A 55,142-nucleotide genomic window follows, 5' to 3' on the forward strand; every position below is an offset into this window, starting at 1 on the left:
GTGTCAGTGGAACTTTGGCAGCAGTGCGTGGAGCTTCTGCGCGATGAACTGCCTGCCCAGCAATTCAACACCTGGATCCGTCCGCTACAGGTCGAAGCCGAAGGCGACGAGTTGCGCGTCTATGCGCCTAACCGTTTCGTTCTCGATTGGGTCAATGAAAAGTACCTGGGCCGCTTGCTCGAGCTGTTGGGTGAAAACGGCAGCGGAATTGCGCCTGCCCTTTCCTTATTAATAGGCAGCCGTCGCAGCTCGGCTCCGCGGGCTGCGCCCAACGCGCCAGTCAGCGCTGCCGTGGCCGCTTCGCTGGCGCAGACCCGGGCGCAGACCCAACCTCAGAGGCCTTTGCCGGTAGCGGCCGCAGTCGAGCCTGCGGCTGTAACAGCGGCAGAGCCTGTGCTGGTCAATGAAATGGCCGAGCCGTCGTCGCGTGACAGCTTCGATGCCATGGCCGAGCCCGTCTCGCCGCCAGCCAGCAATACCCGGACCGAACAGCGCACTGTGCAGGTGGAAGGTGCGCTCAAGCACACCAGCTACCTGAACCGCACCTTCACTTTCGACACCTTTGTTGAAGGTAAGTCGAACCAGTTGGCGCGCGCGGCTGCCTGGCAGGTGGCCGATAACCCCAAGCATGGCTACAACCCGCTGTTCCTGTATGGCGGCGTGGGCCTGGGTAAAACCCACCTTATGCATGCTGTGGGTAACCACCTGCTGAAGAAGAACCCGAACGCCAAGGTCGTGTACCTGCACTCGGAGCGCTTCGTCGCAGACATGGTCAAGGCGCTGCAGCTCAACGCCATCAACGAATTCAAGCGCTTCTACCGTTCAGTGGATGCGTTGCTGATCGACGATATCCAGTTCTTTGCTCGCAAAGAGCGCTCGCAGGAAGAGTTTTTCCACACCTTCAACGCCCTGCTTGAGGGCGGCCAGCAGGTAATTCTTACCTCTGACCGTTACCCCAAGGAGATCGAAGGCCTGGAAGAGCGCCTGAAGTCGCGCTTTGGTTGGGGGCTGACGGTGGCTGTAGAGCCACCAGAGCTGGAAACCCGCGTAGCGATCCTGATGAAGAAGGCCGATCAGGCCAAGGTCGAGCTGCCACATGATGCGGCCTTCTTCATTGCCCAGCGCATTCGCTCCAACGTACGTGAGCTAGAAGGTGCACTGAAGCGGGTGATTGCCCACTCGCACTTCATGGGCCGCGACATCACCATCGAGCTGATCCGTGAGTCGCTGAAAGACTTGCTGGCGCTGCAAGATAAACTGGTGAGTGTGGATAACATTCAGCGAACCGTCGCCGAGTACTACAAGATCAAGATCTCTGATCTGTTGTCCAAGCGTCGTTCGCGTTCTGTCGCGCGTCCACGTCAGGTGGCCATGGCCCTGTCCAAGGAGCTGACCAACCACAGTCTGCCGGAAATCGGCGACATGTTCGGTGGTCGCGACCACACGACCGTGCTGCACGCCTGCCGCAAGATCAACGAATTGAAGGAATCCGACGCGGACATCCGCGAGGACTACAAGAACCTGCTGCGGACGCTGACGACCTGATGGCCGTCTGCGCAGCTAATTGAAGGCAAGGGACTAGACCATGCATTTCACCATTCAACGCGAAGCCCTGTTGAAACCCCTGCAACTGGTCGCCGGTGTCGTAGAGCGCCGTCAGACCTTGCCGGTCCTGTCCAACGTATTGCTGGTCGTACAAGGCCAGCAACTGTCGTTGACCGGTACCGACCTGGAAGTCGAACTGGTAGGCCGCGTACAACTGGAAGAGCCGGCCGAGCCTGGCGAAATCACTGTGCCGGCGCGCAAGCTGATGGACATTTGTAAAAGCCTGCCGAACGACGCCCTGATCGATATCAAGGTCGACGAGCAGAAACTGTTGGTGAAGGCCGGCCGCAGCCGCTTCACCCTGTCTACCCTGCCAGCCAATGACTTCCCGACTGTGGAAGAAGGCCCGGGTTCGCTGACCTGCAACCTGGAACAGAGCAAGCTGCGCCGTCTGATCGAGCGCACCAGCTTCGCCATGGCCCAGCAGGATGTGCGCTATTACCTCAACGGCATGCTGCTGGAGGTTTCCCGTAACACTCTGCGCGCAGTTTCCACTGACGGCCACCGCCTGGCGCTGTGCTCCATGACCGCGCCGATCGAGCAGGAAGATCGCCACCAGGTCATCGTGCCACGCAAAGGTATCCTGGAACTGGCCCGCCTGCTGACCGACCCGGAAGGCATGGTCAGCATCGTCCTGGGCCAGCACCACATTCGCGCCACAACCGGTGAATTCACCTTCACTTCCAAACTGGTGGATGGCAAGTTCCCGGACTACGAGCGTGTACTGCCCAAGGGCGGCGACAAGCTGGTGGTTGGTGACCGCCAGGCGCTGCGTGAAGCCTTCAGCCGAACTGCGATTCTTTCCAACGAAAAGTACCGCGGTATTCGCTTGCAACTGGCTGCTGGCCAACTGAAGATCCAGGCCAACAACCCTGAGCAGGAAGAAGCTGAAGAAGAGATCAGCGTGGACTACGAAGGTAGCTCGCTGGAAATCGGCTTTAACGTCAGCTACCTGCTGGACGTGCTGGGCGTGATGACTACCGAGCAAGTTCGTCTGATCCTGTCCGACTCCAACAGCAGTGCGCTGCTGCAGGAAGCTGGCAATGACGATTCTTCCTACGTTGTCATGCCGATGCGCCTGTAACCTGTAGCAGGCGCAATGTCCCTTCGACGGATCATGGTCACCGCGGTGCGCAACTTGCACCCGGTGACCCTCTCGCCCTCCCCCCGCATCAATATCCTTTTCGGCGCCAATGGCAGTGGCAAGACCAGTGTGCTTGAAGCTGTGCACTTGCTCGGGCTTGCGCGGTCATTTCGCAGCACCCGCCTGAACCCGGTCATCCAGTATGAGCAGTCTGCCTGTACCGTATTTGGTGAAGTGCAGTTGGCTGAAGGTGGCACCAGTAACCTGGGTGTCTCTCGAGAGCGGCAGGGAGAATTCACCATACGCATCGATGGGCAGAATGCACGTAGCGCCGCCCAGCTGGCGGAACTGTTACCGCTGCAGCTCATCAACCCAGACAGTTTCCGGCTGTTGGAAGGTGCCCCGAAAATACGCCGCCAGTTCCTGGATTGGGGTGTGTTCCACGTGGAACCTCGTTTTTTGCCAGCCTGGCAACGGCTGCAGAAGGCGCTGCGGCAGCGGAACTCATGGTTGCGTCATGGTACACTTGACGCAGCTTCGCAAGCCGCCTGGGACCGGGAATTGTGCCTGGCCAGCGCGGAAATAGATGAATACCGTCGCAACTACATCAAGGCCTTGAAGCCTGTCTTCGAGCGAACCCTGAGCGAACTGGTCGAGCTGGACGGGTTGACCCTGAGCTACTACCGAGGCTGGGACAAGGACCGGGAACTGCAAGAAGTACTCGCATCCTCTCTCCTTCGCGATCAGCAGATGGGCCATACCCAGGCCGGTCCGCAGCGTGCTGATCTGCGTCTTCGTCTGGCTGCCAACAACGCGGCCGACATCCTGTCGCGGGGTCAGCAAAAGCTGGTGGTGTGCGCATTGCGCATTGCCCAAGGCCACCTCGTCAGCCAGGCTCGTCGCGGTAACTGTATTTATCTCGTGGATGACTTGCCGTCCGAACTGGACGACAAGCATCGCCGCGCGCTGTGCCGCTTGCTTGAAGAATTACGCTGCCAGGTTTTCATCACCTGTGTAGATCACGAATTACTGAGGGAAGGCTGGCAGACGGAAACGCCAGTTGCTTTGTTCCACGTGGAACAAGGCCGTATCACCCAGACCCACGACCATCGGGAGTGAAGGCATGAGCGAAAATCAAACGTACGACTCCTCTAGCATCAAGGTGCTGAAAGGTTTGGATGCCGTACGCAAGCGTCCCGGCATGTACATTGGCGACACCGATGATGGTAGCGGCCTGCACCACATGGTCTTCGAGGTGGTCGACAACTCGATCGACGAAGCCCTCGCCGGTCACTGCGATGACATCACCGTCATCATCCACACGGACGAATCCATCAGTGTGCGCGACAACGGTCGCGGCATTCCGGTCGACGTGCATAAAGAAGAAGGCGTTTCCGCAGCCGAGGTCATCATGACCGTACTGCACGCCGGCGGTAAGTTCGATGATAACTCCTACAAAGTATCTGGCGGCTTGCACGGTGTAGGTGTTTCTGTTGTGAACGCCCTGTCCGAGAAGCTCGTGCTGACCGTTCGCCGTAGCGGCAAGATCTGGGAGCAGACCTACGTTCACGGCGTACCACAAGCGCCGATGGCTGTTGTCGGTGAAAGCGAAACCACCGGTACGCACATCCACTTCAAGCCGTCGGCTGAGACCTTCAAGAATATTCACTTCAGCTGGGACATCCTGGCCAAGCGTATTCGCGAGTTGTCGTTCCTCAACTCGGGCGTTGGCATTCTGCTGAAGGACGAGCGCAGCGGTAAGGAAGAGTTCTTCAAGTACGAAGGCGGCCTGCGTGCGTTCGTCGAGTACCTGAACACCAACAAGACGCCAGTCAACTCCCAGGTGTTCCACTTCAGCGTTCAGCGTGAAGACGGCGTGGGCGTGGAAGTTGCTCTGCAGTGGAACGACAGCTTCAACGAAAACCTGCTGTGCTTCACCAACAACATTCCACAGCGCGACGGTGGCACCCACTTGGTGGGCTTCCGTTCTTCGCTGACCCGTAGCCTGAACAGCTACATCGAACAGGAAGGCCTGGCCAAGAAGAACAAGGTGGCGACCACGGGTGACGACGCCCGTGAAGGCCTGACCGCGATCATCTCGGTGAAGGTACCGGACCCCAAGTTCAGCTCGCAGACCAAAGACAAGCTGGTTTCCTCGGAGGTGAAAACCGCCGTGGAACAGGAGATGAACAAGTACTTCTCTGACTTCCTGCTGGAAAACCCGAACGAGGCCAAGGCCGTCGTTGGCAAGATGATCGACGCTGCTCGTGCGCGTGAAGCGGCACGTAAAGCCCGCGAGATGACTCGCCGCAAAGGTGCGCTGGATATCGCCGGCCTGCCAGGCAAGTTGGCGGACTGCCAGGAGAAGGACCCTGCCCTTTCCGAACTGTACCTGGTGGAGGGTGACTCCGCAGGTGGCTCGGCCAAGCAAGGTCGTAACCGTCGTACCCAGGCGATCTTGCCGCTGAAGGGTAAGATCCTCAACGTCGAGAAAGCACGCTTCGACAAGATGATCTCGTCCCAGGAAGTGGGCACGCTGATCACTGCGCTTGGCTGTGGTATCGGCCGCGAAGAGTACAACATCGACAAGTTGCGTTATCACAACATCATCATCATGACCGATGCTGACGTTGACGGTTCGCACATCCGTACCCTGCTGCTGACCTTCTTCTTCCGTCAGTTGCCGGAACTGGTCGAGCGTGGCTACATCTACATTGCCCAGCCGCCACTGTACAAGGTGAAAAAAGGTAAGCAGGAGCAGTACATCAAGGACGACGAGGCCATGGAGGAATACATGACCCAGTCGGCCCTGGAAGACGCTAGCCTGCACCTGGACGAGTCGGCCCCAGCGGTTTCTGGCGTGCAGCTGGAAAGCCTGGTGAACGAATTCCGTAGTGTCATGAAGACCCTCAAGCGCCTGTCGCGTTTGTACCCGGAAGAGCTGACCGAGCACTTCGTCTACCTGCCTGAGGTGACCCTGGAGCAGTTGGGTGACCACGCGGTGATGCAAGCCTGGCTGGCCAAGCTGCAGGAGCGTCTGAACTCCAGCCAGAAGTCTGGCCTGGCTTACAACGCCAGCCTGCGTGAAGACAAAGAACGCAACGTATGGCTGCCGGAAGTGGAAATCACCTCCCACGGCCTGGCCAGCTACATCACGTTCAACCGTGACTTCTTTGGCAGCAATGACTACCGGACCGTCGTCAACATCGGTGCCAAGCTTTCCAGCCTGTTGGGTGAAGGTGCTTACGTACAACGTGGTGAACGCCGTAAGGCTATTGTCGAGTTCAAGGAAGGCCTGGACTGGCTGATGAACGAGACCACCAAGCGCCACACCATTCAGCGATACAAAGGGCTGGGTGAGATGAACCCGGACCAGCTGTGGGAAACCACCATGGACCCGACCGTTCGCCGTATGCTCAAGGTCACCATCGAGGATGCGATCGCTGCTGACCAGATCTTCAACACCCTGATGGGTGATGCAGTCGAGCCGCGTCGTGAGTTCATCGAAAGCAACGCCTTGTCGGTGTCGAACCTGGACTTCTGATCAGGTGTAAAACGACAGACACTAAAAAGCCCGCTGATGCGGGCTTTTTAGTGTCTGCAAAAATCAGTAGCCGGTAAGAATGTTCACGATCCTGCCACTGGCGATCGACATCAATACATAGTCGCCGTTCACATACAACCAACGGTGATCGCGTGGTGGTGCATACAGGTGGCGCGCTTTCCAGTCGGTTACCCAGTAACGGTCACCACGGTAATGCGGGTCAACGGCATGACCACGCTGCCATTGCTGATGAGGTACCGGCATGCCTTGTTGTGGACGGAAGTTCGGATCACGGTAAGCAGGACCGCGGCCATTGTCATGTCGACCCTGTTGCTGGGGCTGACCATGAGGCGAGTTGCCTTGGTGCGATGGGCCGCCATCATGTCGGTCTGGTGGGCCCGGCTGCGCGAAGCTGGCCAACGGTGCGCTGAACATGAGCGCGGCGCAGATCACGGTTAGGGTTTTCTTCATTTGTTGCGGTCCTCTGCCTGTTAACGCCCGGTTGTCACTGTCTGGGTACCGGGTGTGGTTCACCAATCAGACCACGGTTCTAGCCGTTTAATGTAAGGGCAGAGGTAAAGGTCGGGTAAAGGTGCAGGTGGGGCGATCACCGTGGGAGCGTTTGCCGATACTCGTTAATTCAGCCCCAGGGCCTTCAAGCGGCGATAGAGCGTGCGTTCACTCATGCCAAGATGGCTGGCAAGTTCGCTGCGCGAGCCCTTGAACTGTTCCAGCGCCTGCGCCAGCTCACCCAAGTCATTACGACGGCCGCTTCCTTTCAGCGCCCCCACCGGCCGGATATCTTCCGGTAAGTGCTCGGGTCGAATCAGCCCGTCATCGGCAAACAGACGCGCCCTTTCCAGGATGTTGCGCAGCTCGCGGATATTGCCCGGAAACGCATGCAACCCAAGTTGCTGCAAGGCATCGTCACTCAGCCTGGGCGTCGGCTTGCCAGACATGCGCTGGAGCAGGCTCTGCGCAAGCAGCGGCAGATCTTCCACCCGCTCTCGCAATGCAGGCAAGCGGATCGGGAAACCGCTGATACGGTAATACAGGTCTTCACGGAAGGTGCCATCCGCAACCATCTGTTTGAGCGGCTTGTGGGTGGCCGATACCAGGCGAAAATCCGAATGCACCGTGCGCAGGCTGCCCACCGGGCGGAAGCTGCCAGACTCGATCAGACGCAGCAGCTTCACCTGCATCGCCAGCGGTACTTCGCCAATTTCGTCGAGGAACAGGGTGCCGCCATGGGCCGCCTCAGCCAAGCCGATCTTGCGTTGGTTGGCACCGGTGAACGCGCCTTTCTCATAGCCGAACAACTCGCTTTCGAACAACGACTCCGTCAGGCCAGTGCAGTCGACCACCACCAGCGGGCCGTTTGCTCTGGGGCTGCCCATGTGCACCGCACGGGCGAACAGTTCTTTACCACTACCCGACTCGCCTTGCAGCAGCACCGGGATCTGCGCTGGCGCCGCACGTTGCAGGCTGGCCAAGGCAGCCTTGAAAGCTGGGGCCCGGCCGACCAGGCCTTGCTCCTGAGGTTGCGCTGACGCGAGGGTGATGGTGGTCAGGCGTTCGACAAAGGCCACCACCCTGCCCTGTTCATCCAGAATCGGGCGCAGCTCGACATCGACATGCTCGGGGCCGCGTGGTGTGTGATGAACATGCAGCACTCGCTCGGGCACCTTGCTGTCCCAGGCCTTGCGCATGGGGCAATGCTCGCCGGCCTGGTCGCACGGTACGGCGTAATGGTGCGACACCTTGTGGCACTTCTCCCCCAGCGGGGCTTGGTCATGGTGGCCGAACTGGCGGCGATAGGCGGCGTTGGCGGCCAGGATGTTGTAGTCGGTGTCCAGCACGATGGCCGGCAGGGCATCGTGCTCAAGGTAGGAAACCAGAGCTAGGATGAGGGGATGGGCTTCAGGCATGACGGCACCGTTTGGATGACTGAGCAGCGTAACAAGGACTGCCAAACACTGCCATTGGCTGACAGTCGACTGCCACCTGCTCTGCCACTGCTGCTGCCAGTTGTCTGCAACGGGCCGGTTTCCTTGGCCCAAGCGCGCTGAAAAGGCTGGCATGCATCTTGATAAACCTCCTGTCACTGCCTACGCCTTGCAAGGCGGGGCGGATAAATTGGAGAACGTGATGATCATCGGCAACAACCTGCACGTGGACGCCTTTTACGATGAGGCGACCTCGACCATCAGCTACCTGGTCATGGACCGTGAAACCCGGCAATGCGCGTTGATCGACAGCGTGCTGGATTACGACCCCAAGTCCGGGCGCACCTGCAGCGCTTCGGCCGACCGCCTGATCGAACGCGTGACCGAACTGAATGCCAGCGTGCGGTGGGTACTGGAAACCCATGTACACGCCGACCATCTTTCAGCAGCCGCCTACCTGAAGGAAAAGCTGGGCGGCCATACCGCTATCGGCGCGCACATCACCCAGGTGCAGAAAGTATTCGGGGCCTTGTTCAATGCAGAACCTGGCTTCGCCCGTGATGGCAGCCAGTTCGATGTGCTGCTCGAAGACGAGGAAGGGTTCCGTATCGGCAACCTGCACGCCCGGGCACTGCACACGCCCGGGCATACGCCCGCATGCATGAGCTTCATGATCGAAGACGCCGGCGAGATCGCGGGGTTTGTGGGTGACACCCTGTTCATGCCCGACTATGGCACTGCCCGGTGCGACTTCCCCGGGGCCGATGCCCGTACCCTGTATCGCTCTATCCGTCGTCTGCTGGCTTTCCCCGACCAGACCCGGCTGTTCATGTGCCACGACTACCTGCCAGGTGGCCGCGACATGCAGTACGTCACCACCGTGGCCGAGCAGCGCGCCAGCAACATTCATATTCACCAGGGCATCGATGAGGACAGTTTCGTCGCCATGCGCGAAGCCCGTGACAAGACCCTCGACATGCCGGTGCTGATCCTGCCTTCGGTGCAGGTGAACATGCGCAGCGGCCAGCTCCCCGCGCCGGAAGAGAACGGCGTGAGCTATCTGAAAATCCCGCTGAACAAGCTGTAACCGCCCTGCCCCATAATCAGATTTCCAGGATTTACCGCCATGCCTGCCTTGTTGTCCCCTGCCAATACCGACCACCACAAAGTCGTCATCGTCGGTGCCGGTGCCTCGGGTATCGCCACCGCTTCCAGCCTGGTCAGCCGTGACCCGTCGCTGGACGTTGCCTTGATCGACCCTGCCGACGTGCATTACTACCAACCCGGCTGGACCATGGTCGGTGCCGGTGTGTTCACGGCACCGAGTACCGCCCGCACCATGGCTTCGACCATCCCGCGCGGTGTGCGCTGGGTCAAGGCGCGGGTGCAGGGTTTCGACCCTCTGGGCCAGCTGGTCATCCTTGAGGACGGCCGCGCCATCAGCTATGAACAGCTGGTGGTCTGCCCCGGGCTCACGCTGGACTGGGCGGGCATCGATGGGCTCAGCGAAACCCTGGGCCGCAACGGTGTCACCTCCAACTACCGCTATGACCTCGCGCCCTACACCTGGGAGCTGGTACAGAAACTCAAGCAAGGCCGCGCGGTGTTCAGCCAGCCGCCCATGCCGATCAAATGTGCGGGCGCGCCGCAAAAGGCGCTGTACCTGTCTTGCGACCACTGGTTGCGCAACGGCCATCTTGGTGCGGTGAAAGCCAGCTTCTTCAATGCCGGTGCAGTCTTGTTCGGTGTGGCGGACTATGTGCCCGCGCTGATGAAGTACATCGAAAAATACGCGGTAGACCTCAATTTCTCCCACCGACTGGTCGCCGTGGATGGCCCGAACAAGCGCGCCACCTTCGTGCGCACCCTGCCCGATGGCAGCAGCGAAACGCGCATCGAGGCTTTTGACATGCTCCACGTGGTACCGCCACAAGTGGCGCCGGCGTTTATTCGCGAAAGCCCGTTGGCCGATAATGGCGGCTGGGTCGATGTCGACCCGCATACCCTGCGCCATCGCAAGTACACCAACATCCATGCCCTGGGTGACGTGGCCAATACCAGCAATGCCAAGACCGCCGCAGCGGCCCGCAAGCAGGCGCCGGTAGTGGCCAACAATGTGCTGGTGGCACTGGGCCGGCTGCCCACCCTCGCCCAGTACGATGGCTATGGTTCGTGCCCGCTGACGGTAGAGCGCGGCAAGATCGTCCTGGCCGAGTTCACCTATGGCGGCAAACTGGCACCGAGCTTTCCCAGTTGGTTGCTGGATGGCCGCAAGCCGACGCGCCTGGCCTGGTTGCTCAAGGCGCAGGCGCTGCCGCCGCTGTACTGGCAAGGCATGCTCAAGGGCCGCGAGTGGCTGGCGCGCCCGCAGCTGGTAGCCGAGGGTGGGCAGTGATCGAACATCAATTGTTGGGGGCGGGCCTGGGCGCGATCATCGGTGCGGTGCTGGCGTTGACCGGCGCCGGCGGTGGCATTCTTGCTGTGCCCTTGCTGGTGTTCGGCCTGGGGCTGTCGATGGTCGAGGCTGCACCGGTCGGACTGTTGGCCGTAGGCATGGCGGCGGCGGTTGGCGCAGTGCTGGGGCTGCGTCAGGGGTTGGTGCGTTATCGGGCGGCGCTTTTTATCGCGCTGATCGGCGTAGCAGCGGCGCCGTTCGGGCTGATGCTGGCGCACCGCTTGCCGAATACACCTTTACAGTTGGTGTTTGCCGGAGTGCTGGTGTACGCCTGCCTGCGTATCTGGCGTAAGGCGGCCAGGGAACTGCGCGGTGAGGCCAATGACGCCCATCGCTATATCGAACCCTGTGTGCTGAACCCGTTGCAAGGCCGCTTGCGCTGGACCCTGCCCTGCGCACGCGCCTTGGCATTCACCGGTGCCTTGTCCGGGCTGCTGTCGGGTTTGCTCGGGGTTGGCGGTGGTTTTGTCATCATCCCGGCCCTGAACCGCTATACCAACCTGCGCATGGCCAGCATCGTGTCCACCTCGCTGGCGGTGATCGCACTGGTGTCCACCGGCAGTGTGGTCAGCGCCAGCTTGGCGGGTGTCATGCATTGGCAGGTCGGAGCCCCGTTCGCATCAGGCGCGGTGCTCGGCCTGCTGCTGGCGCGGCCATTGGCGGCCAGGCTGGCCGGGCCGCGTTTGCAGCAGATGTTTGCGGTGGCCGGTTGGACCGCGGCATTGCTGCTGGCTGGCAAGGCGCTATTGGGCTAGCAGCGCGTCCTGTTCTGCCGCGCACAGCGCCAGCAGGTAGTCCCACACCACCCGCAGGCGCACTGACTTGTGCAGCTCGCGGCGGGTGCAGATCCAGTAGCTGCGCTGGATGGTCTCGCCAGGCAGTACGCGCACCAGCGTCGGGTCGTCGTGAGCCATGTAGTTGGGCAGTACGGCGATGCCCAGCCCCGCGCGGGCAGCAGCCTGTTGGGCAATGACGCTGGTGCTGCGAAACACCACGGTCGGTGCCCGGCAGAAACTGTTGAGAAACAGCAGCTCCTGGCTGAACAGCAGGTCGTCGACGTAGCCGATCCAGTTGTGCCGGGCCAGGTCTTCGCGGTTGCGCAACGGCGGTGCTTGGTCCAGGTAGCCCTGGCTGGCGTAGAGCGCCAGGCGGTAGTCGGTGAGCTTGCGGGTTATCAACAGGTCGGCGTTGGGGCGTTCCAGGTGAATGCTGATCTCCGCTTCGCGGTTGAGGATGCTGACAAAGCGCGGCACCGCCACCAGTTCCACCTCCAGGCCCGGGTAGCGCTCGAACAACGCGTTCATGCGTGGGGTGAAGAACATGATGCCGATGCCTTCGGTCACCCCCAGGCGAATTTTGCCCAACGGGGTGATGGCCTGGGTGATTTCTTCCTGCGCCAACAGCGCGACGTTTTCCATGGCTTCTGCATGCTTGAGCAGGGCTTGGCCGGAGGGGGTCAGCTCGTAGCCCTGGGCATGCTGCACAAACAGTGCTGTGCCCAGGCTTTGCTCGATGCTCTCGATGTGCCGGGCCACGGTGCTGTGGGTAGTGTTGAGGCGCTTGGCGGCGGTAAGCAGGCGGCCGCTGCGCTGCAACTCGAGGAAAAACCGCAGATCGTTCCAGTCGAACATGCTGATCCTTTTTGGCAGTTCGTTCCGGCCTCTTCGCGGGCATGCCCGCTCCCACAGGTACAGAGAACATCCTGAAGGTAACGAGATCCCTGTGGGAGCGGGCGAGCCCGCGAAGAGGTCGGTCCAGGCTTACCCCTGTGCTAAAACGCACAACGGCTGCGCGAAATCTCGTGTTTCACCCACGAAATTACGCACTAAGATGGATCGGGACAAGAATAAAAAACGGGCGCGAGGTTGCACATGCCATCAGCCGATTCTGTCTTCGACTACGTGGTCGTAGGGGCCGGTCCCGCCGGTTGCCTGCTGGCCAACCGTTTGTCCGCCGACCCATCCTGCCGCGTTTTGCTGCTGGAAGCAGGTGGCCGCGACAACTATCCCTGGATTCACATCCCCGTCGGCTATCTCTATTGCATCGGCAACCCGCGCACTGACTGGTGCTTCAAGACCGAGGCGCAGCCAGGCCTGGGGGGGCGCGCACTGGGCTACCCACGCGGCAAGGTGCTCGGTGGCTGTTCTTCAATCAACGGCATGATCTACATGCGTGGCCAGGCGGCGGACTATGACCGCTGGGCCGAGCAAGGCAATGACGGCTGGGCCTGGAAGGACGTGCTGCCGCTGTTCAAGGCCAGCGAAAACCACTTCGCCGGCGCCAGTGAGCACCACGGCGGTGACGGCGAATGGCGGGTCGAGCGCCAGCGCTACAGCTGGCCGATCCTTGATGCTTTCCGCGACGCCGCCGAGCAAAGCGGTATCGGCAAGGTCGACGACTTCAACACAGGCGACAACCAGGGCTGTGGATACTTTCAGGTCAACCAGCGTAGCGGTGTGCGCTGGAATGCCTCCAAAGCTTTCCTGCGGCCGATCAAGGACCGCACCAACCTCACCGTGCTGACCGGTGTGCAGGTTGACCAGATACTGCTCAACAACACCCGGGCGCGGGCGGTGAAGGCGTTTTGGCAAGGTGCCTGGCATGAGTTTGCGGCGCGCCGTGAGATCATTCTTTGTGCCGGCGCTGTCGGTTCACCCGGCATCCTGCAGCGCTCCGGTATCGGCCCGCGGCACCTGCTGGAAGGTTTGGGCATTGGCGTTCGTCACGATATGCCCGGCGTCGGTGGCAACTTGCAGGACCACCTGCAACTGCGCCTGATCTATCAGATCCGCAACACCCGCACCCTGAACCAGATGGCCAATAGCCTCTGGGGCAAGATGGGCATGGGCCTGCGCTACCTCTATGACCGCAGCGGCCCGCTGGCGATGGCGCCAAGCCAGCTGGGCGCGTTCGTGCGCTCGGGCCCGGAACAGGCCACAGCCAACCTGCAGTATCACGTACAGCCGCTGTCACTGGAGCGTTTCGGTGAGCCGCTGCACCCGTTCCCGGCCTTTACCGCATCGGTGTGCAACCTGCGCCCGGTAAGCCGCGGGCGTATCGATATCAGCAGCACCGACATGAACAGCACGCCGCTGATCGACCCCAACTACCTCAGCGACCCACAGGACCTGCGCGTGGCCGCCGATGCCATCCGCCTCACCCGGCGCATCGTGCAGGCCCCTGCCCTTGCAGCGTTCGACCCCAAGGAATACCTGCCAGGCCCAGCCTTGCAAACCGAGCAAGAGCTGTTCGAGGCAGCCGGCAAGATTGGCACCACCATCTTCCACCCGGTGGGTACCTGCCGCATGGGCAGTGGTGCCCTGGACGTTGTGGATAACCAGCTGCGGGTACACGGCATCCCCGGTTTGCGCGTGGCCGATGCCTCGATCATGCCGCAGATCACCTCCGGTAATACCTGTTCACCGACCCTGATGATCGCCGAGAAGGCGGCGCAATTGATCCTCAAAGGAGCTGCTACCCAGACCTACTTGAACGAAGACGCAATACCGACCCCCTGACCCGGGTGCGTGCAACACCGGCGGCTCGCGGTCAGAAGCCGCCGACAGTGGAACAAAAAGAATAATCACTGTGGCCTGCGGGCCGAGGACAGCAACGATGTCGGATTACATCCAGGAACAGGATGCGGTGGCCAGCAGCCCCAGCCGCCGTGAAGAACGCAAGATCATTTTCGCGTCATCCCTCGGGACGGTTTTCGAGTGGTATGACTTTTTTCTCTATGGAGCGCTGGCAGCGGTCATCAGCAAGCAGTTCTTTGCTGGCGTGAACGACACCACCGCCTTCATCTTCGCCCTCATGGCCTTTGCCGCCGGCTTCCTGGTGCGGCCGTTCGGTGCATTGGTGTTCGGCCGCCTGGGCGACATGATCGGGCGCAAGTACACCTTCCTGGTCACCATCGTGCTGATGGGCCTGTCCACATTCGCCGTGGGGCTGTTGCCCACCTATGCCAGCATCGGCATTGCCGCACCGATCATCCTGGTGATCCTGCGCATGCTGCAGGGGCTGGCGCTGGGCGGTGAGTACGGCGGTGCTGCCACCTATGTCGCCGAGCATGCCCCCCAGGGCAAGCGGGGCTTCTACACCGGTTTCATCCAGTCCACCGCCACCCTTGGCCTGTTGCTGTCGCTGCTGGTGGTGCTGGGCAGCCGCTACATCAGTGGCGACCAGTTCGAAACCTGGGGCTGGCGCTTGCCGTTCCTGCTGTCGATCGTGCTGCTGGCCATCTCCACCTGGATCCGCATGAGCATGCACGAGTCGCCGGCCTTCGTGAAAATGAAGGCCCAGGGAAAGGTCAGCAAGTCGCCGATCCGTGAGTCGTTCACCTCCTGGCCGAACCTGAAAGTAGTGCTGACCGCGCTGTTCAGCATCAACGCCGGGCAAGCCGTAACCTTCTACACAGCGCAGTTCTACGTGTTGTTCTTCATGACCCAGATGCTGAAGATGGACCCGGCCCAGGCCAACACCCTGCTGATTATCAGTGTGGTGATTGGTGCGCCGTTCTTCGTGTTCTTCGGCTGGTTGTCGGACCGCATTGGCCGCAAGCCGATCCTGATGCTCGGCCTGCTGCTGGCCACGGTGCTGTACTTCCCGCTATTCAAGGCGCTGAGCCACTACGCAAACCCTCAGATCGACGCCGCCAGCCGGCAGGCGCCGATCGTGGTCACCGCCGACCCGCAAAGCTGTACCTTCCAGTTCGACCCGGTGGGCAAAGCGCGTTTCGACAGCCCGTGCGACAAGGTCAAGACGTTCCTGGTCAAGCAGGGCCTGCCGTACAGCTCGGTAAGCGTGGCCGGCAGCGATGTGGTGGTCAATATTGGTGAAAAGACCATCAATGGCTACGACGAAGCGGCCATGCGCAGCGCAGTGGAGCAGGCTGGCTACCCGGCCAAGGCCGACCCAGGGCAGGTCAACCAGGTCATGGTGGTGGTGCTGATCGTGGCGATGATCCTGATCGCTACCATGACCTATGGCCCGCTGGCAGCCGTGATGGTCGAACTGTTCCCGACCCGCATCCGCTACACCTCGATGTCCCTGCCCTACCATATTGGCAATGGCTGGTTTGGCGGCTTCCTGCCAACCGTGTCGTTCGCGCTGGTGGTGTATACCGGGGATATCTTCTACGGGCTGTGGTACCCGGTGCTGGTGACCGGGATCAGTTTGGTCGTGGGGATTTTCTGCCTTAAAGAGACCAAAGACGTGGATCTCGACAAGGTCTGAGGCTGTTCACAGGGCACAAAAAAACCGGCTGTAAAAGCCGGTTTTTTTATGCCCCAAAAAAACTTATGCACGATTTTAAGAAAAATGTCACACGTAGAAATAAACAGCTAATTCAACGACTTATCGTTCACTTCAAGCATTTGATCGAAAAACTGCTCACAAGTTATCCACAGATCATCAAGCGGTCTGCTGTTGGGTTTTTTCATCGGCTGGCGGCAGCGAACCCAAGGCCCGTTGGGTAGCTTCGTTCCACGCCGCTGCGCGGTCGTTGAGCTCGGCGATGGCACGTGGCCCGGTGCCATTGGCGTACATCGGCTCGCCAATCACCACCTCGATGGTACCGGCACGCTTGCCCCAACCGGTCTTCGGCCAGAACTTGCCGGCATTGTGGGCAATCGGCAGCACCGGCAGCCCGGCATTCACGGCCAGCGCAGTACCGCCGCGGGAGAACTTGCCCACGGTGCCGTACGGCACGCGGGTGCCTTCCGGAAAGATCAGCACCCACGTCTTCTGCTTGAGCAGCTCGTCGCCTTTGCTTGCCACCTGGCGCAACGCTTCCTTTGGGTTGTCGCGGTTGATCGCGATCGGCCGCAGCATGGCCATGGCCCAACCGAAGAACGGCACGTACAGCAGTTCACGCTTGAGCACCTGGCTCAGCGGCGAAAAGTACTGGGAAAGGAAGAACGTTTCCCAGGTGCTCTGGTGGTTGGACAGGATCACGCAGGGCTCATTCGGCACGTTCTCGGCGCCGGTGACCTTGTAGTCGATGCCGAGAATGGTGCGCACCAGGAACAGCGCGCAGCGACACCAGTACACGTTGATGAACCTGTAGCGCTTGGGGAACGACAGGAACGGCGCGATGAAGAAGCTCAGCGAGCACCACAGCAGCGAACTGGTGCCCAGCAGCAGGTAAAAAAGAAAGATTCTGATCGCCTGCAGGATCGACATAGTGGCTTGTACCGTTGCGGGGCATGCCCGCCTGAGAAAAATGCGCCCGAAGGCGCACCGTTTAAATTAGTTCTCTGGCGATAGCTGCCAGATCGTCGAAAATCAGTGTAGTTTCAGGGACACCTTTTTCCAGGGTCCGCTCGCCCTTGCCGGTTTTCACCAACACGGGTTGTGCACCGACGGCCAGGGCGGCCTCCAGGTCACCTTTGCTGTCGCCGACGAACCAGACGCCTTGCAGGGCGACGTGGTAATGCTCGGCAATCGCCACCAGCATGCCAGGCTTTGGCTTGCGGCAATCGCAGCCTGCGTCCGGCCCGTGCGGGCAATACACGATATGGCCCACCTCGCCCCCCTGCTCCGCCACCAGCTCGCGCAGGCGTGCGTGCATGGCTTCCAGGGTTGCCAGTGTGTAATAGCCACGGGCAATGCCGGACTGGTTGGTGGCCACGGCCACCGTCCAGCCCGCTTTGCTCAACTGCGCGATGGCCTCGACCGAGCCAGGGATCGGCACCCATTCTTCCAGCGTCTTGATGTAGGCGTCGGAGTCATGGTTGATGACCCCGTCACGGTCGAGAATCAGCAGTTTCAAGGCTTACCCCAGCAGCGAAATGTCGGCCACGCCCAGGAACAGGCCGCGCAGGCGGCTGAGCAGGGCATAACGGTTGGCGCGTACCTTGGCGTCTTCAGCGTTGACCATCACCGCCTCGAAGAAGGCGTCGACCGGGTCACGCAGGGCCGCCAGGCGGGCCAGCGATTCACTGTACTGGCGTGCAGCAGCCATCGGTTGCACGGCCTGGTCGGCCTGCTGGATGGCCGAGTACAGCGAGAACTCGTTGGCGTTGTCGAAGTACTTTGGCTCGACCTGTTCGGCGATGGCGCCTTCGGCCTTGCTCAGCAGGTTCGATACACGCTTGTTCACCGCGGCCAAAGCTTCGGCTTCTGGCAGCTTGCGGAAAGCCTGCACGGCCTGTACGCGCTGGTCGAAGTCAAGAGCGGAGCCTGGCTGCAGGGCACGCACCGACAGGTAGGTGGCCACGTCGATGCCTTCGTCTTCGTAACGCGCACGCAGGCGGTCGAAGATGAATTCCAGTACCTGATCGGCCAGGCCAGCGGCCTTGACCTTGGCGCCGAACTGCTTGACTGCGAACTCGACCGCACCGGTCAGGTTCAGGTCCAGCTGCTTCTCGATCAGGATGCGCAGCACGCCCAGGGCGGCACGGCGCAGGGCGTACGGGTCCTTGCTACCGGTGGGCAGCATGCCGATGCCGAAGATGCCAACCAGGGTGTCGAGTTTGTCGGCGATGGCCACAGCAGCACCGGTGAGGGTCTGCGGCAGCTCGGCGCCAGCACCGCGCGGCATGTACTGCTCGTTCAGGGCCAGGGCGACGTCCTGCGGCTCACCGTCGTTGAGCGCGTAGTAGTAACCGGCAACACCCTGCATTTCAGGGAACTCGCCGACCATCTCGGTGGCCAGGTCGCACTTGGACAGCAGGCCGGCACGGCCGGCGCGCTGTGCGTCGCCGCCGATCAGCGGGGCAATGAACGCAGCCAGTCTGGAAACACGCTCGGCCTTGTCGTACACAGTGCCCAGCTGAGCCTGGAACACCACGTTTTTCAGGCGCTCGTTGAAGGTTTCCAGCGGCTGCTTCTTGTCCTGCTTGAAGAAGAACTCGGCGTCGGTCAGGCGCGGGCGCACGACCTTCTCGTTGCCTTGCACGATCTGCTTCGGGTCGCGGCTCTCGACGTTGGCCACGGTGATGAAGCGCGGCAGCAGCTTGCCTTCGCTGTCCAGCAGGCAGAAGTACTTCTGGTTGTCCTGCATGGTGGTGATCAGGGCTTCCTGTGGCACTTCAAGGAAACGCTCCTCGAACGAGCACACCAGCGGCACTGGCCACTCGACCAGGGCAGTCACTTCGTCCAGCAGCGCAGGCGGCACGATGGCGGTGCCTTCCTGCTGCATGGCCAGCTCGGCAGTACGCTTGCTGATCAGCTCGCGGCGCTCGGCGAAGTCGGCGAGCACGTAGGCTTTGCGCAGGTCTTCGACGTAGTTGGCCGGGGTGGTGATGACGACGTTTTCCGGGTGGTGGAAGCGGTGGCCACGGGATTCACGGCCGGCTTTCTGCGACAGGATGGTGCAGTCGACCACCTGGTCGCCCAGCAGCATCACCAGCCATTGCGTCGGGCGCACGAACTCTTCACGGCTGGCCGCCCAGCGCATGCGCTTGGGAATCGGCAGGTCGTTGAGCGAATCTTCGACGATGGTTGGCAGCAGGCCGACGGTGGACTTGCCCGGGATATGCTGGGAGAAGCGCAGCTTGGCGCCGCTCTGGTCGATTTCCGACAGATCTACACCGCATTTCTTGGCAAAGCCAAGAGCAGCCTGGGTCGGCTCGCCGTCTTTGAAAGCAGCCTGCAGGGGCGGGCCGTCGATGTTGATACTGCGGTCAGGCTGTTGCACGTCCAACTGGCGGATCAGCACGGCCAGGCGGCGCGGCGCGGCGTACACCTGTTTGCCGGTGTAGTTCAGGCCAGCGGCCTGCAGGCCTTTCTCGATGCCGGCCAGGAAGGCGTCGCCGAGGGTGGCCAGGGCTTTGGGTGGCAGCTCTTCGGTGCCCAGTTCTACCAGGAAATCTTGAGCACTCATTGTGCAGCCTCCAGCTTAGCCAACACTTCGTCACGGAGTTCAGGGGTGGCCATCGGGAAGCCCATGCGTGCGCGGGCTTGCAGATAGCTTTGCGCCACGTCCCGGGCCAGGGTACGTACACGCAGGATGTAACGCTGGCGCTCGGTTACCGAGATGGCGCGGCGCGCGTCCAGCAGGTTGAAGGTGTGCGAGGCCTTCAGGACCATTTCGTAGGTCGGCAACGGCAGATCGAGCTTGATCAGGCGGTTGGCTTCGCTTTCGTAGAAGTCGAACAGTTCGAACAGCTTGTCGACGTTGGCGTGTTCGAAGTTGTAGGTCGACTGTTCCACTTCGTTCTGGTGGAACACGTCGCCGTAGGTGACCTTGCCGAACGGGCCGTCGGCCCACACCAGGTCGTACACCGAATCGACGCCCTGGATGTACATGGCCAAGCGCTCCAGGCCGTAGGTGATTTCACCGGTGACCGGGTAGCACTCGATACCGCCTACCTGCTGGAAGTAGGTGAACTGGGTGACTTCCATGCCGTTCAGCCAGATTTCCCAGCCCAGGCCCCAGGCGCCGAGGGTCGGCGATTCCCAGTTGTCTTCGACGAAGCGGATGTCGTGCACCAGCGGGTCCAGGCCGATGGCTTTCAGCGAGCCGAGGTACAGCTCCTGGAAGTTGGCCGGGTTGGGCTTGAGCACTACCTGGAACTGGTAGTAGTGCTGCAGGCGGTTTGGGTTTTCGCCATACCGCCCGTCGGCAGGGCGACGGCTAGGCTGCACGTAGGCGGCGTTCCAGGTTTCTGGGCCGACGGCGCGCAGGAACGTGGCGGTATGGAAAGTGCCGGCGCCTACTTCCATATCGTAGGGCTGAAGCACCACACAACCTTGAGCTGCCCAGTAGTTCTGCAGGGCGAGGATCAGGTCTTGGAAGGTACGCACGGCTGGCGTAGGCTGGCTCACGAAATTCACCTGTATCTGGGGATGCGGATGTAAAGAGCGGGAGTATAACCTGATTCGCCTCGCCCTCTACTCATTGGAGCCTTATGCCACGCTGCTTTTGGTGTACCGACGATCCGTTGTACCAGGCCTACCACGACCAGGAATGGGGAACGCCACAGCGTGACCCGGCGTTGCTCTTCGAGATGCTTTTGCTCGAAGGGTTCCAGGCCGGGCTGTCGTGGATAACCGTTTTGCGCAAACGCGAGCGTTATCGCCAGGTGATGTTCGGCTTCGACCCGGTGAAACTGGCGGCCATGAGCGACGAACGCATCGAAGAACTGATGCAGGATGCCGGCATCATCCGCAACCGCCTCAAGCTCAAGGCTGCCCGGCGCAATGCCCAGGCGTGGCTGGCTGTGGATAACCCGGCCGAATGGTTGTGGTCGTTCGTCGGCGGTGCGCCGAAGGTCAACCATTTCACAGGCCGCAGCGATGTGCCGGCGGTTACGGATGAAGCCAAGGCCATGAGCAAGGCCCTGCAGAAAGCCGGGTTCACCTTTGTCGGCCCGACCATCTGCTACGCCTTCATGCAGGCCACCGGCATGGTCATGGACCACACCACCGATTGCGATCGCTACGCCGCCTTGTTGCGCTGAGGGGTTACAATGCGCGCCTTGCTGAAATAAGGAATTCGCCTGTGGAAAAGTTCAAGGGCGCCCTGATGGTCGGGGTGCTGCGCCTGTTTGCCAAGCTGCCCTGGGGCGCTGTGCAGCGCGTCGGCGCGGGTATTGGCTGGCTGATGTGGAAGGTCCCCAACGGTTCGCGCAATGTGGTGCGAATCAACCTGGCCAAGTGTTTCCCGGAGATGGACCCGGCTGCCCGTGAGCAGCTGGTTGGCCAGGCGCTGCGGGATATCGGCAAATCCTTTGTCGAAAGTGCCTGTGCCTGGATCTGGCCGCCCCAGCGTTCGCTGGAGCTGGTCAAGGAAGTGCACGGCCTGGAAGTGCTGGAGCAGGCCCTGGCCTCGGGCAAGGGCGTGGTGGGTATCACCAGCCACCTGGGTAACTGGGAAGTGCTGAACCACTTCTATTGCAACCAGTGCAAACCGATCATCTTCTACCGCCCGCCTAAGCTCAAAGCGGTGGATGACCTGTTGCGCGAGCAGCGCGTGCAGATGGGCAACCGCGTGGCGCCTTCGACCAAGGAAGGCATTCTCAGCGTGATCAAGGAAGTGCGTCGCGGTGGCCAGGTGGGTATTCCTGCCGACCCGGAGCCGGCCGAATCGGCAGGGGTGTTTGTGCCGTTCCTGGGCACCCAGGCGCTGACCAGCAAGTTCGTGCCGAACATGTTGGCGGGTGGCAAGGCGGTGGGGGTATTCCTGCATGCGCTGCGGCTGCCGGATGGTTCGGGCTTCCGGGTGATTCTGGAAGCAGCGCCCGAAGCGATGTACAGCACCGATGTGACCGAGTCGGCGGCGGCGATGAGCAAGGTGGTCGAGCGCTATGTGCGCGAGTACCCGAGCCAGTACATGTGGAGCATGAAACGCTTCAAGAAGCGCCCGGCTGGCGAGCCGCGCTGGTACTGAGTTATCGACTGCGCTTACAGCAGGCTGAATGCAATCCTGCCTGCTGTAGCAGTGACCCTGTGGGAGCGGGTTTACCCGCGAATGCAATGTTGGCTTCACCGACGCATTCGCGGTGAACCCGCTCCCACAGGGACCGCGTCAACCTGCTGTTTTATTGAGTTTCTTCAGGAACACAGTCATCTCTTTCTCGGCCTGCTTGTCCCCATGGGCCTGTGCCGCCACGATCCCGTCTTCCCAGGCCTTGCGCGCCGCTGCCAGGTCACCCTGCAATTGATGCGCCTTGCCCAGCAGCTTCCACGCCGCGGAATACTTGGGATCCTGCTCCACACACCGTGCCAGGTGCACCGCCGCTTCAGCGCCGTTGCCTTCATCCAGCCAGGCCTTGCCCAAGCCAAACCTCAGCAGCGGGTTATCCACACCCTTGGCCAGCATCTTCTCCAGCGATTCGCGCATGCCTTCTTCTCCTAGAAGAAACTCAAGCCGACGTGGAACAGCTTCTCCACATCCCGGATTTGTTTTTTATCCACAACGAACAGGATCACATGGTCCCCCGATTCGATCACGGTGGCGTCGTGGGCGATCATCACTTCTTCGTCGCGGATGATGGCGCCGATGGTGGTACCCGGTGGCAGGGCGATGTCTTCGATGGCCTTGCCCACAACCTTGCTCGACTTCGAATCCCCGTGCGCCACCGCCTCGATGGCCTCGGCCGCACCACGGCGCAGTGAGTGCACGCTGACAATGTCGCCCCGGCGCACGTGCGCAAGCAGGGTGCCGATGGTGGCCAGCTGCGGGCTGATGGCGATGTCGATATCACCGCCCTGCACCAGGTCGACATAGGCCGGGTTGTTGATGATGGTCATTACCTTGCCCGCTCCCAGGCGCTTGGCCAGCAACGACGACATGATGTTTGCTTCGTCATCGTTGGTCAGGGCCAGGAAAATGTCGGCGTCGGCGATGTTCTCTTCGAGCATCAGGTCCTTGTCCGAGGCGCTGCCCTGCAGCACCACAGTGCTTTCAAGGGTATCGGAGAGGTGCCGGCAGCGGGCCGGGTTCATCTCGATGATCTTCACCTGGTAGCGGCTCTCGATGGCTTCGGCCAGGCGCTCGCCGATCTGCCCACCGCCGGCGATGACGATGCGCTTGTTGGTCTCGTCGATGCGGCGCAGCTCGCCCATCACGGCGCGGATGTCCTTCTTGGCAGCGATGAAGAACACTTCGTCGTCAGCCTCGATCACGGTGTCGCCACGCGGGGTGATCGGCCGGTCGCGGCGGAAGATGGCCGCCACGCGGGTGTCGACGTTGGGCATGTGCGCGCGGATCTGGCGCAGTTGCTGGCCGACCAGCGGGCCGCCGTAGTAGGCCTTCACCGCTACCAGCTGGGCCTTGCCTTCGGCGAAGTCGATCACCTGCAGCGAGCCTGGGTGCTCGATCAGGCGCTTGATGTAATTGGTCACCACCTGCTCTGGGCTGATCAGCACATCCACCGGGATATGGTCGTTGTGAAACAGCTCTTCCCGGGTGAGGTAAGCCGACTCGCGCACCCGGGCGATCTTGGTCGGGGTGTGGAACAGCGAATAGGCCACCTGGCAGGCGACCATGTTGGTTTCGTCGCTGTTGGTCACTGCCACCAGCATGTCGGCGTCATCGGCACCGGCCTGACGCAGCACCGTCGGCAGCGAGCCACGGCCCTGCACGGTGCGGATGTCCAGGCGGTCACCGAGGTCGCGCAGGCGCTCGCCATCGGTGTCGACCACGGTGATGTCGTTCGCTTCGCTGGCCAAATGCTCTGCCAGCGTACCGCCTACCTGCCCTGCGCCGAGGATGATGATCTTCATCCGCTACTCCCTACCGTTTGTACTTATCCGCGAGAGGCGGCGATCTTGATCAGCTTGGCATAGTAGAAGCCGTCGTGGCCGCCTTCCTGGGCCAGCAACTGGCGGCCGTGGGGCTGGCGCAGGCCGGCCTCGGTGGCCAGGTCCAGCTCACGGGCGCCCGGGGTGCGGGCAAGGAAGGCGTCTACCACTTCGGTGTTCTCGGTCGGCAGGCTGGAGCAGGTGGCGTACAGCAGCATGCCGCCTACTTCCAGGGTCGGCCACAGTGCGTCAAGCAGCTCGCCTTGCAGCGCTGCCAGTGCCGGGATGTCGTCGGCCTGGCGGGTCAGCTTGATGTCCGGGTGGCGGCGGATCACGCCGGTGGCCGAACACGGCGCGTCGAGCAGGATTCGCTGGAACGGCTTGCCGTCCCACCAGCTGGCGGTGTCGCGGGCATCGCAGGCGATCAGCTCGGCGTCCAGTTGCAGGCGGTCGAGGTTCTCGCGCACGCGGGTCAGGCGCTTGGCTTCGAGGTCGATGGCCACCATCTGCGCCAGGCCGGCTTCGGCCTCCAGCAGGTGGCAGGTTTTGCCACCCGGGGCGCAACAGGCGTCCAGCACGCGCTGGCCAGGGGCCAGTTCGAGCAGGTAGGCGGACAGCTGCGCGGCTTCGTCCTGCACGCTCACCCAGCCCTCGGCGAAGCCTGGCAGGCCGCGCACGTCGCAGGCCTCGGCCAGCACGATGCCGTCGCGGCTGTACTGGCAGGCGCTGGCGCCAATGCCCGCTTCGGCCAGCAGTGCCAGGTAGGCATCGCGGCTGTGGTGACGGCGGTTGACCCGCAGAATCATCGGCGGGTGGGCGTTGTTGGCGGCGCAAATGGCTTCCCACTGCTCCGGCCAGAAGGCTTTCAGCGCCTTCTGCAGCCAGCGCGGGTGGGCGGTGCGTACCACTGGGTCGCGCTCCATGCCGGCGAGCAGTTCTTCGCCTTCGCGCTGGGCGCGGCGCAGCACGGCATTGAGCAGGCCCTTGGCCCACGGCTTTTTCAGCTTGTCGGCACAGCCCACGGTTTCGCCGATGGCGGCGTGGGCCGGAATGCGGGTGTAGAACAACTGGTACAGGCCGACCAGCAGCAGCGCCTGCACATCGGCGTCGGCGGCCTTGAAAGGCTTTTGCAGCAGTTGCGCGGCCAGCAGGTCGAGGCGCGGCTGCCAGCGTGCGGTGCCGAAAGCCAGGTCCTGGGTCAGGCCACGGTCGCGTTCATCAACCTTGTCCAGTTGTGCCGGCAGAGAGCTGTTCAGCGAGGCCTTGCCACTGAGCACAGCGGCAAGGGCACGGGCGGCGGCGAGACGTGGGTTCATTGGCCCAGCACCTTGCCGACGGCGAACTTCTCGCGGCGGCTGTTGAACAGGTCGCTGAAGTTAAGCGCCTTGCCGCCGGGCAATTGCAGGCGGGTCAGGCTCAGCGCCTGGTCACCGCAGGCAACGACCAGGCCGTCCTTGCTGGCGGACAGGATTTCGCCCGGGGCGCCCTTGCCTGTGGACAAGTTGGCGCCCAGCACCTTTACGCTTTCGCCATCGAGGGTGCTGTGGCACACCGGCCACGGGTTGAAGGCGCGGATCAGGCGCTCTAGCTCAACGGCCGGGCGGCTCCAGTCGATGCGCGCCTCGTCCTTGTTCAGCTTGTGTGCGTAGGTGGCCAGGGCATCGTCCTGCACTTCACCGTGCAGCGACCCGTCGGCCAGGCCGGCGATGGCCTGTACCACGGCGGGCGGGCCCATTTCGGCCAGGCGGTCGTGCAAGGTGCCGCCGGTGTCATCGGCGCTGATCGGGGTGACCACCTTTAGCAGCATTGGGCCGGTGTCCAGGCCAGCTTCCATGCGCATCACGGTTACGCCGCTCTCGGCGTCGCCGGCTTCCACGGCGCGCTGGATCGGCGCCGCACCGCGCCAGCGTGGCAGCAGGGAGGCGTGGCTGTTGATGCAGCCCAGGCGCGGGATATCCAGCACTGCCTGCGGCAGGATCAGGCCGTAAGCGACCACCACCATCAGGTCCGGCTTCAGCGCGGCCAGTTCGGCCTGTGCATCGGCGTTGCGCAGAGTCTGCGGCTGGAACACCGGGATGTCATGGGCGACGGCCAGTGCCTTGACCGCACTTGGCATCAGCTTCTGGCCACGGCCGGCCGGGCGGTCGGGCTGGGTGTAGACGGCCACGATCTCGTAAGGGCTGTCGAGCAGGGCCTTGAGGTGTTCGGCGGCAAACTCTGGAGTGCCTGCAAAGACGATGCGCATGGAGTTCTCGCTTCAAAATAGAAAAAGGCTTGCCGGAGCAAGCCTTCAGGAAGGTGGGGATCAGGCTTGCTGGCGGTGCTGCTTTTCCAGCTTCTTCTTGATCCGGTCGCGCTTGAGCTGCGACAGGTAGTCAACGAACAGCTTGCCGTTGAGGTGATCGAATTCGTGCTGCACGCACACCGCCAGCAGGCCTTCGCATTCCAGCTCGTAAGGCTTGCCGTCGCGGTCCTGGGCTTTGACCCGTACACGCAGCGGGCGGTCGACGTTCTCGTAGAAGCCGGGCACCGACAGGCAGCCTTCCTGGTACTGGCCCATGTCGTGGGTCAGTTCTTCGACCGTAGGGTTGATGAAGACGCGCGGCTCGCTGCGGTCTTCGCTGAGGTCCATGACCACGACCTGCAGGTGCACGTTGACCTGGGTGGCGGCCAAGCCGATACCAGGGGCTTCGTACATGGTTTCAAACATGTCGTCGATCAGCTGACGCAGGGCGTCGTCGAACTCCGTCACCGGTTTGGCGATAGTGCGCAGGCGCGGGTCCGGGAATTCGAGAATGTTCAAGATGGCCATAAGGTCAGGCAGTCACTGTGCGTTCGGTTGAAAACTGAGCACACATAATAAAGGGAAACGGGGATTTCGGCACCTGGCAAGCTCGTCTAGGGTGTCTATGGGCTTTATAGCCCCCAGCCAATGGACAGGTTTTCAAAGTGTTACTCACAGAGTTATCCACAGGTTGTGCCACGTAGATGGCCCTGTTTCGATCAAGGACGATCCCCATGCCCAGTTACCATTCGTCGCTCTGCCCGCCTGCCGAACTGGAGGCTCGATTACGCCTGCATCGCTTGCCCGAGACAGGATTGCGACGTTTTCGCACCTTGCTGGATGCGTTCGGCAGCGCCTCTAGTGCGCTTAGCGCTCCCGGTTCGGCTTGGCGAGCGTTGGGCATCCCCCAAGCCACCATCGATGCCCGGCGCAGTGCCGAGGTACGCGAGGGCGCGCTCGCCGCAATGGCCTGGTTAGAGCGCCCCGGCCAGCATTTGCTGATGTGGGACGGCCCTGGCTACCCTGCCTTGCTGGCAGAAATCGACGATGCCCCGCCGCTGCTTTTCGTTGCCGGCGACCGGGCCTTGCTCGACCGCCCTCAGCTGGCGATTGTGGGCAGCAGACGTGCCACACCCCCGGCGCTCGACACCGCCCGGGCATTTTCCCGCTACCTTGCGCAGGCTGGTTTCACCATTACCAGCGGGCTTGCGGTGGGTGTCGACGGTGCCGCTCATCGGGCCGCGTTGCAGGCCGGTGGGTGCACGATTGCCGTGCTCGGTACGGGGCTGCAAAAACTTTATCCACAGCGCCATCAAGAGCTTGCGCAGGCGATGATCGACAACGGCAGTGCGCTGGTTTCCGAGTATCCGCTGGACGCCGGGCCACTGCCCGGCAACTTCCCACGGCGCAACCGCATCATCAGCGGCTTGTCGCTGGGCGTGCTGGTGGTCGAGGCCAGCTTGGCCAGTGGCTCGCTCATCACTGCGCGCCTGGCGGCCGAGCAAGGCCGCGAGGTGTATGCCATTCCGGGTTCCATTCACCACCCGGGGGCCAAGGGCTGCCACCAGCTGATCCGTGATGGGGCGCTGCTGGTGGAAAGTGTGGAGCAGATCCTGGAAAGCCTGAAGGGTTGGCAGAACCTGCCGCCTGCAGTTGTGGACAGGTTCGACCATCCCCTGCTTGCCCTGCTGCATGCAGCGCCTCAAACCAGCGAAAGCCTCGCACACTGCAGCGAGCTGCCGCTGGCCGAAGTGTTGGCGCAGCTGACCGAGCTGGAGCTGGAAGGCCGGGTCAGCAATGAAGCCGGGCGTTGGTTTGCCCGCGCGGGCTAAGTACACTGCGCACAAGCAAGGTATTCAGGCGGAGTAACAGCAATGGTGAGCAGTTTTCGTGTGCAACAAGCCGCACGTGAGATCCGGGCGGGCGCAGTAATCGCCTACCCGACGGAAGCGGTCTGGGGCCTGGGCTGCGACCCATGGAACGAGGACGCGGTGTATCGCCTGCTGGCGCTGAAGTCGCGGCCTGTGGATAAAGGGCTGATTCTGATCGCTGACAACATCCGCCAGTTCGACTTTCTGTTCGAGGACTTCCCCGAAGACTGGATCGACCGCATGGGCAGCACGTGGCCGGGGCCGAATACCTGGCTGGTGCCGCACCAGGACCTGCTGCCCGAGTGGGTGACGGGGCAGCATGACACTGTGGCGCTGCGCGTCAGTGACCACCCGGTGGTGCGTGAACTGTGCGCGCTGGTGGGGCCGCTGATTTCCACCTCGTGCAACCCCGGCGGGCGCCCGGCGGCGAAGACCCGGTTGCGGGTGGAGCAGTACTTCCACGGCCAGCTGGACCTGGTGCTTGGCGGCGCGCTGGGGGGGCGGAAGAACCCGAGTGTGATTCGCAACCTGGCAACCGGCGAGGTTGTGCGCCCGGGCTGATACCGCTGGCGAGGGCTTCGCCCTCGATCGCAGGCAAGCCAGCTCCCACAAGTACTGGACATGGCTTGCCGGCGATTGGGCCGCCAACCCCTGCAGATTTTTCTGATTTTGTCTCGAATGGTTGTCCGGTTTGAGGATTGGGAAATATCCTACGACCCGCGTCCCCTGCCATCACCTGTTCAGTAGGAACCAGTGTCTTTAGGCTCTATCCGTCGCCGAATAACTTGGCGATCGGGTGTGGTAGCCCGGATGCATTTTTTCCATGACAGTCTATGGCGGCTGTGCGTGGGAGGCTTTCGAGCCTGCCTGGATTGGAAAATGCCCGGGTCTACCACCTCGCGTACAGTCGCCACCCATTCACGTGGTAGTGAGGGTTGGCGGCCTTGAGGAGCATTTTCCAATGATGAAGAAAATAGTCCCCGATCCACCCCTCCCATGCACCTCCACCCGCCCCTTCGGCCGCTGCGATGCCGGCCACGATCCACTCTTCACCGTCAACCCAAACATTTCTGCCGAGGATGCTCTGGTCCACGTAGCCCTGTACCTGCGCAGCGCCTACGAAACCGGCTACAAAGCCCTGGACTACATGCGCGAAGAGGGCCGTGGCATGTTCTGGTCGAACCTGCATGCGATTGAAATGGCGGAGGGTGTGATTGAGGCGATACTCGATGGCATCGAGTCGACACCGCAGCCGCAGAAGAAGGTGTGAGAGCTGACAGGTGCCTGCCTTGAGGGTTTCAGCGCCTGTGAAATCGAGCGCCGCCCGCGCGGCGCTTCGCAGCACAAGGCTGCTCCTACATCTGTTTCGGGCCAATTATTCCTGAGGCAAGGCGCGCGGCCCCTGGTGTTCACATCGATATCATGTCGGACAAACAAGGCGGTCGCGCGCATAGGCACAGGCGTTACTGGACCGAAACAAATGTAGGAGCAGCCTTGTGCTGCGAAGCGCCGCGCGGGCGGCGCTCGATCTGCGCAACACCACAAAAACCAAGGCAAGCACCTGTCCGCCCTAACGCGGTCTCCTACCAATCAAGGCAACAAAACAGTCGACCCCACAGTCCGCCGCGCCGACAGCTCCGCCTGTGCCTTGGCCGCCTCGCTCAATGGATACCGCTGCTGGATATCCACAACCAGCTTGCCACTCGCAATCATCGCAAACAGGTCATCGGCCATGGCCTGGGTGTTCTCGGCATTATTGGCATAGGTCGCCAACGTCGGCCGGGTGACGTACAACGAGCCCTTCTGCGCCAGGATCCCCAGGTTCACCCCGCTCACCGCGCCCGAGGCATTGCCAAAGCTCACCATCAACCCGCGTGGCTGCAGGCAGTCCAGCGAGGTGAGCCAGGTATCGGCGCCTACGCCGTCATACACCACCGGGCATTTCTTGCCGTCGGTCAGTTCCAGTACACGTTTGGCCACATCTTCGTGGCTGTAGTCGATGGTTTCCCATGCCCCCAGCGCCTTGGCCCGCTCGGCCTTCTCGGCAGAACTCACGGTACCGATCAGTTTGGCGCCCAGGGCCTTGGCCCACTGGCAGGCCAGCGAACCGACGCCACCCGCTGCCGCGTGGAACAGGATCACATCGCCCGCCTTCACTTCATAGGTCTGCTTCAACAGGTACTGAACGGTCAAACCCTTGAGCATCACCGCTGCGGCCTGCTCGAAGCTGATGTTGTCGGGCAGCTTGACCAGGTTGGCCTCCGGCAGCGTATGCACCTCGCTGTACGCACCCAGCGGGCCACCGGCATGGGCCACGCGGTCACCCACCTTCAGGCGGGTCACTCCCTCGCCCACGGCCTCGACCACCCCGGCCGCCTCGGTACCCAGGCCAGAAGGCAGGGACGGCGGGGCATACAGCCCGCTGCGAAAGTACGTGTCGATGAAGTTCAGGCCGATGGCGTGGTTACGCACGCGCACCTGCTGCGGCCCGGGCGGGGTGGGTTCGAATTCCACAAACTGCAGCACTTCCGGGCCGCCATGCTGGCTGAACTGGATACGCTTGGCCATCTCGCACTCCTGTAGTCGGGATCGGGAAAAGGCCTTCTATCGGACGCCTTTGCTTGATCGCCGTCAACTGCGGCGCGTGCGCTGGCGGTGGTATGCTACGCGCGAATTCTTCCCTGCCCGTTCCTGGTGACCCGATGACTAGCCGCACCGAGGCCGTGAAAGCCTACCTGCTCGACCTGCAAGACCGCATCTGCTATGCCCTCGAAACAGAAGACGGCGGTGCCCGCTTCGTCGAGGATGCCTGGGTGCGCGAAGCCGGTGGCGGGGGCCGCACGCGGGTGATCGGCGACGGCAAGGTAATCGAGAAAGGCGGGGTCAACTTCTCCCATGTGTTTGGTGCAGGCCTGCCACCCTCGGCCAGCGCCCACCGCCCCGAACTGGCGGGCCGTGGCTTCGAGGCCCTGGGTGTGTCGCTGGTGATCCACCCGCACAACCCGCATGTGCCCACTTCCCACGCCAATGTGCGGTTCTTCATCGCCGAGAAGGAAGGTGAAGAGGCCGTATGGTGGTTCGGCGGCGGCTTCGACCTGACGCCGTACTATGGCAACGAAGAAGACTGCATCCACTGGCACCGCGTGGCTGAACAGGCCTGCGCACCGTTCGGCGCCGACGTGTACCCACGCTACAAAGCCTGGTGCGACCGCTACTTCCACCTCAAGCACCGTGGCGAGCCACGCGGCATCGGCGGCCTGTTCTTCGACGACCTCAACGAGTGGGACTTCGACACCTGCTTCGCTTTCATCCGCGCCATCGGCGATGCGTTCGTCAACGCCTACCTGCCGATCGTCCAGCGCCGCAAGGACACGCCCTACACCCCGCAGCAGCGCGAGTTCCAGGAATACCGCCGCGGCCGCTACGTGGAGTTCAACCTGGTTTACGACCGTGGCACCCTGTTCGGCCTGCAGTCCGGTGGCCGCACCGAGTCCATCCTCATGTCGCTGCCGCCTCAGGTGCGTTGGGGCTACGACTGGAAGGCCGCACCCGGTAGCGAAGAAGCGCGCCTGACCGAGTACTTCCTGCAGGACCGCGACTGGCTTGGCCAGTAAGCTTGTGGATAAACAAGGAGCCGTCATGGACCAGTACGTCGTTTTTGGTAACCCCATCGGCCACAGCAAGTCGCCGCTGATCCACCGCCTGTTTGCCGAGCAGACCGGCCAGGACCTGGAATACGCCACCCTGCTGGCGCCGCTGGACGAGTTCAGCGATTGCGCGCGCGGCTTCTTCAAGCAAGGCAGCGGCGGCAACGTCACCGTGCCGTTCAAGGAAGAGGCCTACCGCCTGTGCGACAGCCTCACCCCGCGTGCCCAGCGCGCTGGTGCAGTGAACACGCTGAGCAAGCTGGCTGATGGCACCTTGCAGGGCGACAACACCGATGGCGCTGGCCTGGTGCGCGACCTGACGGTGAATGCCGGGGTCGAACTGGCTGGCAAACGCATTCTCATCCTCGGTGCCGGTGGCGCCGTGCGGGGCGTGCTGGAGCCGATTCTGGCGCACAAGCCGCAGTCGCTTGTGGTTGCCAACCGCACTGTGGAAAAAGCCGAGCAGCTGGCGCGTGAGTTCGATGAGCTGGGGCCTGTGGTGGCCAGCGGGTTTGCCTGGTTGCAGGAGCCGGTGGATGTGATCATCAACGCCACCTCGGCGAGCCTGGCCGGGGAAATGCCGCCGATTGCCGACAGCCTGGTCGAGGCGGGGCGCACGGTTTGCTACGACATGATGTATGGCAAGGCGCCGACGCCTTTTTGCGCGTGGGCTACCCAGCTGGGGGCTGCGAAAGTACTGGACGGGTTGGGGATGCTGGCTGAGCAGGCGGCTGAAGCCTTCTTTATCTGGCGTGGGGTGCGGCCTGATACCGCGCCAGTGTTGGCGGAGCTGCGCCGGCAGCTGGCTCGGGGCTGAAATTGTCGGGGCCGCTTTGCGGCCCATTCGCGGCAGCCCCAGGATCTCAGCCTCACTCCTCAAACCGGATCGGGCACAACTCCACCCCTTCCAGCTTCTGCAATTCCTCGATCACCTGCGGCCTGGCCCGGTGCAGGGTCAAACTCCCGCCCAATCGCCGCAACCGCCGCGCCTCGCGGTGCAACATATCCACACCCGAGTAATCGATAAAATTCACCTGCCGCGCGTCGATCACCACATGCGGCCCCTGGCAGCGCTGCAAGCGCACCTGCAGGTAATGCGCCGCCCCAAAGAAAATCGACCCGCCCACCCGTAACACATCCGCGTCTCCTTCACGGCTTTGCTGCACCCGTGGCCGTGACGTGCGCTTGAGGTAAAAGAACAGCGAAGCCAGCACACCGGCATAGATCGCCGTCTGCAGCTCCAGCAGCAAGGTGGCCGCCGCCGTCAGCGCCATCACCAGAAACTCCGAGCGGCTGACCCGAAACAGCGCGCGAATCCCCCGATGGTCCACCAGCCCCCAGCAGATCAGCAGAATGCTGCCGGCCATGGCCGGTATCGGCAGGTGTGCGATCAGGCCGGCGCCGGTAACGGCAAACAACGCCACCCACAGCGCCGAAAATACTCCGGCCATGGGCGAGCGGGCACCTGCCTCATAACTCAGCCCGGAACGGGTGAAGGAACCGGCAGACAAGTAACCAGAGAAAAATGCACCGGCAATGTTCGACAGGCCCTGTGCGCGTATTTCCTGGTCTGGGTCGATCAGTTGTTCTGAACGTGCCGATAACGAGCGGGCAATCGACAGGCTGGTAACCAACCCCAGCATGCCTACCGCAACGGCGCTGGGCAGCAGACGCAACATGAGCTCCACGTCTAGCAAAGGCAGCGGGCTGAAGGGCGGGAGTTGCCCGGTGAATGCCGCAACGCGCGGCACATGGCCAAAGTAGCCCGGCAACAGCCAGGCCAGCAGGCTGACCAGCACCAGGCTTATCAACAGGCTCGGCCAGCGTGGGCGCCAGAGCTTGAAGGCCACGCCGATCACTACGGTGGCCAGGCCCAACAGCAAGGAAGGCAGGTCGACCTCCCCTGCATGGCTGGCCAGGTCCTGTACGGTTTTCAGTGCCGTAGCCTGGCTGGGCAGGTTCATGCCCAGCAGGTTGGGCAATTGGCCCAGGGCAATGACGATCGCAGCCCCCAGCGTGAAACCGAGCACCACGGAATGCGAGACGAAGTTGACCAGCGCGCCAAAGCGCAAGAGCCCGAGCAGCAGCTGGAAGATGCCGCCGAGGAAGGTCAGCAGCAGCACCAGGGTGATGTAATCGGCGCTGCCGGCCACGGCCAGCGGGCTGATGCTGGCGTAGAGCACGATGGAAATGGCAGCGGTGGGGCCGCAGATCAGGTGCCAGGACGAGCCCCACAGGCAGGCGATCAGCACCGGCACGATGGCGGCGTACAGGCCGTATTCGGCGGGCAAGCCGGCGATCAGCGCGTAGGCGATGGATTGTGGCAGGGCGAGGATGGCACCGCTCAGGCCGACCAGCAGGTCCTGGCGCAGGCTGCGGCCCGATTGGCGCGGGAGCCAGGTGAGGAAGGGCAGCAGGTGAATGATGCGATGCATGAGATATTCACATTTCCAAAGGTCCACTGTCCCCTGTGGGAGCGGGTTTACCCGCGAATGCGTCGGTACATGCAATGCAGCATTCGCGGGTGAACCCGCTCCCACAGGGGCGCGTCGTGTCTGAAACTACAGTTTGGCTTTGACGGCCTCCAGGGCATTGCCATCGGCCTTGGTAGTCACCCCAGCCAACCACCCTTCCAGCACCTCGGGATACGTTTTCACCCAAGCCCTGGCAGCGTCATCGAAGCTGATCTTCTTATCCACAACCTCGGCCATGATGGCGTTTTCCATGTCCAAGGTAAATTTCAGGTTACCCAACAGCTTCGCCGCATTCGGGCAGGCTTGTGGATAACCCTTTCGGGTCAGCGTGTACACCTCGCCCTTGCTGCCGAACCACTTTTCCCCGCCAGTCAGGTAATGCATTTTCAGCTTCACGTTCATCGGGTGCGGGGTCCAGCCAAGGAAGGTGATGAACTGCTGTTTCTTCACCGCCCGGTCGACCTGGGCCAGCATCGCCTGCTCGCTGGACTCCACCAGTTTCCACTGACCGAGGTTGAATTCATTCTTGTCGATGATTGCCTTCAGCGACAGGTTGGCCGGTGCACCAGAGCCGATACCGTACAGCTTCTTGTCGAACTGGTCGGCATGCTTCTGCAGGTCGGCAAAGTCCTTCACCCCGGCATTCCACACGTAGTCGGGCACCGCCAGGGTGAACTCGGTTCCTTCCAGGTTACGTGACAGTTGCTGCACATCGCCGTTGGCGATGAACTTGTCATGGAAGCCTTGATGCGCCGGCATCCAGTTGCCCAGGAAGACATCGACGCGGCCGTCCTTCAAGCCGCCGTAGATGATCGGCACGGCCAGGCTGTCGATCTTCACCTTGTAGCCCAGGCTTTCCAGTAACAGACGGGCCACGGCATTGGTCGAGGCGATATCGCTCCAGCCGGGGTCGGCCATTTTTACGGTACTGCATTGCGCGTCGCTGTCGGCGGCGTGGGCCGTGGCGGTGCCCAGGGCCAGGGCGAACACGGCGGCGGAGAACTTGTGCATGGCGGCCTCTCTTTTCAATCCAGGGGTGCGGGCTGTGGATAACGTGCCTTGCGCTCGAGGTCGTCGAGATCGATGTGGTTGCGCATGTACTGTTGGCTGGCGTCCACCAGCGGTTGGTGGTCCCAGCTTTTCAGCGTGCCGATGGCCAGCGCCTGCGCCACCAAGCGGCGGCGCCGCTGGCTGGCGAGTACCTGCTGGCGCAGGCTGGGTATATCCCAACGCTGTCGTGCTTCATCGGCAAATGCCTGCAGCAGCGCCTGGTGGTCCGGGCTGCCGGCGAGGTTCTCCCGCTCGTGCGGGTCGCGGCTCAGGTCATAGAGTAGCCATGGGTCGTCTTCGCTGTACACGAACTTGTAAGGCCCACGGCGGATCATCATCAGCGGGCCTACGGTGCCTTCGGCCATGTATTCGCCGATCACTTCATCGTGGCCGCCCTGCCCTTGCAGGTGGCCAAGCAGCGAGCGGCCGTCCAGGTGCAGGTTGTTATCCACAGTACCGCCAGCCAGTTCTACCAAGGTTGGCAGCAGGTCGCAGGTCGATACCGAGGCACTGACTCGAGCCGCCGCAAAGTGCTTGGGCGCATGGATCAGCAGCGGTACCCGCGCCGACATCTCGAACCAGTGCATCTTGTACCAGAGGCCACGCTCGCCAAGCATGTCGCCGTGGTCGCCGGAGAACACGATCAGGGTGTCGTCGGCCAGGTTGCACTCTTCCAGGGTTTGCAGCAGCTGGCCGATGTTGTCGTCGATGTAGCTGCAGGCGCCGAAGTAAGCGCGGCGGGCGTCGTGGATCTTGTCCACAGGCAGCGGCTTGTTCCACAGGTCGTAAACCTTGAGCAGGCGTTGCGAGTGGGGGTCGAGTTCTGCCTGGTTGAACTCGGCGCGTGGCATGGGGATATCCACACCCTCGTAGCGGTCCCAATAGCGCTTGGGGATGGTGTACGGGTCGTGCGGGTGCGTCATCGAAACGGTCAGGCAGAATGGCCGGCCATCGTTTTCGCGCACATGGTCGTACAGGTACTGGCGCGCCTTGAACACCACCTCCTCGTCGAAATCCAGCTGGTTGGTACGCACGCACGGGCCGGCCTGCAGTACCGAAGACATGTTGTGATACCAACTCGGGCGCACATCCGGTTCGTCCCAGTTCACCGCCCAGCCGTAGTCGGCCGGGTAGATGTCGCTGGTCAGGCGCTCTTCGTAACCGTGCAGCTGGTCCGGGCCGCAGAAGTGCATCTTGCCTGACAGCGCCGTGCGGTAGCCCAGGCGGCGCAGGTAGTGGGCATAGGTCGGCACATCGGCGGGGAAATCGGCGGCATTGTCGTAGGCGCCGATGCGGCTGGGCAGTTGGCCGCTGACCAGGGTGAAGCGTGACGGCGCGCACAGCGGGCTGTTGCAGTAGGCCGAGTCGAACACCACCGCCTGCTCGGCCAGGCGGCTCAGGTGCGGCATCTGGATAGGCGAAGGGGCGTAGATCGGCAGCAAGGGTGCGGCCATCTGGTCGGCCATGATGAACAGGATATTCGGGCGCGTCATGGTGGCTTCCATCGTTGAGGGTTATGCGATTCACTTGCCTTCCAAGATGCGACTGCGGATAACATGGGTAAAGCCCATGGCGGGCAATGACTGGGATTAGCTGAGCTTATGTTTGAGCACCTTGCCGAGCTGTCGCTGGATACCTTGCGCGTGTTCGAAGCTGCGGCACGCCTGCGGGGGTTTACTGCGGCGGCGCTGGAGCTGGGCACGACACAGCCGGCAGTGAGCCAACAAGTGAAACGCCTGGAAGCCCAGCTGGGCACGCGCCTGTTTGACCGTATTTATCGGGGCATCGAGCTCACCGAGGCCGGCCAGCTGTTGTTTGAACAGGTACACCAGGGCCTGCAAGCCATGGATGACGGCATTTCCCAGGCCAGCGGGCGTGGCCAGCGAGAAGTGCTGCAGGTGGCCACCGACTTTGCCTTTGCGGCCTTCTGGCTGATGCCAAGGCTGCAACGCTTTCACGAGGCTTATCCACAGGTGGATGTGAGCCTGGTGACCGGTGAACGCAGCCAGGGGATGTTGCGCCCGGACATCGATGTGGCGGTGCTGTTTGGCGATGGGCGCTTTCACCAGGGTGAAAGCCGCTGGCTGTTCGATGAAGAAGTTTTCCCGGTGTGCAGCCCCCGCCTGACGGATGGCAAACCCTTGTCAGCCGTGGCTTTGCAACGTTTGCCCTTGCTGCATTTGAAGGGCGAGCAGGCCAGCCGCTGGTTTGACTGGGCGGGGGTTTTCCGCGGGTTTGGCGTGGCCAGCGCACCGCCTGCGGGGCAATTGCGGTTCGACAACTATACGTTGCTGATTCAGGCAGCGATTGCAGGGCAAGGGGTGGCGATTGGCTGGGGGCACCTGGTGGATGGGTTGGTGGAGCAAGGGTTGCTGTGCCGGCCGCTGGAGGGGAGTTTGCGCTCGCAGCGCGGGTACTACGCGGTGCTGCCGCCGCGCAAGCGGCGTGGGGCGCTGATCGAGCGGTTTGTGGGTTGGCTAGAGGATGAGCGCAGCCTTTGAGATTTTGGGGCCGCTTTGCGGCCCATCGCCGGCAAGCCCCGGCGATCTAGACCACGAAGTTCAGATGCTCGCCCCGGTGCAGGTCCAGTTCCAGCATATCCGCCATCCCCGCCGCCACACGTGCCCACCCCTCATCGGGCAAAGCCTGCGGCGTATTGATCAAGGTCCAGTGCAAAGCACTGCGCTGCAACACATCAACCACTTGGTCCACACATTCGCGCTCTGCCTCGCTGTACTTGGCCGGCTCATCCAGCACAGCGAAATCGCCCACCAGCAACAGCCGGCGTATAGTCGTACGCTCAAGCCCCGCCACCAGCGCCTCGCTCAGCCGTGCTTGCCCCGGCAGGTCGCCTGGGGCCAGCGCCGACAACAGGGCAATCACCGCCGAGCCCCCTGCCGCGCTTTGCTCTGCCTGGTCGGCATCGTCCAGCCCGCCTATCTTGAAGTGCAGGCCCGGGCGTGCGGTGTGGCGGTTCAGGTCATCGACCACGGCGGTGACTTCGTGCTGGCGCGACAGCAGCTCGGCCATCAGGGCATTGCCCAGGCTGCTTTCAGGCCCGAACAAGACCAGTTTGTACACTGGGGTTTCGGCGTTTTTCACTGCATCACTCCCTTTGCAGGTGGTGATGGTTGGACCGCAATCAGGAGTTATCGTGCAGAGGATCAAGGGTTACCACGCCCACGTTTATTACGACGCAGCGACCATGGAGCAGGCCCGGGAGCTGTGCGAGGAGGCGGCGCGGCTGTTTCCCGTGACCATGGGGCGCATGCATCAGAAGCCGGTTGGGCCACACCCGGACTGGAGTTGCCAGCTGGCGTTCGGGCCTGAAGTGGTAGGGGTGGTTTTGCCTTGGTTGGCGCTGTACCGCAAGGGCCTGGTGGTATTCATGCACCCGGAAACCGGGGATGAACTGGCGGACCACCGGGATCATGCGATCTGGATGGGGGCCGTGCGGCCATTGAAGCTGTCGATATTTGGTGGGTAGATTTGTATTGCCTATGCCGGCCTCTTCGCGGCACAAGGCCGCTCCTACAAGGAGATCGCAATGCCCTGTAGGAGCGGCCTTGTGCCGCGAACGAGGGCGGAGCCCTCGCAATCAATTGCGAGCTGAGCGCACCCCTTCTGCCAGTGCCGAGCACAGGCTGAGTACATCATTTACTGCCTGATCGGCACTTTTAGCCTGGGCAATCTTGTCGACCAGCGCGGAGCCCACCACCACACCATCCGCCAGGCGGGCAATGTTCGCAGCCTGCTCCGGGGTACGAATGCCGAAACCGACGCTGATCGGCAGTTTGGTATGCCGGCGCAGGCGGGCAATGGCTTCGGTCACGTGCTCGGTGGTCGCCGAGCCGGCACCGGTCACACCGGCCACCGACACGTAGTACACAAACCCGGAGCTGCGCTCCAGCACGCGCGGCAGGCGCGCATCGTCGGTGGTCGGGGTGGTCAGGCGGATGAAGTCGATGCCAGCAGCCTGGGCCGGGGTGGCCAGTTCGGCGTCATGCTCTGGCGGCAGGTCGACGATGATCAGGCCATCGACACCTGCTTCCTTGGCTTCAGCCACGAACGCGTCCACGCCAAAGCGGTGAATCGGGTTGTAGTAACCCATCAGCACGATTGGCGTAGTGTGGTTATCCACACGGAACTCGCGAACCATCTGCAGGGTTTTGGCCAAGGTCTGGCCAGCTTCCAGGGCGCGCAGGGTGGCCAGCTGGATGGCCACGCCATCGGCCATCGGGTCGGTGAACGGCATGCCCAGTTCGATCACGTCAGCACCGGCTGCCGGCAGCCCTTTGAGGATCTGCAGCGAGGCGTCGTAGCCCGGGTCGCCTGCGGTGACGAAGGTGACCAGTGCCGATCGGCCTTCGGCCTTCAGTTCGTCGAAGCGTTGTTCAAGACGGCTCATGCCTGTTTCTCCTGGGCGGCCATGTGGTTCATGACGGTTTGCATGTCTTTGTCGCCGCGGCCCGACAGGCACACGACCATCAGGTGATCCTTTGGCAGCTTCGGTGCGCGCTTGATCGCTTCGGCCAGGGCGTGGGAGCTTTCCAGCGCCGGGATGATGCCTTCCAGGCGGCAGCTGGCGTGGAAAGCATCCAGCGCTTCGTCATCGGTAATGCTGACGTACTCGACGCGCTTCACTTCGTGCAGGTAGGCGTGCTCCGGGCCGATGCCCGGGTAGTCGAGGCCTGCGGAAATCGAGTGGGCGTCGGTGATCTGGCCGTCTGCATCTTGCAGCAGGTAGGTGCGGTTGCCGTGCAGTACGCCGGGTACGCCGCCGTTCAGGCTGGCAGCGTGCTTGTCGGTGTGCACGCCGTGGCCACCCGCTTCGACGCCGATGATCTGTACGGTTGGCTCTTCGAGAAACTCATGGAACAGGCCCATGGCGTTGGAACCACCACCCACGCAGGCAACCAGGCTGTCTGGCAGGCGGCCTTCCTTCTCTTGCAGCTGAGCGCGGGTTTCCTTGCCGATGATCGACTGGAAGTCGCGGACCATGGCCGGGTACGGGTGTGGGCCAGCGACAGTGCCGATCAGGTAGAAGGTGTCTTCGACGTTGGTGACCCAGTCGCGCAGGGCTTCGTTCATGGCGTCTTTCAGGGTGCCGGTACCGGCGGTAACCGGGACGATTTCGGCGCCCAGCAGCTTCATGCGGAACACGTTGGCCTGTTGGCGCTCGATGTCGGTGGCGCCCATGTAGATCACGCACGGCAGGCCGAAGCGGGCAGCGACGGTGGCGGTGGCCACGCCGTGCATGCCGGCGCCGGTTTCGGCGATCAGGCGCTTTTTGCCCATGCGCTTGGCCAGCAGCACCTGGCCGATGCAGTTGTTCACCTTGTGCGCGCCAGTGTGGTTGAGCTCTTCACGCTTGAAGAAGATCTTCGCACCGCCACAGTGCTCGGTCAGGCGCTCGGCGAAGTACAGCGGGTTGGGGCGGCCGATGTAGTCGCGCTGGAAGTAGGCCAGCTCTTCGAGGAACTTGGGGTCTGCCTTGGCCGCTTCGTATTCGCGGGCCAGGTCCAGCACCAGTGGCATGAGGGTTTCGGCCACGTAGCGGCCGCCGAACGAGCCGAACAGGCCATTGGCGTCGGGGCCGGGGCGGTATTGGGACTGGGTCATGGGGCGCTCCAGGGCGTAATGAATGAGTGATGGGCTTTACTCTAACCACGGCAAGCCCGGCTGAAAACCGATAAGATTGCGCAAACTTGTCAGAAAAACTCACAGGTAAAATGGCCCACGATCTCCCTCCCCTGAATGCCCTGCGCGCCTTCGAGGCTACCGCCAGGCTCAACAGCGTTAGCCAGGCGGCTGAAGCGCTGCATGTTACCCATGGCGCTGTCAGTCGGCAGATCAAGGTGCTTGAGGAGCACCTGGGGGTGGCGCTTTTCGTCAAGGACGGGCGTGGCATCAAACTCACAGATGCCGGTGTGCGTCTGCGCGATGCCAGCGGTGAGGCCTTCGACCGGTTGCGCAGCGTGTGTACAGAACTCAGCCGCGATGTCAGCGAGGCGCCGTTTGTGCTCGGCTGCTCGGGGAGCCTGCTAGCGCGTTGGTTTATCCCCAGGCTTGGTCGCCTGAAGGCGGATTTGCCTGAGTTGCGCCTGCACTTGTCCGCAGGTGAAGGTGACCTCGACCCACGTCGTCCAGGGCTCGATGCATTGCTGGTATACGCTGAACCCCCATGGCCGGCGGACATGCAGGTGTATGTGCTGGCTGAGGAGCGTATCGGGCCGGTACTTAGCCCGCATTTTGCCGGCTTCGATCGCTTGCGCGACGCGCCCGCCAATGCCCTGCTGGACGAGGCCCTCTTGCATACCACCTCACGGCCACAAGCATGGCCGACATGGGCTGGGCAACAGGGATTGGACCCGGCCGGGTTGCAGTACGGCCAGGCGTTCGAGCATTTGTACTATTTGCTGGAGGCTGCGGTTGCAGGCCTTGGGGTGGCCATCGCGCCACAGCCACTGGTGGCTGATGACTTGAGGGCCGGGCGCCTCAGCGCGCCGTGGGGCTTTTCACCTACCCGGGCAGCGCTGGCCTTGTGGGTGCCGCGGCGCGCCGCAGATGGGCGCGCCGAGCAGTTGGCGCAGTGGCTGCGCCGCGAATTGGAACGCCAGGCGGGTTAGTTGCGACGGGTCAGCAGATAGGCCGCCAGCAGGCCGAGGGCGCCAAGCACCACGCCAGCCGTTGTCACCGGGTGCTCCTGTGCATAATCACGGGTGGCGATGCCGGTCTGGCGGGTGCGGGTTTTCACTTCCTCGTAAGCATCGCTGAGCAGGCTACGCGAGTGTTTCAGCGCACTTTCGGCGTTGCTGCGGATTGCCTTCACCGACTTCTGGGACTCTTCCGACGCGTCATGCTTGAGATTTTCCAGGCTTTTCAGAAGGCTTTCGATCTCCGCTTCCATGCTTTCCAGGGATGTTTTACGCAGCGAGTTGCGGTGCATGTTGACTCTCCTTTGCAGTATGGGCTGTAAGGTTGCGACCCTTGGCCCGCGCGAAAGTGCGATCGAACTTTCACCTTGGCGGATGGCTCGCAGGTAAACCAGGCCTACCCTGCTAGGCTGAATTTCACCGTTATCCAAGGAGCGTGAACATGACTGACCATCACACGTACAAGAAGATCGAGCTGGTGGGATCCTCGCCAACCAGCATCGAAGACGCGATCAACAATGCCCTGGCCGAAGCCGGCAAGAGCATCAAGCACCTGGAATGGTTTGAAGTGGTCGATACCCGCGGGCATATTGAAGGCAACAAGGCCGCGCATTTTCAGGTCACGCTGAAGGTGGGCTTTCGTATCGCCAATAGCTGAAACACTGCCGGGCTGGATGATCCCGGCTTAATAGAGTATTCAGGAGAGGGGGCGCCTTGGCGGGCGCCCTTTCTGATTTCATCTGCACAAGGAAAGCGATCGATGAACAAACTGATTCTGGCGCTGGGCCTGATGACACTGGCCGGTGGTGCGCTGGCGGCGGGCAAGCCGTGCGAAGAGCTGAAGGCGGAAATTGCCGCCAAGCTCGATGCCAAAGGGGTTACTGGCTACAAGCTGGAGGTCGTCAACAAGGGCGATCCGGCCGGCAAGGTGGTTGGTAGCTGTGAGTCGGGTACCAAGGAAATTGTCTACCGCCGCGGTTGATGCGTTGGCTTTTTCGCGGGCTCGCCCGCTCCCACAGGTAATACACAGGGTCAAGCACCCGTGCAGTCCTGTGGGAGCGGGCGAGCCCGCGAAGAAGGTCAGGCGGTCTTGAGAGCCTGCGCCAACAGCTCATAGGACCGTATCCGGTCCGCATGCTCATACAGGTCACAGGTAAAGATCAGCTCGTCCGCCCCGGTCTGCTCCAGCAGCACCTCCACCTTGGCCCTTACCTTCTGCGGGCTGCCGATCATCGCCAGGCCGAGGAAACTGCCTACCGTATCCCGCTCATGGGGCAACCACAGCCCATCCATGCTTTCTACCGGCGGCTTCTGCATCAGGCTCTGGCCGCGAATCAGCGCCAGGATGCGCTGGTACACCGAGGTTGCCAGGTATTCGGCCCTTTCGTCGGTTTCTGCCACCACCATGGGGATGCCCAGCATTACATACGGCTTGTCCAGCGTGGTCGAGGGCTTGAAATGATTGCGGTAAACGCGGATCGCCTCGTGCATGTAGCGCGGCGCAAAGTGTGAGGCAAAGGCATAGGGCATGCCGCGCATGCCTGCCAGCTGGGCGCTGAACAGGCTGGAACCGAGCAGCCACATCGGCACGTCAGTGTCGTGCCCCGGCACGGCGATCACTTTTTGATCATCGGTACGCGGGCCGAGGTAGCGCGACAGTTCCTCGACATCGTCCGGGAAGTCGTCCGGGCCGCCGGCACGGTCGCGGCGCAGGGCGTAGGCGGTCATCTGGTCCGAGCCCGGCGCACGGCCCAGGCCCAGGTCGATACGCCCCGGGTACAGGCTGGCCAGGGTGCCGAACTGCTCGGCGATCACCAGTGGCGCGTGGTTGGGCAGCATCACCCCGCCAGAGCCCACGCGAATGGTCGAGGTACCCCCGGCCAGATAGCCGATCAGCACCGACGTTGCCGAACTGGCGATGCCGTCCATGTTGTGGTGCTCCGCCACCCAGAAGCGGTTGTAGCCAAAACGCTCGACGTGTTGCGCCAGGTCCAGCGAGTTGCGCAACGATTGCCCCGGGCCTGCATCGGCGCGTACAGGCACAAGGTCGAGGGTGGATATTTTCAGGTCACGCAGCTGCGTCATGGGAGCCTCCGCAAAGGTGGTTGGCCAGAGGCCTTTGTAACTCTGTATGGGCATATTCGGGGGATTCAATGGTTGCTGTGCGATTGGTCTGAACTTGCCGTAAGCGGCTGGCCTCTGAATCCATAACCACGTAACCGAATGACCAGGAGGCAGTATGAAAAAGACAGCATCGGCGATCTGGCAAGGTGGCTTGAAGGATGGCAAGGGCCTGCTTTCTACCGAAAGCGGCGCGCTCAAGCAGAACCCGTATGGCTTCAACACCCGTTTCGAGGGCACATCTGGAACCAACCCGGAGGAGCTGATTGGCGCCGCGCATGCCGGCTGTTTCTCGATGGCGTTGTCGATGATGCTCGGTGAAGCAGGGCTGACTGCGGACCGGATCGACACCGCTGCCGAGGTGACGCTCGACAAGCTGCCGGATGGTTTTGCCATTACGGCCGTGCATCTGGTGCTCCGGGCCAAGGTGCCGGGGGCGAGCGAGGCGCAGTTCCTGGAGATTGCCAACAAGGCCAAGGAAGGGTGCCCGGTGTCCAAGGTGCTGAACGCAAAAATCAGCCTGGATGCCGCGCTGGTGGGCTGAAGCGGCGCAACGGAGGCGGTTTGCTGTAGTCTAAACAGCGTCGGCAGCACGCTGCCTTTTCAGGAGCCGTTCCATGATTCGCGTAGCAATCGCCGTGTTGGCTTCCCTGGTCGCCACGTCCACGTTGGCGGCGGTCAAGCCGTGCGAGGAACTGAAAGCCGAGATCGAGGCCAAGATCCAGGCTCAGGGTGTGCCGTCCTACACCCTGGAGATCGTGCCCAACAGTGAGGTCAAGGACCAGAATATGGTCGTCGGCACATGCGATGGCGGGACGAAGAAGATCATTTACCAGAAGAATGATCGGTAGATTCGGGGCCGCTTTGCGGCCCATCGCAGCACAAGGCTGCTCCTACAAAGGTACGCGATCCCTGTAGGAGCAGCCTTGTGCTGCGAATGGGCTGCAAAGCAGCCCCAGCTCACGGAATGCAGAACACGTTGCTCGGCTCGTTCACCAGCACCTTGCGGCTGGCGTCATACAGCAGCACCTGCGGCTCCATCACCGGCGCCCGCGCTTCCAGGCGATAACGCTCCCCGGCCTTGAAGTTGTCAAAGCGCACGGTCAGGTAGCAGGTTCGGTCCCTGGGTTGGGACATGACCCCGCCCGAATAGATTTCATAATCGAAGCGCACCACCAGTTCGTGCTTGCCGGGCGTTACCTGAAAGTAGCGGCCGTCCTCCAGGCGCTTTCCATCGAGGCGGTCGGCCATGATCACCCGGCCGGGGGTCATGGTGTAAAGATCAACCCAGGCCTGCTTGGGGTCGACGGGGGGCAAGGGGCTGGCGCAAGCCCCCAGTGCACTGAGGGCGATCAGCATCATGGGCTGGCGCATGGCAAAACTCCCACTTGCGATTTACAAGTAACAAGCATAGCGCCGTTTGTACGGTTCAGGTGCGTTGGCAGCCGGCGGGCAGGCCCTGGCCGACCATTTTCTGCTGGTCGTCGTAGAGCTTGATCCACGGGCGGAAGCCGATACTGCCAGCGTGCAGCTGGTAGCGCTGGCCGGCGCCAAAGTCCTTGAAGGTCAGTTTGACCTGGCAGTCGCGCCACAAGGGCTCGTCGACCGGGCCGATATTGCTGGGTGTGACCGGGAACTGGTAGCGCACGGTCAGCTCGTGGCTGCCGGGCTGTACTTCGAAATAGCGGCTGTCGGCCCAGTCACGTTCATCGACCTGCACGGCGTCCAGCGAGGTGTTGTCGTAGGGGGTAAGGTCGATCCAGGCCTGGTTCGGGTCCGGGGCTGGCAACGTGGAACAGGCGGATATCAGCAACAGTGAACCGGCGACCAACAATGCACGCATGGCGAAACTCCCCCTTGGCGAGATAGTCTTGGAGCGAATTTGGCCTTGAGCGAGTCATACAGCCCGGATGCTTCGACTTTTTTTTATGCAGCGCTCAGGCCTTGGGGCACTCGACCGCGTTTTCACCCGTTTGGTTCCCCTGGTGGGGGCGCTCCTGCTGAACGGTTGCAGCAGCGTGGCCTACTATGGGCAGCTGGCCGAGGGCCAATTGCAGCTGCTGCGTGCGCGACAGCCAGTCGCGCAGGTGCTTGCCGACCCGGCCACGTCACCGCAGTTACGCTCGCGCCTGGCGCACGCTGAACAGGCGCGGGTGTTCGCCAGCCAGCAGTTGAAGCTGCCGGATAACCGCAGCTACCGGGTTTATGCCGACATTGGCCGGCCTTATGTGGTGTGGAATGTGTTTGCCACGCCCGAACTGTCGTTGCAGCCGGTGACGCACTGTTTCCCGATTGCGGGGTGCGTGGCGTATCGCGGCTACTACCAGCAAGGTGCGGCACGCGGGGCGGCGGCGTTGATGCGCCAGGACGGCCTGGATGTGTATCTGGGGGGCGTGGAGGCGTATTCGACCCTTGGCTGGTTCGACGACCCGATCCTGTCGTCAATGGTCGGTTGGGGCGACGAGCGCCTGGCCACGCTCATCTTCCATGAACTGGCTCACCAGCGCTTCTATGTGCAGGACGATACCGAGTTCAACGAATCGTTTGCCTCCTTTGTCGAGCAGGAAGGCTCCCGGCAATGGCGTGTAGCGCGTGGGCTTGCCGCTGTTGGCGAGGAGCAGGGGCAGCAGCGTGACCAGTTCATCAGGCTGGTGCTGGCCAGCCGTGAGCGGTTGCAGACGATTTATGGCGGGCCGCTGGACGATGCGCACAAGCGGCTGGCCAAGCAGGCCGAGTTTGAGCGTTTGAGGCGTGAGTACCGGCAGGTGCGTGATGGCCAGTGGGGCGGTGACAAGCGTTATGACGCGTGGATGTATGGGCCGATGAGTAATGCCAAGTTGTTGCCGTTCGGGCTGTATGACCAGTGGGTGCCGGCGTTTGCGGCGGTGTTTCGTGAGGTGGGTGGGGATTGGCTTCGGTTTTACCAGCGGGTCGAGCAGCTGGGGCGGTTGCCGATTGAAGAAAGGAAAGCGGCGCTGCAGCGTCTGGTGGTTAGCCTGTGACATTTTGGGGCCGCTGCGCGACCCATCGTAGGCAAGCCAACTCCCACAGGGACCCCGCAAGGTTGGAATTTGATGCAGCACCTGTAGGCGCTGGCTTGCCGGCGATGGGCTGCAAAGCAGCCCCCTAGGGCACTCAAGCCTTGATGAATGCCTGATGCATCTCGGCCAAGGTTGCAAAGTGGTAGGCCGGCTCTTCTGCCATCAGTTCTTCCTGGCTACCAAACCCATACCCCACCGCCACTGCCTGCAAGCCATTGCTGCGCGCGCCGATCAGGTCATGCTTGCGGTCCCCTATCATCAGGGTTTGCGCCGGGTCCAGCCCTTCTTCATCCAGCAGGTGGCGAATCAGCTCGACCTTGTTGGTGCGGGTGCCGTCCAGTTCGCTGCCGTAGATCACCTTGAAGTGTTGGTCGAAGGCGAAGTGCCGGGCGATTTCGCGGGCGAACTCCCACGGTTTGGAAGTGGCGATGTACAGCGTGCGGCCCTGCCCGTTCAGGGCTTCGAGCAACTCCGGCACGCCCTGGAACACCAGGTTTTCGTACAGACCGGTGACGCGGAAACGCTCCCTGTAGAAGTTCACCGCCTCCCAGGCCTTGGCTTCGTCGAAGCTGTAGAACTGCATGAAGGCCTGCAGCAAAGGCGGGCCGATGAAGTGTTCGAGGCGGGCCAGGTCCGGCTCGTCGATGCCCAGCTTGGCCAGGGCATACTGGATCGAGCGGGTGATGCCCAGGCGTGGGTCGGTCAGGGTGCCGTCCAGGTCGAAGAGGATGTTTTGCTGTTGCATGTTCGTCTCGTTAGTCGGGTTTATTCCGGTTGGTCGTAGCCTTCGGCCAGATGCTGGTCCTTGAGCTTCACGTAATTGCCGGCGCTGTAGGAGAAGAACGCGCGCTCTTTGTCGTTCAGCAACCTGGCCTGTTTCACCGGGCTGCCCATGTACAGGTAACCACTGACCAGGCGTTTGCCCGGCGGTACCAGGCTGCCGGCACCGATGATCACTTCGTCCTCGACGATGGCGCCATCCATGATTGTGCTGCCCATGCCGACCAGGATTCGGTTGCCCAGGGTGCAGCCATGCAGCATCACCTTGTGGCCGATGGTCACTTCGTCACCGATGATCAGCGGGAAGCCGTCCGGGTTGAACGGGCCGGCGTGGGTGATGTGCAGCACGCTGGCATCCTGCACGCTGGTACGTGCACCGATGCGGATGCGGTGCATGTCGCCGCGTACCACGGTCAGCGGCCAGACCGAGCTGTCTTCACCGATCTCCACGTCGCCCAGCACCACTGCCGAGCGGTCGACGAAGGCACGTGGTCCAACTTTCGGAGTGTGTTGCTGGAAGCTTCGGATGGCCATGATAGCGTCTCTCATCTGTGCCGATAGGCAGGCTGCCTGCTGCGGTCGGCGTCGATTGTAATTAAGATGGGGCAGTGTTTCTTCTGCCAAGGTATCCAAACCGTGACTGCGAACAACCCGCTTCTGCAATCCCACGATCTGCCGCCCTTCTCGCAAATCCGTGCCGAACACGTGTTGCCGGCGATCGAAGCGATCCTGGCCGACAACCGTAAAGCCATTGCCGAGATCCTCGAAAAGCAGGGCAAGGCCCCTACCTGGGCTGGCCTGGTGCTGGCCATGGACGAACTGAACGACCGCCTGGGCGCTGCCTGGAGCCCGGTCAGCCACCTGAACGCGGTGTGCAACAGTGCAGAACTGCGCGAGGCTTACGAGTCGTGCCTGCCAGCGCTGAGCGCCTACTCTACCGAACTGGGCCAGAACCGTGCGCTGTTCGATGCCTACCAGGCTTTGATCAACAGCCCAGAAGCAGCCGGTTTCGACGTGGCGCAAAAGACAATCCTCGAGCACGCCCTGCGTGACTTCCGCCTGTCGGGTATCGACCTGCCGGCGGACAAGCAGCAGCGCTACGCCGAAGTGCAAAGCAAGCTCAGCGAGCTGGGCAGCCGCTTTTCCAACCAGCTGCTCGACGCCACCCAGGCCTGGACCAAGCACGTCACCGACGAAGCCGCACTGGCCGGCCTGACCGATTCGGCCAAGGCGCAGATGGCTGCCGCTGCCCAGGCCAAAGGCCTAGACGGCTGGCTGATTACCCTGGAATTCCCCAGCTACTACGCCGTGATGACCTACGCCAGCGACCGCGCCCTGCGCGAAGAGCTGTACGCTGCCTACTGCACCCGCGCCTCGGACCAGGGCCCGAATGCCGGCCAGTTCGACAACGGCCCGGTCATGCAGCAAATCCTTGACCTGCGCCAGGAGCTGGCCGAACTGCTGGGCTACAAGAACTACGCCGAGCTGAGCCTGGCCACCAAGATGGCTGAGTCCAGCGACCAGGTGTTGAGCTTCTTGCGTGACCTGGCCAAGCGTTCCAAGCCTTTTGCCGCCCAGGACCTGCAGCAGCTGAAGGCCTACGCCGCTGAGCAAGGCTGCCCTGAGCTGGCCAGCTGGGACGCCGGCTACTTTGGCGAGAAGCTGCGCGAGCAGCGCTACAGCGTGTCGCAGGAAGCCCTGCGCGCCTACTTCCCGATCGACAAGGTGCTGGGTGGCCTGTTCAGCATCGTGCAGCGCCTGTACGGCATCGAAATCGCCGAGCTCGAGGGCTTCGACAGCTGGCACCCGGACGTGCGCCTGTTCGAGATCAAGGAAAACGGCCAGCATGTCGGCCGCTTCTTCTTCGACCTTTACGCCCGCGCCAACAAGCGCGGCGGTGCGTGGATGGACGGCGCCCGCGACCGTCGTCGCACTGCCGGTGGCGAGCTGCAGAGCCCGGTGGCCAACCTGGTGTGCAACTTCACCCCGGCCGCACCCGGCAAGCCTGCACTGCTCACCCACGATGAAGTCACCACCCTGTTCCACGAATTCGGCCACGGCCTGCACCACCTGCTGACCCGCATCGAGCATGCCGGTGTTTCCGGTATCAACGGCGTGGCCTGGGACGCGGTCGAGTTGCCAAGCCAGTTCATGGAAAACTGGTGCTGGGAGCCAGAAGGCCTGGCGCTGATCTCCGGCCACTACGAAACCGGCGCGGCCCTGCCCCAGGACCTGCTGGACAAGATGCTGGCGGCGAAGAACTTCCAGTCGGGCATGATGATGGTGCGCCAGCTGGAGTTCTCGCTGTTCGACTTCGAGCTGCACGCCAGCCATGGCGACGGTCGCAGCGTACTGCAGGTGCTCGAAGACGTGCGTGACGAGGTGTCGGTCATGCGCCCACCGGCGTACAACCGCTTCCCTAACAGCTTTGCGCACATCTTTGCTGGCGGTTACGCGGCGGGCTACTACAGCTACAAGTGGGCTGAAGTGCTGTCGGCTGACGCGTTCTCGCGCTTCGAGGAAGAAGGCGTGCTGAATGCCGAGACCGGCCGCGCCTTCCGCGAGGCTATCCTGGCCCGTGGCGGTTCGCGCGAGCCGATGGTGCTGTTTGTCGATTTCCGTGGCCGTGAGCCTTCCATTGATGCGCTGCTGCGGCACAGTGGCCTTACCGAAGGCGCTGCAGCGTGAGCGAGGTAGCTGTGAACAAGACCAAGAAGCGCTTCATTGCCGGGGCGGTTTGCCCCGCGTGCAGCGAGCCTGACAAGCTGATGATGTGGAGCGAAGACGACGTACCGCACCGCGAGTGCGTCGCCTGCGGGTTCACCGACACCCTCAACGAGCAGGGCTTGTCGGTGCCCAAGGAGCTCGGCACCCGGGTCAACCACCTGGCACCCAAGGCAGCGCCGGCCAAGGTGCAGACGGTGCAGTTCTTCCCTAATCCGAAGCTGAAGAAACCGACAGAGTAAGCACTGGCTGTCGGATCAGAGGCGCTGGTGGATTCATGGCAGCTGCGATACTGTATGTAAATACAGTATCGGGGTTAGCCATGAATCCTCCAGCACCACTAAAGGGCCGTGGCACGGCGCACAATCCGCACAACCGTTTTGCCCCCAACCATTCGGTGGTCGAGGACGACGGCTGGTATCAGGAAGTGCCGCAGACCCAGGGCACCGAAGTGCGCAGCGAGACGGCGAAATCGGTCATCTCCCGCAATACCTCGCCCGACCTGCCCTTCGACCGCTCCATCAACCCTTATCGCGGCTGCGAGCATGGCTGCATCTACTGCTATGCCCGCCCTTCCCATGCCTATTGGGACCTCTCCCCCGGGCTGGATTTTGAAACCAAGCTGATCGCCAAGACCAATGCCGCCGAAGTGCTCGCGCAACAGCTGAGCAAGCCGGGTTACGTGTGCGCGCCGATCAACCTGGGCTCCAATACCGACCCGTACCAGCCGATCGAGCGGGAGCAGTTGCTGACCCGCCGTCTGCTGGAAGTGTTGCTGCGCTTTCGTCACCCGGTGACCATCGTGACCAAAGGCTCGCTGGTGTTGCGCGACCTCGACCTGCTGGCCGAAATGGCCCGGCAGCGTCTGGCGCGGGTAATGATCAGCCTGACGACGCTGGACGACGACCTCAAGCGGGTTTTGGAGCCGCGGGCGGCGTCACCCAGTGCCCGGTTGAGGGCCATCCGCGTGTTGCGCGAGGCGGGTGTGCCGGTGGGTGTGTTGTGTTCGCCGATGATTCCGATGATCAACGACAGTGAGCTGGAGCGCTTGCTGGAGGTTGCCAGGGAAGCGGGCGCACAGAGCGCGGCCTACATGATGCTGCGCCTGCCACTGGAGGTGGCGCCGCTGTTCGAGCAGTGGCTGCAGGACCATTACCCGCAACGGGCGGCCCATGTGTTGAGCCTGATCCGCCAGAGCCGGGGCGGCGAGCTGTATGACAGCCGGTTTGGTGCGCGCATGCGCGGTGAAGGGGTATTTGCCGAGTTGTTGGCGCAACGGTTTGCCAAAGCCATGAAGCGGCTGGATTTTGAAGGGCGCGAGGCGCAGACGCTGGATTGCTCTGCCTTCTGTCCACCCGGTGGGCAGATGCCCCTATTCTAATGCTCAAGGGAGCATCACCGGCGTCGATTCCAACACAAGCACAGGCCCTGTAGGAGCAGCCTTGTGCTGCGAAGAGGCCGGTAGGGCCAAAGATCCTCTTCGGCTGCAATGGCCCTTTCGCAGCACAAGGCTGCTCCTACTGGGCCCATTGCCAGCCCTCAATGCAACTAATCCGAGTTAATAATTGCGCTAATACATATTGGCAGTTGATGTTTTTTTGCTATTATCCAGAACCCGCCTTTTATATCTGGAACGCCCGTTCTAGAGCCTTCGAATTAAGTTTCAGTTAAGTTTTCCCCGCTAGCGTAGGAAATCAGTCCACACCGACTGTGATCTATGGCCCGTGCGTGTCATCTAAAACCCTGCATAGCCAGAATCTTTCACCGGTAAAATGGATTTACCAACACACCGTCAAGAGGATGAATCATGCCCGTCAAGGACCCATCCAAGGTCGTTCCGGAGGTACCCGCTGAGGGCGCCGATGCCGCCCTGAAGCACATCGTCGACGGCTTCCTGCGCTTTCACCATGACGTCTTCCCCGAACAGCAAGAGCTGTTCAAGAAGCTCGCCACTGCGCAAACGCCGCGTGCCATGTTCATCACCTGCGCCGACTCGCGCATCGTCCCCGAGCTGATCACCCAGAGCTCGCCTGGCGACCTGTTCGTAACCCGTAACGTGGGTAACGTGGTACCGCCCTACGGTCAGATGAACGGCGGCGTTTCCAGCGCCATCGAATACGCCGTGCTTGCGCTGAAAGTGCACCACATCATCGTCTGTGGCCACTCCGACTGTGGCGCCATGCGTGCGGTACTCAACCCGCAATCGCTGACCAAGATGCCGACTGTTTCCGCCTGGCTGCGCCATGCCGAAGTGGCGCGTACCGTGGTCGAGAACAACTGCTCGTGCGGTACCGAACACGAAACCATGCAGGTGCTGACCAAGGAAAACGTGATCGCCCAGTTGCATCACCTGCGCACCCACCCTTCGGTTGCCTCGCGCCTTGCAGCCGGTGAGCTGTTCATTCATGGCTGGGTTTACGACATCGAAACCAGCAAGATCGAAGCTTATGACGCCATCAGCGACAGCTTCCTGCCCCTGGCTGCTGGCGAGCCGGTCCCCTGCGCCACTCCGAGAGGCCGCTACTAAGCGACCCATCCACCGCTAGAACCTTGATAGCCGGCTGCACCCTATGGGGTGTGGCGCGGCCTTCGGCTGCCTTGAATTCCCTGACTGCCTTGCCGGCAAGCCCGCTGGCGGCCCGCGCTTGCGCGCTCGTCAGGGGCAAACGTGCCCACGGCCAGAGGAATGGCCGTGCGACAGAGAAAGGAGAAACACGGTGAACATTACACAGTTGAAAGCGGCCCTGCCGCGTGAGTTGCTGGCGTCGGTGGTGGTCTTTCTAGTGGCCCTGCCGTTGTGCATGGGTATCGCGATTGCCTCGGGCATGCCGCCGGCCAAGGGCCTGATTACCGGCATTATCGGCGGCATTGTGGTGGGTTTCCTCGCCGGTTCGCCGTTGCAGGTCAGCGGCCCAGCCGCCGGCCTGGCGGTACTGGTGTTCGAGCTGGTGCGCCAGCATGGCATGGCCATGCTTGGGCCGATCCTGTTGCTGGCCGGGCTGCTGCAGTTGCTGGCCGGGCGCCTGCGCCTGGGTTGCTGGTTTCGTGTCACTGCGCCAGCGGTGGTGTACGGCATGTTGGCGGGGATTGGCGTGCTGATCGTGTTGTCGCAGGTGCATGTGATGTTCGACACGGCGCCGCAGCCTTCCGGGTTGCAGAACCTGCTGGAATTCCCGTCCACCGTTGCCGCAGCCCTGCCACAGGAAAACGCAGGTTCAGGCTGGATGGCCGGTGCGCTGGGCCTGGGCACCATCGCCATCATGTGGGGCTGGGAACGCCTGCGGCCGCAGCGGCTGCGCTTCGTCCCTGGCGCCCTGCTGGGTGTTGCCGCCATGACTGCCATCAGTATGTGGCTGGCCTTGCCGGTAAACCGCGTGCAGGTGCCGGCAGACCTGTCCGAGGCCATCGACTGGCTCCGCCCGGCTGACCTGATGCAACTTGCCGACCCTACCTTGCTGGTCGCCGCCTTTGCCCTGGCCTTCATCGCCAGCGCCGAAACCTTGCTCTCGGCCGCGGCGGTAGACCGCATGCACAGCGGCCAGCGTTCGGACTTTGACCGTGAACTGTCGGCACAAGGTATCGGCAACATGCTCTGTGGCGTGCTGGGCGCGCTGCCGATGACGGGCGTGATCGTGCGCAGCTCGGCCAATGTGCAGGCGGGGGCGCAGACGCGGGCATCGGCAATCTTCCACGGCTTGTGGCTGTTGGCCTTCGTGGTCGTGTTGAGCAGCGTGCTGCAGCAGATTCCGGTGGCGAGCCTGGCGGGTGTGCTGGTGTTTACCGGGGTCAAGCTGGTCGACTTCAAGGCATTTCGTGGCCTGGGCCGTTATGGTCGCATGCCGATGTTCACCTATGCGGCGACGGCGCTGGCCATCATCTTCACCGACCTGCTGACCGGTGTGCTGCTGGGCTTTGCCCTGACCCTGCTGAAGCTGGCGTTCAAGGCAGCGCGGCTGAAGATCAACCTGGTGAGCCTGGAGAAGGCCGGGCACATGGAGCTGCGGTTAAGTGGTGCGGCGACGTTCCTGAAGGTGCCGGCGCTGACCCAAGTGCTGGATACCGTACCGGCGGGCACCACGTTGCATGTGCCGTTGGGCAACCTGAACTACATCGACCACTCGTGCCTTGAGCTGCTGGAGGACTGGAACCGCAGTAATGCGGCCAATGGGTCGCGGTTGTTGATCGAGCAGCGGCGTCTGAAGCGGCGGATCGAGGGGCGGTTGAGGACTACGGCAGGGGTTGGTGCATAGCGCCGGAGTCTCTGTTGCCTGATCCGGCCTCTTCGCGGGCGAGCCCGCGAAGAGGCCGGTACAGGAATATCAGGCTGGCTGACCCAGCTCCACACCCAGCTGTCGCGACAGGCAAGGCCAGCGCTTCCATGCCTCGCCGGTTGCCGGGCTGCTCAGCTTTTCGCGGTAATCCTCCACCGATTCCACCGCAAAGCTTTCGTCATTGAGCATTTCGTCAACCGAGTGGTGCACCACTTCATCCAGCTGGTTGGCAAAGCTTTCGCCAATCAGCTGGTGGGCAATCAGGTTGGCGACCGTGGTGTCGACCGGGATCAGCGGCTGCTGGAAGTGGCGGATGTACAGGTCATTCACCTCTTCCACCAGGCGGTGCGCCAGGTAGGCCTCATCCAGTAGGCAGTCCAGGCCTACATGCCCTTGCA

55 protein-coding genes (1 of these 55 running past the window's edge) are annotated in these 55,142 nt (G+C 62.3%); 29 read left to right on the forward strand and 26 right to left on the reverse strand.

Annotation, left to right across the window (positions count from 1 at the left end):
- From dnaA to gyrB, 4 genes are read left to right on the forward strand one after another with little or no spacing between them, the layout of a single operon-like run.
- Positions 1–1,545, forward strand: a complete 1,545-nt coding sequence (gene dnaA, locus MRBLPB4O_RS00005) for a chromosomal replication initiator protein DnaA (RefSeq protein ID WP_341797174.1) — start codon at positions 1–3, stop codon at positions 1,543–1,545.
- A 40-nt stretch (positions 1,546–1,585) separates the two neighbouring features.
- Positions 1,586–2,689 carry a DNA polymerase III subunit beta gene (gene dnaN, locus MRBLPB4O_RS00010; protein ID WP_016497344.1) on the forward strand — a complete coding sequence of 368 codons (1,104 nt, stop codon included), beginning with the start codon at positions 1,586–1,588 and terminating at the stop codon, positions 2,687–2,689.
- A gap of 15 nt (positions 2,690–2,704) precedes the next feature.
- Positions 2,705–3,808: a DNA replication/repair protein RecF gene (recF, locus tag MRBLPB4O_RS00015; RefSeq protein WP_341797175.1), complete on the forward strand. Its 1,104-nt coding sequence runs from the start codon at positions 2,705–2,707 to the stop codon at positions 3,806–3,808.
- Positions 3,809–3,812: 4 nt separating this feature from the next.
- On the forward strand, positions 3,813–6,233 hold the full coding sequence (gyrB, locus tag MRBLPB4O_RS00020; protein WP_016497346.1) for a DNA topoisomerase (ATP-hydrolyzing) subunit B: 2,421 nt from the start codon (positions 3,813–3,815) through the stop codon (positions 6,231–6,233).
- Between the two features lie 63 nt (positions 6,234–6,296).
- On the opposite strand, the gene MRBLPB4O_RS00025 is transcribed toward gyrB, so the two are convergent.
- Complete coding sequence (locus MRBLPB4O_RS00025; RefSeq protein ID WP_019470311.1) at positions 6,297–6,704, reverse strand: RcnB family protein; 408 nt, start codon at positions 6,702–6,704, stop codon at positions 6,297–6,299.
- Positions 6,705–6,868: 164 nt separating this feature from the next.
- Entirely contained in the window at positions 6,869–8,161 is a 1,293-nt protein-coding gene (locus MRBLPB4O_RS00030) for a sigma 54-interacting transcriptional regulator (protein ID WP_341797176.1), read from the reverse strand.
- A gap of 220 nt (positions 8,162–8,381) precedes the next feature.
- Between MRBLPB4O_RS00030 and MRBLPB4O_RS00035 the strand changes: the two genes are divergently transcribed.
- The 3 genes from MRBLPB4O_RS00035 to MRBLPB4O_RS00045 are packed head-to-tail and all read left to right on the forward strand — an operon-like array spanning position 8,382 to position 11,389.
- Positions 8,382–9,266 (forward strand): MBL fold metallo-hydrolase, encoded by an 885-nt coding sequence (locus MRBLPB4O_RS00035; RefSeq protein WP_341798941.1) that lies wholly within the window; start codon positions 8,382–8,384, stop codon positions 9,264–9,266.
- Between the two features lie 39 nt (positions 9,267–9,305).
- Positions 9,306–10,574, forward strand: a complete 1,269-nt coding sequence (locus MRBLPB4O_RS00040) for an FAD/NAD(P)-binding oxidoreductase (RefSeq protein ID WP_341797177.1) — start codon at positions 9,306–9,308, stop codon at positions 10,572–10,574.
- Entirely contained in the window at positions 10,571–11,389 is an 819-nt protein-coding gene (locus MRBLPB4O_RS00045) for a sulfite exporter TauE/SafE family protein (protein ID WP_341797178.1), read from the forward strand. The genes MRBLPB4O_RS00040 and MRBLPB4O_RS00045 overlap by 4 nt, the downstream gene beginning before the upstream one ends.
- Here the strand turns inward: MRBLPB4O_RS00045 and MRBLPB4O_RS00050 are convergent.
- Positions 11,378–12,265, reverse strand: coding sequence for a LysR family transcriptional regulator (locus MRBLPB4O_RS00050; RefSeq protein ID WP_016497358.1), 888 nt, complete (start codon positions 12,263–12,265; stop codon positions 11,378–11,380). The genes MRBLPB4O_RS00045 and MRBLPB4O_RS00050 overlap by 12 nt on opposite strands.
- Positions 12,266–12,505: 240 nt before the next feature.
- Between MRBLPB4O_RS00050 and MRBLPB4O_RS00055 the strand changes: the two genes are divergently transcribed.
- On the forward strand, positions 12,506–14,152 hold the full coding sequence (locus MRBLPB4O_RS00055; RefSeq protein WP_341797179.1) for a GMC family oxidoreductase: 1,647 nt from the start codon (positions 12,506–12,508) through the stop codon (positions 14,150–14,152).
- Positions 14,153–14,249: 97 nt separating this feature from the next.
- On the forward strand, positions 14,250–15,869 hold the full coding sequence (locus tag MRBLPB4O_RS00060; RefSeq protein WP_016497360.1) for an MFS transporter: 1,620 nt from the start codon (positions 14,250–14,252) through the stop codon (positions 15,867–15,869).
- Positions 15,870–16,046: 177 nt separating this feature from the next.
- Here the strand turns inward: MRBLPB4O_RS00060 and MRBLPB4O_RS00065 are convergent, their stop codons facing one another.
- The 4 genes from MRBLPB4O_RS00065 to glyQ form a co-directional block, all read right to left on the reverse strand.
- Positions 16,047–16,817, reverse strand: a complete 771-nt coding sequence (locus MRBLPB4O_RS00065; protein ID WP_016497361.1) for a lysophospholipid acyltransferase family protein — start codon at positions 16,815–16,817, stop codon at positions 16,047–16,049.
- Between the two features lie 61 nt (positions 16,818–16,878).
- A complete protein-coding gene (gene gmhB / locus MRBLPB4O_RS00070; RefSeq protein WP_341797180.1) occupies positions 16,879–17,406 on the reverse strand; it encodes a D-glycero-beta-D-manno-heptose 1,7-bisphosphate 7-phosphatase in 528 nt (175 codons plus the stop codon).
- A 3-nt stretch (positions 17,407–17,409) separates the two neighbouring features.
- The gene (gene glyS / locus MRBLPB4O_RS00075; protein ID WP_341797181.1) at positions 17,410–19,461 is read right to left on the reverse strand and encodes a glycine--tRNA ligase subunit beta; all 2,052 of its coding nucleotides are present in this window, start codon (positions 19,459–19,461) and stop codon (positions 17,410–17,412) included.
- A complete protein-coding gene (glyQ, locus tag MRBLPB4O_RS00080; RefSeq protein WP_019471032.1) occupies positions 19,458–20,405 on the reverse strand; it encodes a glycine--tRNA ligase subunit alpha in 948 nt (315 codons plus the stop codon). The genes glyS and glyQ overlap by 4 nt, the downstream gene beginning before the upstream one ends.
- 83 nt (positions 20,406–20,488) lie before the next feature.
- Here glyQ and MRBLPB4O_RS00085 point away from each other — a divergent pair, with 83 nt between their 5' ends.
- Entirely contained in the window at positions 20,489–21,040 is a 552-nt protein-coding gene (locus tag MRBLPB4O_RS00085; RefSeq protein WP_341797182.1) for a DNA-3-methyladenine glycosylase I, read from the forward strand.
- Between the two features lie 41 nt (positions 21,041–21,081).
- A complete protein-coding gene (locus MRBLPB4O_RS00090; protein ID WP_341797183.1) occupies positions 21,082–21,969 on the forward strand; it encodes a lysophospholipid acyltransferase in 888 nt (295 codons plus the stop codon).
- Positions 21,970–22,107: 138 nt separating this feature from the next.
- On the opposite strand, the gene MRBLPB4O_RS00095 is transcribed toward MRBLPB4O_RS00090, so the two are convergent.
- The 5 genes from MRBLPB4O_RS00095 to def are packed head-to-tail and all read right to left on the reverse strand — an operon-like array spanning position 22,108 to position 26,637.
- Positions 22,108–22,422: a tetratricopeptide repeat protein gene (locus MRBLPB4O_RS00095; protein WP_341797184.1), complete on the reverse strand. Its 315-nt coding sequence runs from the start codon at positions 22,420–22,422 to the stop codon at positions 22,108–22,110.
- An 11-nt stretch (positions 22,423–22,433) separates the two neighbouring features.
- Positions 22,434–23,807, reverse strand: coding sequence for a Trk system potassium transporter TrkA (gene trkA / locus MRBLPB4O_RS00100; RefSeq protein ID WP_063422582.1), 1,374 nt, complete (start codon positions 23,805–23,807; stop codon positions 22,434–22,436).
- A gap of 23 nt (positions 23,808–23,830) precedes the next feature.
- On the reverse strand, positions 23,831–25,141 hold the full coding sequence (rsmB, locus tag MRBLPB4O_RS00105) for a 16S rRNA (cytosine(967)-C(5))-methyltransferase RsmB (protein ID WP_341797185.1): 1,311 nt from the start codon (positions 25,139–25,141) through the stop codon (positions 23,831–23,833).
- On the reverse strand, positions 25,138–26,070 hold the full coding sequence (gene fmt / locus MRBLPB4O_RS00110) for a methionyl-tRNA formyltransferase (RefSeq protein ID WP_341797186.1): 933 nt from the start codon (positions 26,068–26,070) through the stop codon (positions 25,138–25,140). Before fmt ends, rsmB begins: the two co-directional genes overlap by 4 nt.
- A 60-nt stretch (positions 26,071–26,130) precedes the next feature.
- Entirely contained in the window at positions 26,131–26,637 is a 507-nt protein-coding gene (gene def, locus MRBLPB4O_RS00115) for a peptide deformylase (RefSeq protein WP_016497369.1), read from the reverse strand.
- A 206-nt stretch (positions 26,638–26,843) separates the two neighbouring features.
- Between def and dprA the strand changes: the two genes are divergently transcribed.
- The 3 genes from dprA (at position 26,844) to MRBLPB4O_RS00130 (ending at position 29,250) form a co-directional block, all read left to right on the forward strand.
- Complete coding sequence (dprA, locus tag MRBLPB4O_RS00120; protein ID WP_016497370.1) at positions 26,844–27,941, forward strand: DNA-processing protein DprA; 1,098 nt, start codon at positions 26,844–26,846, stop codon at positions 27,939–27,941.
- Positions 27,942–27,983: 42 nt separating this feature from the next.
- The gene (locus MRBLPB4O_RS00125) at positions 27,984–28,541 is read left to right on the forward strand and encodes an L-threonylcarbamoyladenylate synthase (protein ID WP_011953122.1); all 558 of its coding nucleotides are present in this window, start codon (positions 27,984–27,986) and stop codon (positions 28,539–28,541) included.
- A gap of 400 nt (positions 28,542–28,941) precedes the next feature.
- The gene (locus MRBLPB4O_RS00130) at positions 28,942–29,250 is read left to right on the forward strand and encodes a hypothetical protein (protein ID WP_341797187.1); all 309 of its coding nucleotides are present in this window, start codon (positions 28,942–28,944) and stop codon (positions 29,248–29,250) included.
- 320 nt (positions 29,251–29,570) lie between these two features.
- Here MRBLPB4O_RS00130 and MRBLPB4O_RS00135 read toward each other — a convergent pair whose 3' ends face one another.
- Positions 29,571–30,548, reverse strand: coding sequence for an NADPH:quinone reductase (locus MRBLPB4O_RS00135; protein WP_023047734.1), 978 nt, complete (start codon positions 30,546–30,548; stop codon positions 29,571–29,573).
- A 134-nt stretch (positions 30,549–30,682) separates the two neighbouring features.
- On the opposite strand from MRBLPB4O_RS00135, the gene hemF reads away from it, so the two are divergent.
- The gene (gene hemF, locus MRBLPB4O_RS00140) at positions 30,683–31,594 is read left to right on the forward strand and encodes an oxygen-dependent coproporphyrinogen oxidase (protein ID WP_341797188.1); all 912 of its coding nucleotides are present in this window, start codon (positions 30,683–30,685) and stop codon (positions 31,592–31,594) included.
- Positions 31,595–31,619: 25 nt separating this feature from the next.
- Complete coding sequence (gene aroE, locus MRBLPB4O_RS00145) at positions 31,620–32,444, forward strand: shikimate dehydrogenase (RefSeq protein WP_341797189.1); 825 nt, start codon at positions 31,620–31,622, stop codon at positions 32,442–32,444.
- Positions 32,445–32,496: 52 nt separating this feature from the next.
- On the opposite strand, the gene MRBLPB4O_RS00150 is transcribed toward aroE, so the two are convergent.
- The 3 genes from MRBLPB4O_RS00150 to betC form a co-directional block, all read right to left on the reverse strand.
- Positions 32,497–34,062 (reverse strand): SulP family inorganic anion transporter, encoded by a 1,566-nt coding sequence (locus tag MRBLPB4O_RS00150; RefSeq protein WP_341797190.1) that lies wholly within the window; start codon positions 34,060–34,062, stop codon positions 32,497–32,499.
- Positions 34,063–34,188: 126 nt separating this feature from the next.
- Positions 34,189–35,112: a choline ABC transporter substrate-binding protein gene (gene choX / locus MRBLPB4O_RS00155; protein ID WP_341797191.1), complete on the reverse strand. Its 924-nt coding sequence runs from the start codon at positions 35,110–35,112 to the stop codon at positions 34,189–34,191.
- Between the two features lie 14 nt (positions 35,113–35,126).
- Positions 35,127–36,644, reverse strand: a complete 1,518-nt coding sequence (betC, locus tag MRBLPB4O_RS00160; RefSeq protein WP_341797192.1) for a choline-sulfatase — start codon at positions 36,642–36,644, stop codon at positions 35,127–35,129.
- A 108-nt stretch (positions 36,645–36,752) separates the two neighbouring features.
- On the opposite strand from betC, the gene MRBLPB4O_RS00165 reads away from it, so the two are divergent.
- Complete coding sequence (locus tag MRBLPB4O_RS00165; RefSeq protein ID WP_341797193.1) at positions 36,753–37,652, forward strand: LysR family transcriptional regulator; 900 nt, start codon at positions 36,753–36,755, stop codon at positions 37,650–37,652.
- Between the two features lie 46 nt (positions 37,653–37,698).
- Here MRBLPB4O_RS00165 and MRBLPB4O_RS00170 read toward each other — a convergent pair whose 3' ends face one another.
- Entirely contained in the window at positions 37,699–38,253 is a 555-nt protein-coding gene (locus tag MRBLPB4O_RS00170; protein ID WP_341797194.1) for an NAD(P)H-binding protein, read from the reverse strand.
- 52 nt (positions 38,254–38,305) lie between these two features.
- Here MRBLPB4O_RS00170 and MRBLPB4O_RS00175 point away from each other — a divergent pair, with 52 nt between their 5' ends.
- Positions 38,306–38,638 (forward strand): DOPA 4,5-dioxygenase family protein, encoded by a 333-nt coding sequence (locus MRBLPB4O_RS00175; RefSeq protein ID WP_016497382.1) that lies wholly within the window; start codon positions 38,306–38,308, stop codon positions 38,636–38,638.
- A gap of 111 nt (positions 38,639–38,749) precedes the next feature.
- Here MRBLPB4O_RS00175 and trpA read toward each other — a convergent pair whose 3' ends face one another.
- Complete coding sequence (gene trpA / locus MRBLPB4O_RS00180; RefSeq protein ID WP_341797195.1) at positions 38,750–39,559, reverse strand: tryptophan synthase subunit alpha; 810 nt, start codon at positions 39,557–39,559, stop codon at positions 38,750–38,752.
- On the reverse strand, positions 39,556–40,773 hold the full coding sequence (gene trpB / locus MRBLPB4O_RS00185; protein WP_341797196.1) for a tryptophan synthase subunit beta: 1,218 nt from the start codon (positions 40,771–40,773) through the stop codon (positions 39,556–39,558). The genes trpA and trpB overlap by 4 nt, the downstream gene beginning before the upstream one ends.
- Positions 40,774–40,883: 110 nt before the next feature.
- Here trpB and MRBLPB4O_RS00190 point away from each other — a divergent pair, with 110 nt between their 5' ends.
- Entirely contained in the window at positions 40,884–41,780 is an 897-nt protein-coding gene (locus MRBLPB4O_RS00190) for a LysR family transcriptional regulator (RefSeq protein WP_341797197.1), read from the forward strand.
- Here the strand turns inward: MRBLPB4O_RS00190 and MRBLPB4O_RS00195 are convergent.
- The gene (locus MRBLPB4O_RS00195; protein WP_341797198.1) at positions 41,777–42,100 is read right to left on the reverse strand and encodes a DUF883 family protein; all 324 of its coding nucleotides are present in this window, start codon (positions 42,098–42,100) and stop codon (positions 41,777–41,779) included. The genes MRBLPB4O_RS00190 and MRBLPB4O_RS00195 overlap by 4 nt on opposite strands.
- A 149-nt stretch (positions 42,101–42,249) precedes the next feature.
- Between MRBLPB4O_RS00195 and MRBLPB4O_RS00200 the strand changes: the two genes are divergently transcribed.
- Positions 42,250–42,465: a dodecin gene (locus MRBLPB4O_RS00200; protein WP_016497387.1), complete on the forward strand. Its 216-nt coding sequence runs from the start codon at positions 42,250–42,252 to the stop codon at positions 42,463–42,465.
- A gap of 102 nt (positions 42,466–42,567) precedes the next feature.
- Complete coding sequence (locus MRBLPB4O_RS00205) at positions 42,568–42,789, forward strand: DUF1161 domain-containing protein (RefSeq protein ID WP_341797199.1); 222 nt, start codon at positions 42,568–42,570, stop codon at positions 42,787–42,789.
- Positions 42,790–42,887: 98 nt separating this feature from the next.
- On the opposite strand, the gene MRBLPB4O_RS00210 is transcribed toward MRBLPB4O_RS00205, so the two are convergent.
- On the reverse strand, positions 42,888–43,892 hold the full coding sequence (locus MRBLPB4O_RS00210; RefSeq protein ID WP_341797200.1) for an LLM class flavin-dependent oxidoreductase: 1,005 nt from the start codon (positions 43,890–43,892) through the stop codon (positions 42,888–42,890).
- A gap of 154 nt (positions 43,893–44,046) precedes the next feature.
- Between MRBLPB4O_RS00210 and MRBLPB4O_RS00215 the strand changes: the two genes are divergently transcribed.
- A complete protein-coding gene (locus MRBLPB4O_RS00215; RefSeq protein ID WP_341797201.1) occupies positions 44,047–44,472 on the forward strand; it encodes an OsmC family protein in 426 nt (141 codons plus the stop codon).
- A 73-nt stretch (positions 44,473–44,545) separates the two neighbouring features.
- Entirely contained in the window at positions 44,546–44,779 is a 234-nt protein-coding gene (locus MRBLPB4O_RS00220; protein ID WP_016497391.1) for a DUF1161 domain-containing protein, read from the forward strand.
- A gap of 109 nt (positions 44,780–44,888) precedes the next feature.
- Here MRBLPB4O_RS00220 and MRBLPB4O_RS00225 read toward each other — a convergent pair whose 3' ends face one another.
- Positions 44,889–45,302 (reverse strand): hypothetical protein, encoded by a 414-nt coding sequence (locus MRBLPB4O_RS00225; RefSeq protein WP_341797202.1) that lies wholly within the window; start codon positions 45,300–45,302, stop codon positions 44,889–44,891.
- 55 nt (positions 45,303–45,357) lie between these two features.
- Entirely contained in the window at positions 45,358–45,771 is a 414-nt protein-coding gene (locus MRBLPB4O_RS00230; protein ID WP_016484245.1) for a hypothetical protein, read from the reverse strand.
- A gap of 85 nt (positions 45,772–45,856) precedes the next feature.
- On the opposite strand from MRBLPB4O_RS00230, the gene MRBLPB4O_RS00235 reads away from it, so the two are divergent.
- Positions 45,857–46,930: an aminopeptidase gene (locus MRBLPB4O_RS00235; protein WP_341797203.1), complete on the forward strand. Its 1,074-nt coding sequence runs from the start codon at positions 45,857–45,859 to the stop codon at positions 46,928–46,930.
- A gap of 133 nt (positions 46,931–47,063) precedes the next feature.
- On the opposite strand, the gene MRBLPB4O_RS00240 is transcribed toward MRBLPB4O_RS00235, so the two are convergent.
- Together MRBLPB4O_RS00240 and MRBLPB4O_RS00245 are read right to left on the reverse strand one after the other, a co-directional pair.
- Complete coding sequence (locus MRBLPB4O_RS00240) at positions 47,064–47,714, reverse strand: HAD family hydrolase (protein ID WP_016497394.1); 651 nt, start codon at positions 47,712–47,714, stop codon at positions 47,064–47,066.
- Positions 47,715–47,734: 20 nt separating this feature from the next.
- Positions 47,735–48,283 (reverse strand): gamma carbonic anhydrase family protein, encoded by a 549-nt coding sequence (locus MRBLPB4O_RS00245; RefSeq protein ID WP_341797204.1) that lies wholly within the window; start codon positions 48,281–48,283, stop codon positions 47,735–47,737.
- Between the two features lie 66 nt (positions 48,284–48,349).
- On the opposite strand from MRBLPB4O_RS00245, the gene prlC reads away from it, so the two are divergent.
- From prlC to MRBLPB4O_RS00270, 5 genes are all read left to right on the forward strand, one after another.
- Entirely contained in the window at positions 48,350–50,437 is a 2,088-nt protein-coding gene (gene prlC, locus MRBLPB4O_RS00250; RefSeq protein WP_341797205.1) for an oligopeptidase A, read from the forward strand.
- Complete coding sequence (locus MRBLPB4O_RS00255; RefSeq protein ID WP_016484250.1) at positions 50,434–50,715, forward strand: YheV family putative zinc ribbon protein; 282 nt, start codon at positions 50,434–50,436, stop codon at positions 50,713–50,715. Before prlC ends, MRBLPB4O_RS00255 begins: the two co-directional genes overlap by 4 nt.
- A gap of 80 nt (positions 50,716–50,795) precedes the next feature.
- A complete protein-coding gene (locus MRBLPB4O_RS00260; RefSeq protein ID WP_341797206.1) occupies positions 50,796–51,854 on the forward strand; it encodes a PA0069 family radical SAM protein in 1,059 nt (352 codons plus the stop codon).
- 426 nt (positions 51,855–52,280) lie between these two features.
- Positions 52,281–53,000, forward strand: a complete 720-nt coding sequence (locus tag MRBLPB4O_RS00265) for a carbonic anhydrase (protein WP_016497399.1) — start codon at positions 52,281–52,283, stop codon at positions 52,998–53,000.
- A gap of 190 nt (positions 53,001–53,190) precedes the next feature.
- Positions 53,191–54,723 carry a SulP family inorganic anion transporter gene (locus MRBLPB4O_RS00270; RefSeq protein WP_341797207.1) on the forward strand — a complete coding sequence of 511 codons (1,533 nt, stop codon included), beginning with the start codon at positions 53,191–53,193 and terminating at the stop codon, positions 54,721–54,723.
- Between the two features lie 69 nt (positions 54,724–54,792).
- Here the strand turns inward: MRBLPB4O_RS00270 and MRBLPB4O_RS00275 are convergent, their stop codons facing one another.
- Positions 54,793–55,142, reverse strand: the 3' portion of a protein-coding gene (locus tag MRBLPB4O_RS00275; RefSeq protein WP_341797208.1) for a hypothetical protein. It continues 292 nt past the right edge of the window; the window shows 350 of its 642 coding nt (coding positions 293–642); its start codon lies off the right edge, out of view; its stop codon occupies positions 54,793–54,795.

It is taken from the genome of Pseudomonas sp. LPB4.O, from assembly GCF_038383825.1.
Classification (GTDB): Bacteria; Pseudomonadota; Gammaproteobacteria; order Pseudomonadales; family Pseudomonadaceae; genus Aquipseudomonas; species Aquipseudomonas putida.

What these genes read in the sequence shown, in the direction of transcription:
- dnaN (WP_016497344.1), top strand. Translation starts at nt 1,586, where the DNA reads ATGCATTTCACCATTCAACGCGAAGCCCTGTTGAAACCCCTGCAACTG.
- recF (WP_341797175.1), top strand. Translation starts at nt 2,705, where the DNA reads ATGTCCCTTCGACGGATCATGGTCACCGCGGTGCGCAACTTGCACCCG.
- gyrB (WP_016497346.1), top strand. Translation starts at nt 3,813, where the DNA reads ATGAGCGAAAATCAAACGTACGACTCCTCTAGCATCAAGGTGCTGAAA.
- MRBLPB4O_RS00025 (WP_019470311.1), bottom strand. Translation starts at nt 6,704, where the DNA reads ATGAAGAAAACCCTAACCGTGATCTGCGCCGCGCTCATGTTCAGCGCA.
- MRBLPB4O_RS00030 (WP_341797176.1), bottom strand. Translation starts at nt 8,161, where the DNA reads ATGCCTGAAGCCCATCCCCTCATCCTAGCTCTGGTTTCCTACCTTGAG.
- MRBLPB4O_RS00035 (WP_341798941.1), top strand. Translation starts at nt 8,382, where the DNA reads ATGATCATCGGCAACAACCTGCACGTGGACGCCTTTTACGATGAGGCG.
- MRBLPB4O_RS00040 (WP_341797177.1), top strand. Translation starts at nt 9,306, where the DNA reads ATGCCTGCCTTGTTGTCCCCTGCCAATACCGACCACCACAAAGTCGTC.
- MRBLPB4O_RS00050 (WP_016497358.1), bottom strand. Translation starts at nt 12,265, where the DNA reads ATGTTCGACTGGAACGATCTGCGGTTTTTCCTCGAGTTGCAGCGCAGC.
- MRBLPB4O_RS00055 (WP_341797179.1), top strand. Translation starts at nt 12,506, where the DNA reads ATGCCATCAGCCGATTCTGTCTTCGACTACGTGGTCGTAGGGGCCGGT.
- MRBLPB4O_RS00060 (WP_016497360.1), top strand. Translation starts at nt 14,250, where the DNA reads ATGTCGGATTACATCCAGGAACAGGATGCGGTGGCCAGCAGCCCCAGC.
- MRBLPB4O_RS00065 (WP_016497361.1), bottom strand. Translation starts at nt 16,817, where the DNA reads ATGTCGATCCTGCAGGCGATCAGAATCTTTCTTTTTTACCTGCTGCTG.
- glyS (WP_341797181.1), bottom strand. Translation starts at nt 19,461, where the DNA reads ATGAGTGCTCAAGATTTCCTGGTAGAACTGGGCACCGAAGAGCTGCCA.
- MRBLPB4O_RS00085 (WP_341797182.1), top strand. Translation starts at nt 20,489, where the DNA reads ATGCCACGCTGCTTTTGGTGTACCGACGATCCGTTGTACCAGGCCTAC.
- MRBLPB4O_RS00095 (WP_341797184.1), bottom strand. Translation starts at nt 22,422, where the DNA reads ATGCGCGAATCGCTGGAGAAGATGCTGGCCAAGGGTGTGGATAACCCG.
- trkA (WP_063422582.1), bottom strand. Translation starts at nt 23,807, where the DNA reads ATGAAGATCATCATCCTCGGCGCAGGGCAGGTAGGCGGTACGCTGGCA.
- rsmB (WP_341797185.1), bottom strand. Translation starts at nt 25,141, where the DNA reads ATGAACCCACGTCTCGCCGCCGCCCGTGCCCTTGCCGCTGTGCTCAGT.
- fmt (WP_341797186.1), bottom strand. Translation starts at nt 26,070, where the DNA reads ATGCGCATCGTCTTTGCAGGCACTCCAGAGTTTGCCGCCGAACACCTC.
- def (WP_016497369.1), bottom strand. Translation starts at nt 26,637, where the DNA reads ATGGCCATCTTGAACATTCTCGAATTCCCGGACCCGCGCCTGCGCACT.
- dprA (WP_016497370.1), top strand. Translation starts at nt 26,844, where the DNA reads ATGCCCAGTTACCATTCGTCGCTCTGCCCGCCTGCCGAACTGGAGGCT.
- MRBLPB4O_RS00125 (WP_011953122.1), top strand. Translation starts at nt 27,984, where the DNA reads ATGGTGAGCAGTTTTCGTGTGCAACAAGCCGCACGTGAGATCCGGGCG.
- MRBLPB4O_RS00130 (WP_341797187.1), top strand. Translation starts at nt 28,942, where the DNA reads ATGATGAAGAAAATAGTCCCCGATCCACCCCTCCCATGCACCTCCACC.
- MRBLPB4O_RS00135 (WP_023047734.1), bottom strand. Translation starts at nt 30,548, where the DNA reads ATGGCCAAGCGTATCCAGTTCAGCCAGCATGGCGGCCCGGAAGTGCTG.
- hemF (WP_341797188.1), top strand. Translation starts at nt 30,683, where the DNA reads ATGACTAGCCGCACCGAGGCCGTGAAAGCCTACCTGCTCGACCTGCAA.
- aroE (WP_341797189.1), top strand. Translation starts at nt 31,620, where the DNA reads ATGGACCAGTACGTCGTTTTTGGTAACCCCATCGGCCACAGCAAGTCG.
- MRBLPB4O_RS00150 (WP_341797190.1), bottom strand. Translation starts at nt 34,062, where the DNA reads ATGCATCGCATCATTCACCTGCTGCCCTTCCTCACCTGGCTCCCGCGC.
- choX (WP_341797191.1), bottom strand. Translation starts at nt 35,112, where the DNA reads ATGCACAAGTTCTCCGCCGCCGTGTTCGCCCTGGCCCTGGGCACCGCC.
- betC (WP_341797192.1), bottom strand. Translation starts at nt 36,644, where the DNA reads ATGACGCGCCCGAATATCCTGTTCATCATGGCCGACCAGATGGCCGCA.
- MRBLPB4O_RS00165 (WP_341797193.1), top strand. Translation starts at nt 36,753, where the DNA reads ATGTTTGAGCACCTTGCCGAGCTGTCGCTGGATACCTTGCGCGTGTTC.
- trpA (WP_341797195.1), bottom strand. Translation starts at nt 39,559, where the DNA reads ATGAGCCGTCTTGAACAACGCTTCGACGAACTGAAGGCCGAAGGCCGA.
- trpB (WP_341797196.1), bottom strand. Translation starts at nt 40,773, where the DNA reads ATGACCCAGTCCCAATACCGCCCCGGCCCCGACGCCAATGGCCTGTTC.
- MRBLPB4O_RS00190 (WP_341797197.1), top strand. Translation starts at nt 40,884, where the DNA reads ATGGCCCACGATCTCCCTCCCCTGAATGCCCTGCGCGCCTTCGAGGCT.
- MRBLPB4O_RS00195 (WP_341797198.1), bottom strand. Translation starts at nt 42,100, where the DNA reads ATGCACCGCAACTCGCTGCGTAAAACATCCCTGGAAAGCATGGAAGCG.
- MRBLPB4O_RS00200 (WP_016497387.1), top strand. Translation starts at nt 42,250, where the DNA reads ATGACTGACCATCACACGTACAAGAAGATCGAGCTGGTGGGATCCTCG.
- MRBLPB4O_RS00205 (WP_341797199.1), top strand. Translation starts at nt 42,568, where the DNA reads ATGAACAAACTGATTCTGGCGCTGGGCCTGATGACACTGGCCGGTGGT.
- MRBLPB4O_RS00210 (WP_341797200.1), bottom strand. Translation starts at nt 43,892, where the DNA reads ATGACGCAGCTGCGTGACCTGAAAATATCCACCCTCGACCTTGTGCCT.
- MRBLPB4O_RS00215 (WP_341797201.1), top strand. Translation starts at nt 44,047, where the DNA reads ATGAAAAAGACAGCATCGGCGATCTGGCAAGGTGGCTTGAAGGATGGC.
- MRBLPB4O_RS00220 (WP_016497391.1), top strand. Translation starts at nt 44,546, where the DNA reads ATGATTCGCGTAGCAATCGCCGTGTTGGCTTCCCTGGTCGCCACGTCC.
- MRBLPB4O_RS00225 (WP_341797202.1), bottom strand. Translation starts at nt 45,302, where the DNA reads ATGCGCCAGCCCATGATGCTGATCGCCCTCAGTGCACTGGGGGCTTGC.
- MRBLPB4O_RS00230 (WP_016484245.1), bottom strand. Translation starts at nt 45,771, where the DNA reads ATGCGTGCATTGTTGGTCGCCGGTTCACTGTTGCTGATATCCGCCTGT.
- MRBLPB4O_RS00235 (WP_341797203.1), top strand. Translation starts at nt 45,857, where the DNA reads ATGCAGCGCTCAGGCCTTGGGGCACTCGACCGCGTTTTCACCCGTTTG.
- MRBLPB4O_RS00240 (WP_016497394.1), bottom strand. Translation starts at nt 47,714, where the DNA reads ATGCAACAGCAAAACATCCTCTTCGACCTGGACGGCACCCTGACCGAC.
- MRBLPB4O_RS00245 (WP_341797204.1), bottom strand. Translation starts at nt 48,283, where the DNA reads ATGGCCATCCGAAGCTTCCAGCAACACACTCCGAAAGTTGGACCACGT.
- prlC (WP_341797205.1), top strand. Translation starts at nt 48,350, where the DNA reads ATGGGGCAGTGTTTCTTCTGCCAAGGTATCCAAACCGTGACTGCGAAC.
- MRBLPB4O_RS00260 (WP_341797206.1), top strand. Translation starts at nt 50,796, where the DNA reads ATGAATCCTCCAGCACCACTAAAGGGCCGTGGCACGGCGCACAATCCG.
- MRBLPB4O_RS00265 (WP_016497399.1), top strand. Translation starts at nt 52,281, where the DNA reads ATGCCCGTCAAGGACCCATCCAAGGTCGTTCCGGAGGTACCCGCTGAG.